The 55,849-nt window shown below is 63.1% G+C and carries 56 protein-coding genes and 1 other annotated feature (2 of these 57 only partly in view); of the genes, 29 read left to right on the top strand and 27 right to left on the bottom strand.

The genetic code is table 11. From position 1 onward, the window contains the following. A protein-coding gene (locus B5G34_RS05635) for a pitrilysin family protein (protein ID WP_087335061.1) crosses the window boundary here: on the top strand, positions 1 to 946 show its 3' portion. 305 nt of this gene lie to the left of the window's left edge; only the last 946 of its 1,251 coding nucleotides appear in the window; the start codon falls outside the window, past its left edge; its stop codon occupies positions 944 to 946. A 211-nt stretch (positions 947 to 1,157) separates the two neighbouring features. Here the strand turns inward: B5G34_RS05635 and B5G34_RS05630 are convergent, their stop codons facing one another. Together B5G34_RS05630 and B5G34_RS05625 are read right to left on the bottom strand one after the other, a co-directional pair. Then, positions 1,158 to 1,490, bottom strand: a complete 333-nt coding sequence (locus B5G34_RS05630; protein WP_087335060.1) for an AzlD domain-containing protein — start codon at positions 1,488 to 1,490, stop codon at positions 1,158 to 1,160. Continuing rightward, positions 1,484 to 2,197 carry an AzlC family ABC transporter permease gene (locus tag B5G34_RS05625; RefSeq protein WP_087335057.1) on the bottom strand — a complete coding sequence of 238 codons (714 nt, stop codon included), beginning with the start codon at positions 2,195 to 2,197 and terminating at the stop codon, positions 1,484 to 1,486. The genes B5G34_RS05630 and B5G34_RS05625 overlap by 7 nt, the downstream gene beginning before the upstream one ends. Positions 2,198 to 2,409: 212 nt before the next feature. Between B5G34_RS05625 and B5G34_RS05620 the strand changes: the two genes are divergently transcribed. The 7 genes from B5G34_RS05620 (at position 2,410) to B5G34_RS19465 (ending at position 10,262) form a co-directional block, all read left to right on the top strand. Next, the gene (locus tag B5G34_RS05620) at positions 2,410 to 3,303 is read left to right on the top strand and encodes a YegS/Rv2252/BmrU family lipid kinase (protein ID WP_087335055.1); all 894 of its coding nucleotides are present in this window, start codon (positions 2,410 to 2,412) and stop codon (positions 3,301 to 3,303) included. A 58-nt stretch (positions 3,304 to 3,361) separates the two neighbouring features. Beyond that, a complete protein-coding gene (gene mnmG / locus B5G34_RS05615) occupies positions 3,362 to 5,170 on the top strand; it encodes a tRNA uridine-5-carboxymethylaminomethyl(34) synthesis enzyme MnmG (protein WP_087335053.1) in 1,809 nt (602 codons plus the stop codon). A 9-nt stretch (positions 5,171 to 5,179) separates the two neighbouring features. Further along, positions 5,180 to 6,193, top strand: a complete 1,014-nt coding sequence (gene mnmA, locus B5G34_RS05610; RefSeq protein ID WP_087335052.1) for a tRNA 2-thiouridine(34) synthase MnmA — start codon at positions 5,180 to 5,182, stop codon at positions 6,191 to 6,193. 26 nt (positions 6,194 to 6,219) lie between these two features. Next, positions 6,220 to 7,569, top strand: a complete 1,350-nt coding sequence (locus tag B5G34_RS05605) for an aminotransferase class V-fold PLP-dependent enzyme (protein ID WP_242956864.1) — start codon at positions 6,220 to 6,222, stop codon at positions 7,567 to 7,569. A gap of 16 nt (positions 7,570 to 7,585) precedes the next feature. Then, positions 7,586 to 7,909 (top strand): cyclic-di-AMP receptor, encoded by a 324-nt coding sequence (locus B5G34_RS05600; RefSeq protein WP_087187235.1) that lies wholly within the window; start codon positions 7,586 to 7,588, stop codon positions 7,907 to 7,909. 1 nt (position 7,910) lies between these two features. Next, entirely contained in the window at positions 7,911 to 8,906 is a 996-nt protein-coding gene (locus B5G34_RS05595) for a DNA polymerase III subunit delta (protein WP_087335048.1), read from the top strand. 87 nt (positions 8,907 to 8,993) lie between these two features. Then, positions 8,994 to 10,262: a stage 0 sporulation family protein gene (locus tag B5G34_RS19465; protein ID WP_087335047.1), complete on the top strand. Its 1,269-nt coding sequence runs from the start codon at positions 8,994 to 8,996 to the stop codon at positions 10,260 to 10,262. Positions 10,263 to 10,566: 304 nt separating this feature from the next. On the opposite strand, the gene B5G34_RS05585 is transcribed toward B5G34_RS19465, so the two are convergent. After that, complete coding sequence (locus B5G34_RS05585) at positions 10,567 to 11,865, bottom strand: putative ABC transporter permease (RefSeq protein WP_087335045.1); 1,299 nt, start codon at positions 11,863 to 11,865, stop codon at positions 10,567 to 10,569. A 107-nt stretch (positions 11,866 to 11,972) separates the two neighbouring features. On the opposite strand from B5G34_RS05585, the gene B5G34_RS05580 reads away from it, so the two are divergent. After that, the gene (locus B5G34_RS05580) at positions 11,973 to 12,539 is read left to right on the top strand and encodes a sugar O-acetyltransferase (protein ID WP_087335044.1); all 567 of its coding nucleotides are present in this window, start codon (positions 11,973 to 11,975) and stop codon (positions 12,537 to 12,539) included. 50 nt (positions 12,540 to 12,589) lie between these two features. Here the strand turns inward: B5G34_RS05580 and jag are convergent, their stop codons facing one another. From jag to rpmH, 5 genes are all read right to left on the bottom strand, one after another. Then, positions 12,590 to 13,369 carry an RNA-binding cell elongation regulator Jag/EloR gene (gene jag, locus B5G34_RS05575; protein ID WP_087335042.1) on the bottom strand — a complete coding sequence of 260 codons (780 nt, stop codon included), beginning with the start codon at positions 13,367 to 13,369 and terminating at the stop codon, positions 12,590 to 12,592. A 36-nt stretch (positions 13,370 to 13,405) separates the two neighbouring features. Then, complete coding sequence (locus B5G34_RS05570) at positions 13,406 to 14,746, bottom strand: YidC/Oxa1 family membrane protein insertase (protein ID WP_087335040.1); 1,341 nt, start codon at positions 14,744 to 14,746, stop codon at positions 13,406 to 13,408. 41 nt (positions 14,747 to 14,787) lie between these two features. Beyond that, positions 14,788 to 15,006, bottom strand: coding sequence for a membrane protein insertion efficiency factor YidD (yidD, locus tag B5G34_RS05565; protein ID WP_087335037.1), 219 nt, complete (start codon positions 15,004 to 15,006; stop codon positions 14,788 to 14,790). A 1-nt stretch (position 15,007) separates the two neighbouring features. Continuing rightward, positions 15,008 to 15,355 (bottom strand): ribonuclease P protein component, encoded by a 348-nt coding sequence (gene rnpA, locus B5G34_RS05560; protein WP_087335035.1) that lies wholly within the window; start codon positions 15,353 to 15,355, stop codon positions 15,008 to 15,010. Positions 15,356 to 15,456: 101 nt separating this feature from the next. Then, a complete protein-coding gene (gene rpmH / locus B5G34_RS05555; protein WP_006570963.1) occupies positions 15,457 to 15,591 on the bottom strand; it encodes a 50S ribosomal protein L34 in 135 nt (44 codons plus the stop codon). 770 nt (positions 15,592 to 16,361) lie between these two features. Between rpmH and dnaA the strand changes: the two genes are divergently transcribed. The 12 genes from dnaA (at position 16,362) to bilS (ending at position 27,503) form a co-directional block, all read left to right on the top strand. Continuing rightward, positions 16,362 to 17,678 carry a chromosomal replication initiator protein DnaA gene (dnaA, locus tag B5G34_RS05550; RefSeq protein WP_087335033.1) on the top strand — a complete coding sequence of 439 codons (1,317 nt, stop codon included), beginning with the start codon at positions 16,362 to 16,364 and terminating at the stop codon, positions 17,676 to 17,678. 346 nt (positions 17,679 to 18,024) lie between these two features. After that, a complete protein-coding gene (dnaN, locus tag B5G34_RS05545) occupies positions 18,025 to 19,137 on the top strand; it encodes a DNA polymerase III subunit beta (protein WP_087335031.1) in 1,113 nt (370 codons plus the stop codon). Between the two features lie 34 nt (positions 19,138 to 19,171). After that, entirely contained in the window at positions 19,172 to 19,612 is a 441-nt protein-coding gene (locus B5G34_RS05540) for an acyl-CoA thioesterase (RefSeq protein WP_087335029.1), read from the top strand. Next, positions 19,609 to 19,821, top strand: coding sequence for an RNA-binding S4 domain-containing protein (locus B5G34_RS05535; protein WP_087187244.1), 213 nt, complete (start codon positions 19,609 to 19,611; stop codon positions 19,819 to 19,821). Before B5G34_RS05540 ends, B5G34_RS05535 begins: the two co-directional genes overlap by 4 nt. Next, positions 19,818 to 20,924, top strand: coding sequence for a DNA replication/repair protein RecF (gene recF / locus B5G34_RS05530; protein WP_087335027.1), 1,107 nt, complete (start codon positions 19,818 to 19,820; stop codon positions 20,922 to 20,924). Before B5G34_RS05535 ends, recF begins: the two co-directional genes overlap by 4 nt. A 52-nt stretch (positions 20,925 to 20,976) precedes the next feature. Beyond that, positions 20,977 to 21,288 carry a Tat pathway signal protein gene (locus B5G34_RS05525; protein ID WP_242956862.1) on the top strand — a complete coding sequence of 104 codons (312 nt, stop codon included), beginning with the start codon at positions 20,977 to 20,979 and terminating at the stop codon, positions 21,286 to 21,288. Beyond that, positions 21,289 to 21,552: an extracellular matrix/biofilm biosynthesis regulator RemA family protein gene (locus B5G34_RS05520; RefSeq protein ID WP_087335024.1), complete on the top strand. Its 264-nt coding sequence runs from the start codon at positions 21,289 to 21,291 to the stop codon at positions 21,550 to 21,552. It abuts the gene before it with no gap. An 86-nt stretch (positions 21,553 to 21,638) separates the two neighbouring features. Then, on the top strand, positions 21,639 to 23,579 hold the full coding sequence (gene gyrB, locus B5G34_RS05515; protein ID WP_087335022.1) for a DNA topoisomerase (ATP-hydrolyzing) subunit B: 1,941 nt from the start codon (positions 21,639 to 21,641) through the stop codon (positions 23,577 to 23,579). Positions 23,580 to 23,650: 71 nt separating this feature from the next. After that, positions 23,651 to 26,158 carry a DNA gyrase subunit A gene (gyrA, locus tag B5G34_RS05510; RefSeq protein ID WP_087335020.1) on the top strand — a complete coding sequence of 836 codons (2,508 nt, stop codon included), beginning with the start codon at positions 23,651 to 23,653 and terminating at the stop codon, positions 26,156 to 26,158. Positions 26,159 to 26,161: 3 nt separating this feature from the next. Continuing rightward, on the top strand, positions 26,162 to 26,515 hold the full coding sequence (locus tag B5G34_RS05505; RefSeq protein ID WP_087335018.1) for an SHOCT domain-containing protein: 354 nt from the start codon (positions 26,162 to 26,164) through the stop codon (positions 26,513 to 26,515). A 10-nt stretch (positions 26,516 to 26,525) separates the two neighbouring features. Next, positions 26,526 to 26,963, top strand: a complete 438-nt coding sequence (gene rnhA / locus B5G34_RS05500; protein ID WP_087335017.1) for a ribonuclease HI — start codon at positions 26,526 to 26,528, stop codon at positions 26,961 to 26,963. 33 nt (positions 26,964 to 26,996) lie between these two features. Next, positions 26,997 to 27,503: a flavodoxin family protein BilS gene (bilS, locus tag B5G34_RS05495; RefSeq protein ID WP_087335015.1), complete on the top strand. Its 507-nt coding sequence runs from the start codon at positions 26,997 to 26,999 to the stop codon at positions 27,501 to 27,503. Between the two features lie 255 nt (positions 27,504 to 27,758). Here bilS and B5G34_RS05485 read toward each other — a convergent pair whose 3' ends face one another. Next, the gene (locus B5G34_RS05485; RefSeq protein ID WP_087335011.1) at positions 27,759 to 29,195 is read right to left on the bottom strand and encodes a glycine--tRNA ligase; all 1,437 of its coding nucleotides are present in this window, start codon (positions 29,193 to 29,195) and stop codon (positions 27,759 to 27,761) included. A gap of 57 nt (positions 29,196 to 29,252) precedes the next feature. After that, positions 29,253 to 29,460 (bottom strand) — a binding site (T-box leader). A gap of 55 nt (positions 29,461 to 29,515) precedes the next feature. After that, positions 29,516 to 30,715 carry a bifunctional phosphopantothenoylcysteine decarboxylase/phosphopantothenate--cysteine ligase CoaBC gene (gene coaBC / locus B5G34_RS05480; protein WP_087335008.1) on the bottom strand — a complete coding sequence of 400 codons (1,200 nt, stop codon included), beginning with the start codon at positions 30,713 to 30,715 and terminating at the stop codon, positions 29,516 to 29,518. 229 nt (positions 30,716 to 30,944) lie between these two features. Here coaBC and B5G34_RS05475 point away from each other — a divergent pair, with 229 nt between their 5' ends. From B5G34_RS05475 to ade, 3 genes are all read left to right on the top strand, one after another. Next, positions 30,945 to 31,634 (top strand): ECF transporter S component, encoded by a 690-nt coding sequence (locus tag B5G34_RS05475; protein WP_087335007.1) that lies wholly within the window; start codon positions 30,945 to 30,947, stop codon positions 31,632 to 31,634. A 1-nt stretch (position 31,635) separates the two neighbouring features. Beyond that, positions 31,636 to 32,376 (top strand): type III pantothenate kinase, encoded by a 741-nt coding sequence (locus tag B5G34_RS05470; RefSeq protein ID WP_087335005.1) that lies wholly within the window; start codon positions 31,636 to 31,638, stop codon positions 32,374 to 32,376. Positions 32,377 to 32,474: 98 nt separating this feature from the next. Further along, positions 32,475 to 34,169 (top strand): adenine deaminase, encoded by a 1,695-nt coding sequence (gene ade, locus B5G34_RS05465; protein ID WP_087335003.1) that lies wholly within the window; start codon positions 32,475 to 32,477, stop codon positions 34,167 to 34,169. 39 nt (positions 34,170 to 34,208) lie between these two features. On the opposite strand, the gene B5G34_RS05460 is transcribed toward ade, so the two are convergent. Then, the gene (locus B5G34_RS05460) at positions 34,209 to 35,078 is read right to left on the bottom strand and encodes a YihY/virulence factor BrkB family protein (RefSeq protein ID WP_087335001.1); all 870 of its coding nucleotides are present in this window, start codon (positions 35,076 to 35,078) and stop codon (positions 34,209 to 34,211) included. 126 nt (positions 35,079 to 35,204) lie between these two features. Further along, the gene (rpsT, locus tag B5G34_RS05455; RefSeq protein ID WP_242956860.1) at positions 35,205 to 35,468 is read right to left on the bottom strand and encodes a 30S ribosomal protein S20; all 264 of its coding nucleotides are present in this window, start codon (positions 35,466 to 35,468) and stop codon (positions 35,205 to 35,207) included. A gap of 199 nt (positions 35,469 to 35,667) precedes the next feature. On the opposite strand from rpsT, the gene gpr reads away from it, so the two are divergent. Further along, the gene (gpr, locus tag B5G34_RS05450; protein ID WP_087334999.1) at positions 35,668 to 36,567 is read left to right on the top strand and encodes a GPR endopeptidase; all 900 of its coding nucleotides are present in this window, start codon (positions 35,668 to 35,670) and stop codon (positions 36,565 to 36,567) included. 305 nt (positions 36,568 to 36,872) lie between these two features. On the opposite strand, the gene lepA is transcribed toward gpr, so the two are convergent. Both lepA and B5G34_RS05440 read right to left on the bottom strand, forming a co-directional pair. After that, positions 36,873 to 38,687 carry a translation elongation factor 4 gene (lepA, locus tag B5G34_RS05445; protein ID WP_204245912.1) on the bottom strand — a complete coding sequence of 605 codons (1,815 nt, stop codon included), beginning with the start codon at positions 38,685 to 38,687 and terminating at the stop codon, positions 36,873 to 36,875. A gap of 46 nt (positions 38,688 to 38,733) precedes the next feature. After that, positions 38,734 to 39,429 carry a helix-turn-helix transcriptional regulator gene (locus tag B5G34_RS05440; protein WP_087334995.1) on the bottom strand — a complete coding sequence of 232 codons (696 nt, stop codon included), beginning with the start codon at positions 39,427 to 39,429 and terminating at the stop codon, positions 38,734 to 38,736. A 180-nt stretch (positions 39,430 to 39,609) separates the two neighbouring features. On the opposite strand from B5G34_RS05440, the gene pta reads away from it, so the two are divergent. The 4 genes from pta to B5G34_RS05420 all read left to right on the top strand — a co-directional run bounded on the left by pta (position 39,610) and on the right by B5G34_RS05420 (position 44,963). Then, positions 39,610 to 40,593 (top strand): phosphate acetyltransferase, encoded by a 984-nt coding sequence (gene pta, locus B5G34_RS05435; RefSeq protein ID WP_087334993.1) that lies wholly within the window; start codon positions 39,610 to 39,612, stop codon positions 40,591 to 40,593. Between the two features lie 355 nt (positions 40,594 to 40,948). Next, entirely contained in the window at positions 40,949 to 42,436 is a 1,488-nt protein-coding gene (locus B5G34_RS05430) for a peptidoglycan DD-metalloendopeptidase family protein (RefSeq protein WP_087334991.1), read from the top strand. Positions 42,437 to 42,616: 180 nt separating this feature from the next. After that, a complete protein-coding gene (locus B5G34_RS05425; protein WP_087334990.1) occupies positions 42,617 to 44,068 on the top strand; it encodes an FAD-dependent oxidoreductase in 1,452 nt (483 codons plus the stop codon). Then, positions 44,055 to 44,963: an FAD-dependent oxidoreductase gene (locus B5G34_RS05420; protein WP_087334988.1), complete on the top strand. Its 909-nt coding sequence runs from the start codon at positions 44,055 to 44,057 to the stop codon at positions 44,961 to 44,963. The genes B5G34_RS05425 and B5G34_RS05420 overlap by 14 nt, the downstream gene beginning before the upstream one ends. A gap of 53 nt (positions 44,964 to 45,016) precedes the next feature. Here B5G34_RS05420 and B5G34_RS18710 read toward each other — a convergent pair whose 3' ends face one another. From B5G34_RS18710 to B5G34_RS05360, 13 genes are all read right to left on the bottom strand, one after another. After that, positions 45,017 to 45,175 carry a hypothetical protein gene (locus B5G34_RS18710; protein ID WP_162609424.1) on the bottom strand — a complete coding sequence of 53 codons (159 nt, stop codon included), beginning with the start codon at positions 45,173 to 45,175 and terminating at the stop codon, positions 45,017 to 45,019. 75 nt (positions 45,176 to 45,250) lie between these two features. Continuing rightward, entirely contained in the window at positions 45,251 to 47,044 is a 1,794-nt protein-coding gene (gene aspS / locus B5G34_RS05415) for an aspartate--tRNA ligase (protein WP_087334987.1), read from the bottom strand. Between the two features lie 60 nt (positions 47,045 to 47,104). Further along, a complete protein-coding gene (locus B5G34_RS05410; protein ID WP_242956859.1) occupies positions 47,105 to 48,031 on the bottom strand; it encodes an S-layer homology domain-containing protein in 927 nt (308 codons plus the stop codon). A 71-nt stretch (positions 48,032 to 48,102) separates the two neighbouring features. Beyond that, complete coding sequence (gene hisS / locus B5G34_RS05405; protein WP_087334983.1) at positions 48,103 to 49,452, bottom strand: histidine--tRNA ligase; 1,350 nt, start codon at positions 49,450 to 49,452, stop codon at positions 48,103 to 48,105. Between the two features lie 311 nt (positions 49,453 to 49,763). Beyond that, complete coding sequence (locus B5G34_RS05400; RefSeq protein ID WP_087187280.1) at positions 49,764 to 50,180, bottom strand: methylglyoxal synthase; 417 nt, start codon at positions 50,178 to 50,180, stop codon at positions 49,764 to 49,766. Between the two features lie 19 nt (positions 50,181 to 50,199). Further along, positions 50,200 to 50,943, bottom strand: a complete 744-nt coding sequence (gene minD, locus B5G34_RS05395; RefSeq protein WP_087334981.1) for a septum site-determining protein MinD — start codon at positions 50,941 to 50,943, stop codon at positions 50,200 to 50,202. Between the two features lie 89 nt (positions 50,944 to 51,032). Continuing rightward, positions 51,033 to 51,743 (bottom strand): 16S rRNA (guanine(527)-N(7))-methyltransferase RsmG, encoded by a 711-nt coding sequence (gene rsmG, locus B5G34_RS05390; RefSeq protein WP_087334979.1) that lies wholly within the window; start codon positions 51,741 to 51,743, stop codon positions 51,033 to 51,035. Next, entirely contained in the window at positions 51,740 to 52,099 is a 360-nt protein-coding gene (locus tag B5G34_RS05385) for a hypothetical protein (protein ID WP_087334977.1), read from the bottom strand. Before B5G34_RS05385 ends, rsmG begins: the two co-directional genes overlap by 4 nt. Then, complete coding sequence (gene mscL / locus B5G34_RS05380; RefSeq protein ID WP_087334975.1) at positions 52,092 to 52,511, bottom strand: large-conductance mechanosensitive channel protein MscL; 420 nt, start codon at positions 52,509 to 52,511, stop codon at positions 52,092 to 52,094. The genes B5G34_RS05385 and mscL overlap by 8 nt, the downstream gene beginning before the upstream one ends. Positions 52,512 to 52,584: 73 nt before the next feature. Continuing rightward, on the bottom strand, positions 52,585 to 53,886 hold the full coding sequence (gene serS / locus B5G34_RS05375; protein ID WP_087334973.1) for a serine--tRNA ligase: 1,302 nt from the start codon (positions 53,884 to 53,886) through the stop codon (positions 52,585 to 52,587). Between the two features lie 86 nt (positions 53,887 to 53,972). Continuing rightward, positions 53,973 to 54,524: a hypothetical protein gene (locus B5G34_RS18885; RefSeq protein WP_204245911.1), complete on the bottom strand. Its 552-nt coding sequence runs from the start codon at positions 54,522 to 54,524 to the stop codon at positions 53,973 to 53,975. Next, the gene (locus B5G34_RS05365) at positions 54,521 to 55,411 is read right to left on the bottom strand and encodes a ParB/RepB/Spo0J family partition protein (protein WP_087334971.1); all 891 of its coding nucleotides are present in this window, start codon (positions 55,409 to 55,411) and stop codon (positions 54,521 to 54,523) included. Before B5G34_RS05365 ends, B5G34_RS18885 begins: the two co-directional genes overlap by 4 nt. 2 nt (positions 55,412 to 55,413) lie before the next feature. Continuing rightward, positions 55,414 to 55,849, bottom strand: partial view of a ParA family protein gene (locus tag B5G34_RS05360; protein WP_087334969.1) — the 3' portion only. The gene runs 350 nt beyond the window's last position; 436 of the gene's 786 nt are visible here — the last part of the coding sequence; its start codon lies beyond the right edge, outside the window; its stop codon occupies positions 55,414 to 55,416.

Genomic DNA, 55,849 nt, shown 5'->3' with positions numbered 1-55,849 from the left:
CCTGTGCGATATGTTCTTCCACTCCAGGTTTGACGACGGCGACGTGGAGACCGAGCGGGGGGTCATTTTAGAGGAGATCGGCATGTACGAGGACAACCCGGAGGACCTGTGCGCCGAGCGGCTGGCCGGTGCGGTCTTCAAGGGCTCCCCCCTGGCCCGGCCCATTCTGGGCAAAAAGTCCACCCTGGAGGGGATGGACGGGGCCTGGCTGCGCCGGTACAAGGACACCCATTACGGCCCCCACTCCATTGTGGTCACCCTGGCGGGCCGGTTCACCCAGGCCGACGTGGACGATCTGGCCGCCCGGTTTGCGGTGCTGGAGCCCCGCCCGGCGGCAAAGAGCAAGCCCGCCGCCTACCGCAGCGGCATTGTGGTGAAGAAAAAGGCCATCGAGCAGAATCACCTGACCCTGGCCTTCCCGGGGCTGCCCTTCTCCGACCCCCGGCGGTTCACCCTGCAGCTGCTCTCCTCCATTCTGGGGGGCGGCATGTCCTCCCGCCTGTTCCAGCAGGTGCGGGAGCGCAAGGGGCTGTGCTACTCCATCTACTCCTACGGCACCTGCCATGAAGATACAGGCTACTTCGGCATCTACACCGCCCTGGGCCGGGAGACCGAGGGGCAGGCCCTGGACACCATTCTGTCCGTCATCCAGGACTTCAACGACCACGGGGTCACCCAGGAGGAGCTGGACCGGGCCCGGGAGCAGTCCAAGGCCAACGTCCTTATGGGGCTGGAGTCCACCCAGGCCCACATGAGCAGTCTGGGCCGTGGGGAGATGCTGGTGGGCCGGGTGCTGGACGAGGAGGAGATCATCGCCGCCTACGACGCCGTCACCCGGGAGGACGTGCGCACCCTGGCCGGGGAGCTGATGGACCTGTCCCAGGCCTCTCTGTCCGCCGTGGGCCGGGTAGGCAAGGCGGAGGAGTACCAGGCCCTGCTGAACTGACCATTGTGGAAAACCATGTGGATAATGTGCAAAACTCTTTTCTTAGGTAAATAGAAGGGGCGCCCCAATGGGGCGCCCCTTCTTTCTGTATTTCGTTCCATCCCTTGTGCCCCAACGGTTTCAGGCAGCAAGGGTGTGACAGACGGAAACATGAGCCGGGACTGGCCCCCGGCAGGCCCGCCGGTGGAAAACCGCCCCGCAGGGGAGGGTCCTACACAAAAACGGCCTGCACCAGCACCATGTACAAAATGGTGCCGCCGAAGATGCTCAGCAGGTTGTTGTGCTTCCACAGGTGGAGGACCACCACCGCCGCCACCGAGATGAGCTGGGGGACCCAGCCCCCCACCTGGGCGAAGGAGACCCCCCGCAGGCAGTAGACGATGAGCATGGCGATGACGGCGGGGGGAAGCACCCGGCCCAGATACAGGATCAGCTTGGGGGGCGCGCTCCCCCGGTCAAAGAGCAGGAAGGGAAGGGCACGGGTCAAAAAGGTCACAATGGCCATGACGGCAATGGCCGCGATGGCTCCGGCAGTGGTCAGCATGGTTCCTTCCCCTCCTTTTCCTCCAGCTTGTCCCGCAGAATGAGCAGCAGCAGCACGATCACACCCAGGGAGACGATAAGCATCTGCTGCTGGCCGAAGATCTGGCCCAGAATGATGAGAAATACGATGGTCACCCCAAAGCCCAGCAGGGCGGGCAGGTGATTGCGGTAGGCCTTCCACTGGTCCACGGCGATGACCACAAAGAGAGCGGTCATTGCAAAGTCGATGCCGGTGGTGTCCACCGGGATAAGGGCACCCGCCACCGCGCCGATCACCGACCCGATGATCCAGTAGCTCTGGTCCAGCAGGGCGATGGCGAAATAGAAGCTTTTGGGGTCCACCCCCACCGGTGCCTGGGCGGAGGAGAGCAGGGCATAGGTCTCATCGGTGAGGGAGAAGATCATGTAAAACTTCCGCCAGCCCATGCCCCGGAATTTCTCCAGCATGGACAGGCCGTACACCAGGTGGCGGAAGTTGATGAGCAGGGTCATGAAGGCCACCGTACCCAGGGAGGCGGCGGTGGACAGCAATGTCACCCCCAGGTACTGGCCCGACCCGGCGTAGATGGTGAGGGACATGAAAAAGGCCCAGATGAAGTTGTAGCCGATGGCCTGGAGCATAAAGCCAAAGGCCATGCCGATAGCCAGGTAGCCCATCAGCACCGGTACCGTCACCGGAAAGGCGGCGGACAGGGCTTTTCGGTTCATAGCGCGCACTTCCTTTGTGCTGAAATCAAATCCATATTTTACACACGTTAGCGCAGAAAAGCAAGAGGGCGCTGGGATTTTCCTTTTTCCCGGGGAATGGGGCCCATTGTGCGCAAAAGAGTTGTGTTTTCCCACCATACCGGTATATAATAAGGGTTACTGTATTTTGACAAGGTCCGGTGGACCGCTTGATTTGACCAGGAGAGAAGATCATGAAAAAGCTGCTGTTCATTTACAATCTGCACGCGGGCAAGGGCACTCTGCGGGGCCGTCTGTCTCCCATTCTGGACGAGCTGACCAGGGAGTGGGATGTGACCGTCCACCCCACCCGGGGACCGGGGGACGCCACGGCGGTGGCCCGGGACCGGGCGGGGGAGTTTGACCGTATCGTGTGCTCCGGCGGGGACGGCACCCTCCACGAGGTGGTGTCCGGCCTGATGGAGCTGCCGAAAGAGGGGCGGCCCACGGTGGGATATATCCCGGCGGGCACCACCAACGACTTCGCCAAGAACCTGGAGCTCCCCCGCACCCTGGAGGAGCTGGCGGCGGTGGCGGCGGCGGGGGTACCCCGGCCGGTGGATGTGGGCAAGTTCAACGACACCGATTTTATCTATGTGGCCGCCTTTGGGGCCTTCACCGACCTGGCCTACACCACCTCCCAGCAGGCCAAGAACCTGCTGGGCCATATGGCCTATGTGCTGCCGTCGGTGACCCGGCTGGGCACCATTCAGCCCCACCTGATGACGGTGGAATACGACGGCGGCACCCTCACCGACAGCTTCTGCCTGGGCCTGGTGTCCAACACCCTGTCGGTGGCGGGCATCAAGAGCACCCCCGCCCAGCCCATTGCCCTGGACGACGGGCTTTTTGAGGTGATGCTGGTGCGCCAGCCCCAGAGCATCCTCCAGCTCCAGGGGATCCTAAAGGCCCTGACCAACTTCAGCGACGACGAGGAGGGTCTGGTGACCTGCCTGCGCACCAGCCGGGCAAAGATCCGCAGTGAACAGGATCTGGCCTGGACCCTGGACGGGGAGTTCGGCGGCGACCATCGGGAGGTGGAGGTGTCCAACTGCCACCAGGCCATCACCATCGTATACGGGGCGTGACGGGCGTAGCGCCCGTCCCCCCATGATTTCATTTTAGATAAAAGGACTTGGACCGGTTATGACTACTTACGACGCTGGAACCTTTGATATTGCCGTCATCGGCGCGGGCCACGCGGGCATTGAGGCCGCCCTGGCCGCCGCCCGGCTGGGATTGAAAACCCTGTGCTTCACCGTCAATCTGGACGCGGTGGGCAATATGCCCTGCAACCCCGCCATCGGCGGCACCGGCAAGGGCCATCTGGTCCGGGAGCTGGACGCCCTGGGGGGCGAGATGGCCAGAGCCGCCGACCAGGCCTGCATCCAGTACCGGCTGCTTAACCGGGGCAAGGGCCCGGCTGTGTGGTCCCTCCGGGCCCAGGCCGACCGCCGCCGCTACCAGGAGGTCATGAAACACACCCTGGAGGGGCAGACTAACCTGTGGGTCAAGCAGGCGGAGGTCACCGACATTCTCACCCAAGAGGGCCGGGTGTCCGGCGTGCGCACGGTATACGGCGCGGAGTACAAGGTCCGTGCGGTGGTGGTGGCCTCGGGCACCTTCCTGGGGGGCCGCACCATCATCGGCGAGGTGACAAGGGACTCCGGCCCCGACGGGCTGGCCGCCGCCCTCCCCCTCACCGACAGCCTGAAAGGGCTGGGAATCACCCTCCGCCGGTTCAAGACGGGCACGCCCCCCCGCATCCACGCCCGCAGCGTGGATTTCTCCCAGCTGGAGGTCCAGCCGGGGGACCAGGAGGTGCTGCCCTTCTCCTTTGAGACCAAAGTTCCCCCGGAAAACAAGGCCATCTGCTGGCTGACCTACACCAATGAGCAGACCCACGCCATCATCCGGGCCAATCTGGACCGCTCCCCCCTGTATGACGGCACCATCGAGGGGGTGGGGCCCCGGTACTGCCCCTCCATTGAGACCAAGATCGTCCGCTTCCCCGACAAGGAGCGCCACCAGCTCTTTCTGGAGCCCATGGGGCTCAACACCGAGGAGCTCTACCTTCAGGGCTTTTCCTCCTCCCTGCCGGAGGACGTGCAGATCCAGATGCTCCACACCATTCCCGGTCTGGAGCGGGCCGAGATGACCCGGCCCGCCTACGCCATCGAGTACGACTGTGTGGACCCCACCGAGCTGCTGCCCACCCTGGAGCACAAGAAGGTAAAGGGCCTCTACGGCGCGGGCCAGTTCAACGGCTCCTCCGGCTATGAGGAGGCCGCCGTTCAGGGCTTTGTGGCGGGGGTGAATGCCGCTTTGAAGCTGCTGGGCCGGGACCCCCTGATCCTCCGGCGGGATCAGGGGTACATCGGGGTACTCATTGACGATCTGGTGACCAAGGGCACCAACGAGCCCTACCGGATGATGACCTCCCGCACCGAGTACCGGCTGCTCCACCGGCAGGACAACGCCGACCGGCGGCTGTGCCCCATCGGCCACGCCATCGGGCTGGTCAGCGACGAGAGAATGGCGGCGGTGGAAGCAAAATACGCCGCCGTGGACAAGGAGATCAAACGGCTCACCCACACCGGCACGGCGGAGGGACGGCTGGTGGACCTGCTGCGCCGGCCGGAAAACAGCTATGACAGCCTGGCCGCGGTGGATAAGGACCGGCCGGAGTTGTCCACCGAGATCACCGAGGCGGTGGAAATCTCGGTGAAATACCAGGGGTACATCGACCGGCAGCTGCGGCAGGTGGCCGAGCAGCGGAAGATGGAGGACCGGCCCCTGCCCGCCGATCTGGACTACCTGTCCATGGAGGGCCTGCGGCTGGAGGCCCGGCAGAAGCTGGACCAGATCAAGCCCCTGAACCTGGGCCAGGCCAGCCGTATTTCCGGGGTCAGCCCGGCGGACATCGCGGTGCTGATGGTCTTTTTGGAGAAATAAGGAGTTTATATGGAAAAAATCGTTCTGGGCCTGTCCGGCGGGGTGGACTCCGCCGTGGCGGCCACCCTGCTGAAGGAGCAGGGCTTCGCCGTCACCGGCCTCTACCTGGACATCGGCCTGGGAGGCACCGGGGCGGCCGACGCCGCCGCGGTGGCTCAGCGTCTGTCCATCCCCTTTGCGGTGGCCGACATCCGGGACCAGCTGGAGGCGCAGGTGTGCGCCCCCTTTGCCGCCTCCTATCAGTGCGGCCGCACGCCCCTGCCCTGCGCCCTGTGCAACCCCACGGTGAAATTTCCCGCCCTCTTCCGGCTGGCCGACCAGATCGGGGCACGATATGTTTCCACCGGCCACTACGCCAATGTGGAAAACGGGGTGCTGAAAAAGGGCCGTCCCGCCAACGATCAGTCCTATATGCTGGCCCGGCTCACCAAGGAGCAATTACAGAGAGTGATTTTCCCCCTGGGAAATTACGAAAAGGTCGAGGTGAGGGCCCTGGCTCACAACTTCGGTATTCCCGTGGCGGACAAGCCGGACTCCATGGAGATCTGCTTCATCCCCGACGGGGACTACGCCGCCTGGCTGGACCGCCGGGGCTTTTCCACACCGGCGGGCAATTTTGTGGACAGGGAGGGCAAGGTGCTGGGCCGCCACAAGGGGGTCCACCACTACACCCTGGGCCAGGGGAGAGGGCTGGGGGTCTCCGGCCCCCACCGGTATTTCGTCACCGCCCTGCGGCCGGATACCCATGAGGTGGTGCTCTCCGACGGCTCCGACCTGGGCAAGTCCACCGTATTCTGCTCTTCCCCCAACTGGATCGGGGTGGAGGGGCTGGACGGCCCTCTGGAGGTCACCATTCGTTTGCGCCACTCCCGCACCCAGGCGAAGGGCACGGTCTATCCCCATGAAAAGGGCGTGCGCATTGAGATGAAGACCCCCGCTCGGGCCCCAACCCCAGGCCAGCTGGCGGTGTTCTATTTAGGGGACACCGTGGCGGGCTCCGCCTGGATCGAGGGGGCCGTCTGATGTTATCCACAAAGGAGGGAACCCATGTGGAACACACACCGCTGTATGACGCTCTGACATCCTTTGCCGCCCAACATCCCCTGCGGATGCACATGCCCGGCCACAAGGGCAAGCCCCTGCCGGGGCTGGACAATCTGTCTGCCATCGACTTCACTGAGCTGCCTCCCACCGGCAACCTCTTTGACGGAGGCGGGGCCATCGGGGAGGCGGAGGGGCTGTGGGCGGAGGTATTCCACATGGACAGCTGCCTCTTTCTCACCGGCGGCTCCACCCAGGGGGTGCTGACTGCCCTTACCCTGGCCTGCCAGCCGGGGGACACCATTCTGCTGGACCGGGGAAGCCACCGCTCGGCCTACAACGCCCTGGCCCTGCTGGATCTGAAGCCGGTGTACTTGCAGCGGCCCTGGATGGAGCAGGCCGGGGTCACCGGGCTCATTTCCCCGGAAGAGGTGGAACAGCAGCTGGAGGCCCACCCGGAGATCAGGACGCTCTGTATTACTTCTCCTACTTATTACGGTGTGTTGTCGGATTTGCCCGCCCTGGCGGAGATCATGCACCGCCACGGGGGCGTTTTGGTGGTGGACGGAGCCCACGGGGCCCATCTGCCCTTTTTGGGGGACTACGGCCTGTCCGCCGCCGACCTGCTGGTGGTATCCGCCCACAAGACCCTGCCTGCCCCGGGGCAAAGTGCCCTGCTGTTCTCAAACGGCACCTTCTCCCACGCCGACCTGCGGCGGGCGGCCTCCATCTACGGCTCCTCCAGCCCCTCCTATCCCATGATGGCCGCACTGGATCTGTGCCGGGCCCATATGCTGGAGCATGGGGGGGCGGCCTACCGCAAAACGGCGGAGGAGGTGGCCCGGCTGCGGCAGATCTTCCCCGCCCTGACTGACAAGGACGCCCCCCTGGACCCCACTCGGCTGGTGGTGTGCGCCTCTGACGGCTATGCCGTGCAGGAGGCTTTGGAGGAACAAAACGTCTGGCCCGAGATGGCCGACGGGGGCCATGTGGTATTCATCCCCACCTGCGCCGACAGCCTGGACGACTTTGCCCGGCTGGAAACGGCATTGAAGGAAGTGGCGCTGGGGCCCTGTCCCGGCTACCCGGCCCCACCGGAGCCGCCGGAGCGGGTGCTCACCCCCCGGCAGGCCCTGTTTGCCCCCCGGCGCACCCTGCCCCTGGAGCAGGCGGAGGGGCTGGTGGCCGCCTGTCAGGTGGCCCCTTATCCCCCCGGTGTGCCTGTAGTGGCCCCCGGGGAGCGCCTGGACAAAAAAAGTATCGCATATTTGAAACAAATAGGTTATAATACACTGGAAGATGTTTCTGTGGCCGTACTGTGTGACGCGGCCCCAGCGCCGGAATCCCGGCATCTTTAAGCAGGAGGGATACCCCATGAAACTGGTTCTTGCGATTATCAATCATGACGACGCCAACACCGTTACCCAGGCCCTCACCAAGAAGGGCTTTTCTTCCACCAAGCTGGCCACCACCGGCGGCTTCCTGATGGCGGGCAACGTGACCATCCTCATCGGCGTGGACGAGGAGAAGGTGCAGAACGTCATTGACATCATCAAGGAGCACTCCCACTCCCGCAAGCAGATGATCCCCACCACCACCGAGATGAGCTACGGCTACTACCCCTCCATGCCTGTGGAGGTGGTGGTGGGCGGCGCCACCATCTTCGTGGTGGACATCGAGCGCTTCGAGCGGGTGTAAGATGGAGCTGTCCCGGCTGGTGGGGAACCTTCCCCTGAAGCGGCAGCTCTCCCTGGAGACCGCCCGGCGGGGGCTGTCCCACGCCTATATCATCAGCGGGCCGGCGGGGTCGGGCAAGCGCACCCTGGCCGGCCTGCTTTCCGCCGCCCTGGTGTGCACCGGCGGGGGGGAGATCCCCTGCCTGTGCTGCTCCGGCTGCAAAAAGGCCCTGGGGAACATCCACCCCGACGTGATCCACGCCGGCGGCGAGGGGGACGAGCTCAATGTGGCCCGGGTGCGGGCCATCCGCAACGACGCCTACATCAAGCCCAACGAGGCCCCCAGGAAGGTGTACGTCCTGGAGGGGGCCCAGAACATGAACGACCCCAGCCAGAACGCGCTGCTCAAGCTGCTGGAGGAGGGACCGGCCTACGCCGCCTTCCTGCTGCTCACCGACAACGCCGCCGCCCTGCTGTCCACGGTGCGCTCCCGGTGCGAGGTGCTCACCCTCTCCCCGGTGACCGTCCAGGAGGCGGAAGCCTTTTTGGCCGCCCGCTATCCCGACCGCTCCCAGGCGGAGATCTCCAACGCCGCCGCCCGGTGCGAGGGCATTTTAGGCCGGGCGGTGGACCAGCTGGAGGGCAAGGCCGCCGACGGAAAGGCCCTGGAGGGGGCGGCTGCCCTGCTGGAGCGGCTGTGCTCCAGGGACGAGCTGGCCATCCTGGACTTCTGCGCCGGACTGGAGCGGGACAAGTGGGACCGGGACTCCCTCAGCGCCCTGCTGGATGAATTTCTCCTGCTGGTGCGGGACTGCCTGGTGTGCGCCGCCGGGGCCCTCCATGAGAGTGACCCCCGCCGGAAGGCGCTGGCGGAGCAGGGGGCCAAGGCCCTGTCCCCCAAGGTGCTCACCGGCGCCGCCGCCCTGACCGAGCAGCTGCGCACCGCCTGCGGCTTCTACGTGGGCCCGGGGCACATCGCCGGCTGGCTGGGGGCCGGACTGACAAACAGCCTGAAATAGAGGCGGGACACGGGCCGATGTGGGCATCGGCCCCTACCATATCTTCCGTCTTCTTTTTTCATTTTTGATCTGATATCGGAGGTAATCATGACCGAAATCATCGGCGTCCGCTTCAAAAGCGGGGGCAAGCAATACTATTTCGACCCCCAGGGCCAGCAGGTTGCTCCCGGTCAGGGGGTCATCATCGAGACCTCCCGTGGCCTGGAGTACGGCGAGTGCGCCCAGGGCAACACCATGGTGGAGGATGAAGAGGTGGTGCAGCCTCTGCGCCCCATGGTGCGCATCGCCACCGACAAGGACCTGGAGACGGTCCAGAAAAACCACGAGAAGGAGAAGAAGGCCTTCACCATCTGCCAGGAGAAGATCGCCGCCCACGGGCTGGACATGAAGCTGGTAGAGGTGGAGTACAACTTTGAGGGCAACAAGATCCTCTTCTTCTTCACCTCCGAGGGCCGGGTGGACTTCCGGGCCCTGGTGAAGGACCTGGCCAGCGTGTTCCACGCCCGCATCGAACTGCGGCAGATCGGCGTCCGGGACGAGGCCAAAATGCTGGGCGGCCTGGGCATCTGCGGCCGGCCCCTGTGCTGCGCCTCCTTCCTGGACGAGTTCCAGCCTGTATCCATCAAGATGGCCAAGACCCAGAACCTGTCCCTCAACCCCACCAAGATCTCGGGCACCTGCGGGCGGCTCATGTGCTGCCTGAAGTACGAGCAGGAGGCCTATGAGGACGCCGTCCACCGGATGCCCAAAAACGAGTCCTTTGTGGAGACCCCCGAGGGGGCGGGCAACGTGTGCCAGGTGGACCTGCTGCGGGAGACCGTGAAGGTGTGCCTGGAGGACCAGCCCGAGACCCCCAAGTGCTTTCACAACTGCGAGCTGCGGGTGATCCGCAGCGGCAAGGGCAAGCGGCCGGAGGACTATGTGGCCCCGCCCATGGAGGAGCTGGCCAAGCTGCGGAAGGTGACTCCCGTGGAGGAGCCCCGCACCCTGAGAGACAATATGAATGCCGCCCTGGCCGGGCTGGGTGTGGCGGAGGAGGAGAGCGCTCCTGCCGCCGCCGAGACCCGCCGGACCCGCAGCCGCCGCCGCAGAGGGAGCGGGGAGCAGCCCCAGGCAGCCGGACAGCAGGGGAAGAAGGAGGAGGCCAAGCAGGCCCCCCAGAAGGCCCAGAGCCGTCCCCCCAAGGGGGACAAGCCCCGGCCGGAGAGCAAGCCCAAGGCTCAGGAGAGCGCCAAGCCCGCCGCCGAGAAGCCTGCCGCCGAAGGACAGGCCCCCTCCGGCGAGAAGAAGCGGCCCCGCCGCCGGTATCACCGCCGTCCCCGTGGGGACAAGCCCCAGAATCCCAATCCCCAATAACACCAAAAGCGGGCGGCCGATGGCCGCCCGCTTTTAGCGTGTCGAGAAAGCTCGACACGCTTCTCAAAAATGCAAGCATTTTTTCGAGGGGGATGCAGCCCGCTGCGTCGCACGCACAAAGTGCGTACGCTTGCGGACTGAGCAGTGTTTTTTCCGAGGCACATGTCCCCGGAAAAAACAGATTTTCATTCTATTCCGCCGCCTGCGGGCGGCGGAACTCTGCCGAGGGCTTTTTCCTACGCAAGAACTGAGCTCCCTTGCGTTATGTCTGCCTTTTCGACAGTCTATACTGCGGTTTCATATATCAATTCGTCATCTCGGCGTAGGGATAGATGCGCTTCATCACCTCATCGCCGTAGTGCTCATCCATGTAGACCTCCCAGGCCTGCTGGGCAGGCTGTCCGGCGGCCCGGGCGCTGTAGCGGGCCAGGGCCAGGGCGCTTACCCCCATATTCACCGTCATGAAGGCCAGCAGCAGCCACACCACGATCTTTCCCGGCTTTTTGGGGATTTTGGCCATCCCCTTGGACAGAACGGGGAAAAGGCCCTTGAACCAGGCCACGGCGGCAAAGCCCCAGAAGAAGCAGTAGAGCAGGTTGATGCGGCCCCCCAGGTTGAATGGGATGGCGCTGTAGTCCCAGAATACGGTGCCGAACACCAGCTCGGTAAACACGCTGCACAGGTATTCATACAGGCCTCCCAGCAGGGTGCCCGCCACAAAGAAGAAGCTGGACGACCGGTCCCGGTAGCGGTAAAACATCAGGGTGGCCGCCGCCAGAGCCAGGCCCCACACGATGCTGAAGGGGCCCCACACCACACTGCTCCGGCTCATCCACCAACCCAGCCGCAGCCGGCAGAAGATGGTCTCGGCCAGATCGCCGCATACCCCTCCCACCAGGAAGAGGAGCATGATGCTGTAAAAGCTGTTGCCCCGGGCAAAGGGATTGCTTTTGTCCTTCTCCTTCCGGCGGACAAATTTCGCCTGGGGATAGGTCCGCTGGATCCGGCCCTCGGTGCGGCGGAGGATCCATTCTCCCATGCGGATGGACAGGGTGGCCAGGCGGCTGTTCACCGCCTCCACCCGGGGCAGGGCCCCGCGGATGCCCATGAGGGTGAGGATGGTACCCACGCTGTCCACCGCCAGCAGGCCCACCAGCACCCACACCAGGATGACCGCCAGCAGGGGAGGCAGCAGATGATAGAGGGACAGGAGCAGGGGGCTGACCCATTCCACCGCGATCAGGCCCAGCAGGCCCCACAGGGCCGAGGCCGTCAGACAAATATAGCCGTCCAGGTGGAAGCGGCTGCCGCTGTAGTCCCACCAGCGGGTATGGGTGGCCCGCTCCAGCAGGTGGCCGGCCACCCACTCCACCAGGGTGGCACCCACGGCGCAGCCCAGGAAGAGGAAGAACCAGCTGCCCCGCAGCTCGCTGAGGCCCCAGGTCAAGATGGCCCCCGTCAGGCCATAGGAGAGGCACAGGGGGCCAAAGAGCACGCTGCGGTCCACATACTTCTTCTGCCGCAGGGCGGCGTAGGCAGTCTCCAGTACCCAGCCCAGCAGGCCGTAGCAGAAAAAGAGCCACAGCAGGGAATCAAACGACACGGCTATGTATCCACCTTTCTGATATCAGCAGTCTGAAAGGTATCTTACCTTATTTTCGGGGAAAAGACAACGGAAATCTGTACGGTTACAGAGAAAGAGAGGACGCTATGAACACGGAATTTGAAAAAATGGTAAACTGTGAGCTATACAACACGGAGGTGCCCGAGCTGCAGGCCATGCGGGCCCGGGCGGCCGGTCTGTGCCATCAGCTGGATCTGCTGCCCCCTGGGGAAGAGAAAGAGCGGCTGGCCCTGCTGAAGGAGCTGCTGGGCTCCACCGGGGAGCACTTAACCATCAACCACGGTTTCAAATGCGACTACGGCTGCAACATCACGGTGGGGGAGCATTTTTACGCCAACTACAACCTGGTGGTGCTGGACTGCGCCCCGGTGGTCTTTGGGGAAAATGTGTTCATCGCCCCCAACTGCGGCTTTTATACCGCCGGCCACCCCCTGGACGCCCCCACCCGCAACAGCAGACTGGAATTTGCCAAGCCCATCACCGTGGGGGACAACGTGTGGATCGGCGGCAACGTGACGGTGCTGCCCGGAGTAAAGATCGGCAGCGGGTCGGTGATCGGCGCGGGCAGCGTGGTCACCCACGACATTCCCCCCAACGTGGTGGCGGTGGGCAACCCCTGCAAGGTGATCCGAGCCATTGAGAACCAGCCGTAAAGAGATAAAAAGACCCTGAGCCGTTGGCTCAGGGTCTTTTTATCTCTGTTTTACCGGTGCTCGCCCCGGCTGTAGGCCACCACGGTCCGGCGGTTGGGCTCGGTGCCGATGGAGTAGGTAGTCACATCGGGGGTGTCCTGCAGGGCGGTGTGGATCACATGGCGCTCATAGGCGTTCATGGGCTCCAGGGTCACGTTCCGGCGGTACTTGACCACCTTGCCCGCCACCTTGTGGGCCAGACGGATGAGGGACTCCTCCCGCTTGGCCCGGTAGCCCTCGGCGTCCACGTGGATGCGGACACGCTTGGACTGGCCGTGGTTGACAGCGTAGCCGGTGAGCTGCTGGATGGCGTCCAGGGTCTCGCCCCGGCGGCCGATGAGGCCGCCCAGGTCCTGGCCCACCAGCTCCACCTGGTAGGTGCCGTTCTCGTCCACCTTGATCACAGGCTTGGCCTGGGCGCCCATGTGGGACAGCAGGCCGGTGAGGAAGGCATCGATCTGCTCGGCCTTCTCCCCCTGGGCGGGGGCGGCGACAGGCTGAGCCGCGGGGGCCTCAGCCTCCACGGCGGGAGCGGGAGTCTCCTCCTTCACAGGCTCCACCACGGGAGCGGCGGGGGCCTCCTCCACAGGGGCGGGGGTCTCCTCCGGCTCGTCGGGAGCCTCGTAGGTCACTTTCACTTTGGCGGGGCAGCTGCCGATCCCCAGGAAGCCGGACTTGGCCCGCTCCAGGACCTCCACAGATACCTCGTCCCGATCCATGCCCAGCTTCTGCAGGGCGGCCTCGATGGCGGCCTCCTCGCTCTTGCCGGTGCTCTCGATCCATTTCAGCATTTGGGTATCTCTCCTTATGAATCCACGGCAGAGCCGTTATTCCTTGGTCTCGCCGTTGTCCACGGCGGTGTCGGCAGGGGCCGCCCCATCGGCGGACTCACCGGTCTCAGGTGCGATGCACACAGCGGGAGCGTCGGTCACGACCTCCTCCTCCACGGGAGCGGCCTTGTCCTGCTTTCTGCCGAAAATGGGCTCCTCGCCGGGGTAGCAGGTGGGGCCGTCCTCGCTGTAGCGGTAGGGATCGTAGGCACGGCCGCGGGCGTACTGCCGGATACCCACCCGGCTGTACTCCTTCACGATGCCGGGGATCTTCTCCTCGTCCTCGTGCTTTTTCTCGGCCTTCTTTTTCTTGCCGCGGTTGAGCTTCTCTTCCTCGATGCGGCGGGCCCGCTCCTCGGCTTTGCGGCGGCGCTCCTCCTTCTCCTCTTCCTTCTCCTGGAGCTCACGCTCGGCCTGCTTGCGGGCGGCCTCCTCGTAGTCCTTCTTCAGAATACGGCTGCACAAAAACTCCTGCAGCATGCTCAGCAGGTTGTTGGCGATCCAGTACACGCACAGGGCGGCGGGCAGGGTAAAGCCGATCCACAGGGAGATCAGGGGGGAGACGATCATCATGGTCTTGGCGGAGCTGTTGTTCTGGGCGCTCTGCTTGTTGATGGCGTTGGTCTTCATGGAGATGAAGGAGAAGAACACGCCGGTCACGGCGGAGATCACCGGCAGCAGGAACAGGCCCAGGCCGCCGGTAATGGTCCAGAACTGGAGCTGGGGGATCTGGGACAGGTCCACCAGACCAAAGAGGCTGAAGTTGATGGAGAACACGTTGGCTCCCACGCCGCCGGCGGCGGTGACCGCCTGCTGGACGGCAGCCAGGTTGTCGGCGTTGATGAGGGAGGCCAGATAGAGCTCATTGTAGTAGCCGGCAGTCTCAGTGAAGCTGGCGGCGGCCTGCTTGATCCAGCCCATGTCTACGGCCTGGGTGCTCCAGTTGACGGCCTCGGCAATGGCGTTGAGGGAATTCGGGTCGGTAATGCCCATCATGTAGTGGATGGGCGCGCGGATGATGGGATAGAGGACCATCAGGATGATCAGGGGGATGAAGGACCACAGGCAGCCGCCCATGGGGTTGACCTTCTCCTTCTCGTAGAGCTTCTGGACCTCCAGATTATAGCGCTGCCGGTCCTTGCCGTACTGCTTCTGCAGCTTCTGCATCTGGCCCTGCAGGATGTTCATCTGGATCATGCTGCGCTTGCCCTTCAGAGAGAGGGGGAAGAGCACCACCTTGACCACCAGAGCGAACAGGACCAGGGTCAGACCGTAGCTGCCGCAGAGACTATAGAAGAACCGCAGCAGCCACGCAAAAGGGGTGAGGATGATTTCCATTTGTGCGCCTCCAAGTTACATTGTTTGCCGCTTCCTTGCGGTCACGGCACGGGGTCGTACTCGATGGATTTCTGCTTATGGAAGGGCTGGCATTTCAGAATACGGCGGATGGCCAAAAAGCCCCCCTTGAGCGCACCGTATTTCTCCACCGCCTCCAAGGCATACTGGGAGCAGGTGGGGATAAAACGGCAGCAGGGGGGCCGGGCAGGAGAGATGTGCTTGCGGTAAAACCGGATGAAAAAGAGCAGCAGGCGCTTCAAATCAGGCCCCCTCCTTCCGGAGCAGGCCCAGCTTGTCCGCCAGGGAGAGCAGGCTGCGCTCCACCTCCCGGTACCGGCAGTGGCCGGCCCGTACCCGGGCCACCACCACCAGGTCATAGCCCGGCAGGAAGCGGTCCTCATGGATGCGGTAGGCCTCCCGGATGCGGCGGCGGGTACGGTTGCGCACCACCGCCTTGCCCACCTTCACGCCTACGGTGATCCCCAGGCGGCTGCGGGGGGAGTTGTTCTTCCGGCAATAGAGTGCAAGACAGGGATTGACCGCGCTTTTGCCCTTATTGTACAGGCGGCGGAACACGTGGTTCTGCTTCAGGGATACGGTGTGTTCCACGGCGGTCCTCCTTTCCCGGTCAAAACTTCCGTATGCTGCGCAGGGGCGGTGGGAAAAGCTCCCCCGCCCCTATGAAATGCCCTATTCCATTTGCGGACCCATCAGTGGGTCAGACGGGCGCGGCCCTTCGCGCGGCGGCGGGCCAGGACCTTGCGGCCGTTGGCGGTACGCATACGCTTACGGAACCCGTGCTCCTTGGAGCGCTGGCGCTTCTTGGGCTGATAGGTACGAACCATGTTGGGACACCTCCTGTACAAAAATCAAGCGGGTTGCCCCGCCCACCACAACAGCCTTTCGGCTGCGGTCGTCAAACAAAACTGCTTTACACCGCATGGATTTACACGATGCACATGGTATTATAGCCTATTTCAAAATGGCATGTCAACCACTATTTTGCTTTCTTTTTTGGTTTTTTTATGGAGATGGGAGAGAAATACCATATGTTGTGGCCCGAAAGAGAGAAGACCCTATGCGTGAGACTCTTTCTTCTGCAAAAACAGGGCGGGCGGGGGCCTGTCCCCGCCGGGCGCCCTTTGTCAGACTGTGTGGAAAGCTGTGTGGAAAAGTGGTTTCTTTTTTATAATTGTATCGTTGCTTTCCACATACCGATTTGATATAATAATGTCTGCTGAATAAACCGTAAATCGGTTTATTTGCGCGGCTGTCGCCGCGCAATTTCATAAAACGGCTCAGGGGGGCCGTTTTATGAAATTCAGACATTGTTACAATGCGTATTTTCATTGGAACATCCTGTGTTCCAATGAAAGGCGCAAGGAGTTTGGATCATACGTTCCAAACTCCTTGCGCTGGAACAAAGCCGAAAACCTTGAAAACCAAGGATTTCGGCTTTGTTCCGTACGCATTATAATGTTATTCGTTAAATTATCTGTACTCCCGCCGCCGGCGGCAGCACCCATGAGCCAGGTCTTGAAAGCCTTCGCTTTCAAGGTCTTGTTTTGCTGCGCCGGCAGCGGCCATCCATTTTGACGAAAGAGGTGGTCTTTCCGTGAATTTACCGGCCGATCTCTGGGCCAAGGTCCTCTCCCTGATGGAGGGGGAGATGACTGCCACCACCATCAACACCTGGTTTGACGACGCCACCCCCGTGGCCCTGGAGTCCAACCGGTTCGTGCTCCACACTCCCTCCAACTTCAAGCGGGACATCATCAACTCCCGCTACCTGCCCGCCATCCAGAAGGCGCTCCACGAGCTCTTTTCCTCCGACTTTGAGATCGTGGTGCTGGGGGAGGGGGAGCTGGAGGGCTACGGCAAAAAGAAGGTGGATGACGTCTTCCTCCCCGGCACCGAGGAGTACACCTTCGAGCGCTTCGTGGTGGGCGCCTCCAACAAGTTTGCCCACGCCGCCGCTCTGGCGGTGGCTGAGCAGCCCGCCCAGACCTACAACCCCCTGTTCATCTACGGCGAGTCCGGCCTGGGCAAAACTCACCTGCTCTACGCCATCGCCCACAAGATCCACCAAGCCCACCCCGATTACCGCATCGTGTATATCAAGGGGGACTCCTTCACCAACGAGCTGATCCAGGCCATCCGGGAGGGCCGCAACCCGGAGTTCCGGGAGAAATACCGCTCCGCCGACGTGTTCCTCATGGACGACGTGCAGTTTATCGCCGGCCGTGAGTCCACTCAGGAGGAGATGTTCCACACCTTCAACACCCTGTATGAGGCCAAGCGGCAGATCGTGTTCACCGCCGACCGCCCCCCCAAGGAGATGCTGCGGCTGGACGACCGGCTGCGCACCCGGTTCGAGTGGGGCCTGCCTGTGGACATCCAGCCCCCCGACTACGAGACGAGAGTGGCCATCATCAAAACCAAGGCCATCCGCCGGGGCATGAACCTGCCCGACCCTGTCCTCCAGTATATCGCCGAAAACATCACCTCCAATGTGCGGCAGATCGAGGGCACCGTCAACAAGATCCTGGCCTTCCAGGAGCTGATGGGGGAGAGTGTGGACGTGGACACCGTCACCCGGGCGGTGCGGGACATGTTCAAGGACAAGGCGGAGTTCCTCCCCTCGCCGGAGATCATCATCGACGAGGTGAGCAAGTTCTACAACATCGACGTGGAGGCCCTCCGGGGACAGGGGCGCACCAAGGACACCGCCCTGGCCCGGCAGATCGCCATGTATCAGATCCGCCGCATGACCAACCTGTCCCTGAAGGAGATCGGCAAGGAGTTTGACAACCGGGACCACACCACCGTCATGCACTCCATCGACCGCATCGAGAAGCTGACCAAGCAGTCCCCCGAGATCGCCGAGGTCATCAAGGACATCAACGCCAACATCAACGCCCGGTATGAATAGGGCTGGATGCTGTCTGCATATTCATGCATAAATATGAATGGATATGGATAAGTCCTTCCAGTTTATCCATGCGACCTCTTTCCACATTTCCACCGAAAAGTATGGATATGTGGAAAAGGGGCTGTGGATAACTTTTGGTCCTGATTTTGCCTGTGGAAAGTGCCCTTTTTTCGTCCACACCCCCTGTGGAAGTGCCAGCCCATGGCCCACAAGGAGTTTCGCCACTTTTCCACAATGTTTTCCCCTACGGCTTACTATTACGACCTTTATCCCTCCTCTCTCCGGAGGAGCGCGCGAAATCCAAGCGGAGCGTCTCCGCTCCTGATGAAACGGAGGATACACCATTATGAAATTTTCCTGCGAAAAGGCTCTTTTACAGTCGGCCATCTCCACCGCCTCCCGGGCTGTCTCTCCCAAGAGCTCCATTCCCGCTCTGGAGGGCATCCTGCTGGAGGCCGGACAGGAGCTGCGGCTCACCGGCTACAATCTGGACACCGGTATCCGCACCATTGTCCCTGCCGACATCAGCGAAACCGGCACCCTGGTGCTGGCCGCCCGGCTGTTCGGTGAGATCATCCGGAAGCTGCCCGACGACATCGTTACCTTCCAGACCGACAATTATATGGTGCACATCACCTGCGGCCCCAGTGAATTCAACATTCTAGGCACCGATCCCGAGGAATTTCCCGAGCTGCCCACGGTGGAGTACCAGAATTCCCTCACCCTGCCCCAGTCCAAGCTGAAAGCCATGATTTCCCAGACCATTTTTGCCGTCAGCGACAACGAAAGCCGCCCGGTCCACACCGGCTCCCTCTTTGAGGCTGACGACAAGGGTCTGACCATCGTCTCGGTGGACGGCTTCCGGCTGGCCCTCCGCCATGAGGCCATTGACCAGAAGGACGGCGCCCCGGAATTCTCCTTCGTGGTGCCCGGCTCCGCCCTGTCGGAAGTGGAAAAAATTTGCAGCGACTGTGACGAGCCGGTGTCGGTGACCCAGGGCGCCCGGCACATCATGTTCAAGGCGGGGTCCACCATGCTGGTGACCCGGCGGCTGGAGGGTGAGTTTTTGGCTTACCGCCAGGCCATCCCCCGCAACAACGGCATCTGCCTGGAGGGTGAGACCCGGGCCCTGCTCTCCTCCATCGAGCGCGTATCTTTGATCATCACTGAGAAGCTGAAATGTCCCCTGCGGTGCGTGTTTGAGGACGGTTTGATGAAGATCTCCACCAAAACCGCCATCGGCGACGCCTACGATCAGTGCCCCGTGTCCGGCGACGGCCAGGGTCTGGAGATCGGCTTTAACAACAAGTATCTGATGGACGCCCTCAAGGCCGCCCCTGCCGACAAGGTGCGGCTGGAGCTGTCCACCAGCGTGTCCCCCTGTGTCATCCTGCCCACCGAGGGGGAGGAGAATTTCCTGTATATGGTTCTGCCCGTCCGCCTGAAGGCCGGGGAGTAATCTGCCGCCTGTTACAAAAGAAAGGAAAAAGACCTTGGAATTGCATCCTTATCTGCACAAAGTGCAATTTTATGAGACCGACGGCATGAGCATCGTCCACCATGGAAATTATATCCTTTGGATGGAGGAGGCCCGTACCGACTTTATGGATCAGATCGGCTGGAGCTACCACAGAGCGGTGAACGCGGGCATCGACTTTGCCGTCACCGACGTCAGCTGCAAGTACCGCTCCATGACCCGGTTCGGGGAGACGGTGGCCATCCACATGGCGGTGGAGTCCCTGTCTCCCGCCAAAATGCAGCTATCCTACAAAATGGTCAACGCCGACACCGGGGAGCTGCGGGCGGAAGGCACCTCCGGCCACTTCTTCTATGACCGGGCCAAGGCCCGGCCGGTGGCCCTGAAAAAAGCGCTGCCCGATCTGTGGCAGCTGCTGCAATCCCTGCACGAAGAAGGGAGAAATGGGGAAGTATGAAGACCATTCAGTCCAAAATCACAACGGAATTTATCAAGCTGGAATCCCTGCTGAAGTTTGAGGGTCTGGTGGAGACCGGCGGGGAGGCCAAGGAGCGCATCCAGGACGGCGAGGTTCAGGTCAACGGGGAAGTGTGCACCATGCGGGGCAAGAAGCTGCGCCCCGGCGACGTGGTCACCCTGGATGACCTGCGCGTGGAAGTTTTATGATCGTAAAGTCGGTCTGCCTGGACTTTTTTCGCAATTATCTCCACTTTGAGGGGAGCTTTTCTCCCAACGTCAATGTGATCTGGGGGGAGAACGCCCAGGGTAAGACCAATCTGCTGGAGGGCATCGCCTACCTGTCCACCGCCTCCTCCCACCGGGCCCGGTACGACAAGGAGCTCATTCAGATGGGGGTGGACCACGGCTTTGTGAAGGCGGAGGTCTTCTCCCGGGGGCGGGACTTCACCCTGGAGGCCCGGCTGGGCCGGGGGGTGCGGCGGCAGCTCTTTTCCAACGGCGTGAAATTGAAAACCGCCGGGGAGCTGGCGGGTGTGCTCAACACCGTGCTCTTCTGCCCGGAGGATCTGTGGCTCATTCGGGAGGGGGCCGCGGTGCGCCGGAAGTTTTTGGACAGCTGCATCTGTCAGCTGCGGCCCCGATATGCTGAGGCTTTGGCGGAGTACCGGCGTCTTTACGACCACAAGACCCGCATTCTGCGGGACTGGGAGGAACACCCCTCTCTGCTGGACACCCTGGACGAGTTCAATCTGCGGATGGCGCAGACCGGGGCCATGCTCATCCACTACCGGGCCTACTTTGTGAAGCGGCTCCAGGAGGTGACGCCCCCCATCCACCGGGATTTTTCCGGGGGAAGGGAGGAGCTGGGGCTGCGCTACCAGACGGTGAGCACCATCGAAGATCCCCTGGCTCCCACCCGTACCATATTGGATCAGCTTTTGCAGCACCAGCAATCCCACCGGAAGGCGGAGCTGGAGGTGCGGCAGTGTCTGTCGGGCCCTCACAAGGATGATCTGACGGTGGAGCTGGACGGGGTAAGCGCCAAAACCTTTGCCTCCCAGGGCCAGACCCGGACGGCGGCTTTATCTCTCAAGCTGGCTTCCCGGGAAATCTTCTTTCAGGAGACCGGGGAGTGGCCGGTGCTGCTGCTGGACGACGTGCTCTCCGAGCTGGACCAGCGCCGGCAGGAGTTTGTGTTGAAGCGCATTACGGGCGGCCAGGTGTTCATCACCTGCTGCGAGCCCATGGACCCGGTTAGATTGGGGGAGGGAAAGACCTTCCACATCGACCATGGGACCCTGGTGGGGTGACCGGTTTTCCACAAAACGCACCCCTTATGTGGATAAGATTCAGGAGAAGCCTATGATACTTTTGATCCTTGCTCTGCTCCCGCTGGCGGGGGGCTTCCTGCTGGAGTTTCTGGTATGCCAGTTCACCCGGCAGGGAAGTAAGCTGTGGAAGCTCATCCCCCCGGTGGCCGCCGCCCTGGTGACGGGGTACGTGGTGTTCCACCGGCTCAACCTGTGGGAGTCGGACAGCTCCCCGGTGACCCAGCTGCTTTTCATTCCCGGTGTGCCCGCCCTGGGGTTCTTTGTGGGGCTCTTTCTGGGATGGAGGCTGTACCGGTGGCTGTGGAAGCCCAAAATCGTTCGGGACAGAAGGGAGGACAAGTAGATGTATCTGCATCTGGGCCAGAATGTGGTGGTCCCCTTCCGGGACGTGGTGGGGCTCTTTGATCTGGACAACACCAGCTCCTCCCGCCTGACCCGGTCCTTTCTGGAGCGGGCGGAGAAGGAGGGGCGGCTGGTTAACGTGTCCGACGATCTGCCCCGGTCCTTCGTGCTGTGCAGCAACAGCAGGGAGGCGCCCACCGTCTATCTGTCTCAGCTCTCCGCCGCCACCCTGCTGCGGCGGGCGGAGAACAACAGTTTCGAATAAACAGTAAGTCGGGCCGCCAAAGGCGGCCCCTACAAGGTGTGTAGGGGCGGCCTTTGGCCGCCCGTTACGGCAACGGAGGTTTTCAAATGTCTGAAGAATTGAACAGCACCACCCAGGTGGAGCACGAATACGGCGGCTCCGAGATCCAGGTGCTGGAGGGCCTGGAGGCCGTCCGCAAGCGCCCGGGCATGTATATCGGCTCCACCAGTGAGTCCGGCCTGCACCACCTGGTGTACGAAATTGTGGACAACTCCATCGACGAGGCACTGGCGGGCTACTGCGACGAGATCACCGTCTCCATCGGGGATGGGGATATCATCACCGTGGTGGACAACGGCCGCGGCATCCCCGTGGACATCCAGCCCCAGACCGGTCTGCCCGCCCTGGAGGTGGTCTTCACCATCCTCCACGCCGGCGGCAAGTTCGGCGGCGGCGGCTACAAGGTGTCCGGCGGCCTCCACGGCGTGGGCGCCAGCGTGGTCAACGCCCTGTCTGAGTGGCTGGAGGTCCGGGTCCACAAGGAGGGCAAGATCTACGAGATGAAGTTCTCCCGGGGCAAGGTGACCCAGCCCATGCAGATCGTGGGAGACACCGACCGCCACGGCACCGAGGTGGTGTTCAAGCCCGACCCCGAGATGTTTGAGATCACCGAGTACAACTACGACACCCTCCACACCCGCATGCGGGAGGAGGCCTTCCTCAATGCCGGTCTGCGCATCCACACCATTGACAACCGCTCCGGTAAGGAGCAGCGGGACACCATGCACTACGCCGGCGGCATCCGGGAGTTCGTGTCCTTCATCAACCGCTCCAAGGACCCCATCCACCCGGACGTGATCTACATGTCCGGCATGAAGGACGACTCCATGGCGGAGGTGGCCTTCCAGTACAACGACGGCTACAACGAGACCATCGTCTCCTTCGCCAACAACGTTCACACCCCCGAGGGCGGCATGCACGAGGAGGGCTTCAAGCGTGCCCTCACCACAGTGCTCAACAACTACGGCAAAAAGATGAAGATCCTCAAGGACGACGACAAGGTGTCCGGCGAGGACTGCCGGGAGGGCATCGCCTGCGTCATCTCGGTCAAGCTCACCGAGGCCCAGTTTGAGGGCCAGACCAAGGCCAAGCTGGGCAACAGCGAGATCCGTACCCTGGTCAACTCCATCGTTACCGAGAAGCTGACCGAGTATCTGGAGGAGAACCCCGCTGTGGGCAAGGCCATCCTGGACAAGGCCCTCATGGCCAACCGGGCCCGTGAGGCCGCCCGGAAGGCCCGTGAGTCCATCCGCCGCAAGACCGCTCTGGGCGGCGCCGCCATGCCCGACAAGCTGCGGGACTGCAACGAGGTCAACCCTGAGCTCACCGAGATCTACATCGTGGAGGGCGACTCCGCAGGCGGCTCGGCCACCCAGGGCCGGGACTCCCGCTTCCAGGCCATCCTTCCCCTGTGGGGCAAGATGCTCAACGTGGAGAAGGCCCGGGCCGACAAGGTGTACGGCAACGACAAGCTCACCCCCGTCATCACCGCCCTGGGGGCGGGCATCGGGGACGACTTCGACCTGGATAAACTGCGCTATCACAAGATCATCATCATGGCCGATGCCGATGTGGACGGCTCCCACATCCGCACCCTGCTGCTCACCTTCTTCTTCCGGTTCATGCGGCCCCTCATCGAGCACGGCTACGTCTATGCCGCCGTGCCGCCGCTGTACAAGCTGACCCGGGGCAAGACCACCCGGGTGGCCTTTGACGATATCGAGCGGGAAAAGATCGCCGCCGAACTGCGGGGGGACAACCCCAACGCCAAGGTGGATATCTCCCGGTATAAGGGCCTGGGCGAGATGAACCCCCACGAGCTGTGGGAGACCACCATGGACCCGGAGCGGCGCACCCTCAAGCGCATCGAGCTGGATGACGCCGTGGCCGCCGACCAGACCTTCACCATCCTCATGGGCGAGAAGGTGGAGCCCCGCAAGGAGTTCATCGAGCGCAACGCCAAGTACGCGGTGAATTTGGATTATTAAGGGAGGTGGGGCGACCGTAAAAAGGCCGCCCGCCGTGAACCACCCTATCCTGAAGATTGAGAGGCAACAGCATGAGCAAAAAGCCACAGTACGACCCGGAGGAGATCCGGTACCCGGACCAGACCATCGTTACCTCACCGCTGGTGAAGGAGATGGAGCAGTCCTATATCGAATATGCCATGAGCGTCATCAAGGGCCGCGCCCTGCCCGATGTGCGGGACGGCCTGAAGCCGGTCCACCGGCGCATCCTGTACGCCATGTACGAGGACAACCTCACCGCCGACAAGCCCTTCAAGAAGTCCGCCACCTGCGTGGGCGACGTGCTGGGCCGCTACCACCCCCACGGCGACGCCAGCGTGTATGACGCCCTGGTCCGCCTGGCCCAGGACTTCTCCATGCGCTATCCCCTGGTGGACGGCCACGGCAACTTCGGCTCCATCGACGGCGATCCCCCGGCCGCCTACCGTTACACCGAGGCCCGCATGTCCAAGATCTCCAATGAGATGCTGCGGGACATCGAGAAGGACACGGTGAACTGGGACCCCAACTTCGACGAGACCCGCAAGGAGCCCCGGGTGCTCCCCAGCCGTTTCCCCAACCTGCTGGTCAACGGCTCGGCAGGCATCGCCGTGGGCATGGCCACCAACATCCCGCCCCACAACCTGCGGGAGGTCATTGACGCCGCCATCTGCGTGCTGGACAACCCGGAGGCCACCCTGGCCGACCTGATGGAGCACGTGAAGGGTCCTGATTTCCCCACCCGGGGCATCATCATGGGCCGCTCCGGTATCCGGGCCGCCTACGCCACCGGCCGGGGCCGGGTGTGCGTCCGGGCCCGCACCGAGTTTGAGGAGTTCGGCCAGAACCGTACCCGCATCATCGTCACCGAGATCCCCTATCAGGTCAACAAGCGCATGCTCATCAAGAACATGGCCGACCAGGTGGAGGACAAGCGGCTGGAGGGCATCTCCGACATCCGGGACGAGTCCGACCGCAACGGTATGCGGGTGGTCATTGAGCTGAAGCGGGATGCCAACCCCCAGGTGGTCCTCAACCGTCTGTTTGCCCAGACCCAGCTGCAGACCACCTTCGCCATCAACATGCTGGCCCTGGTGGACGACCAGTCCCAGCCCAAGATCCTCTCCCTGCGGCACATCCTGGACGAGTACATCGCCTTCCAGGAGGAGATCATCGTCCGCCGCACCAGATATGACCTGAAGAAGGCCCAGGAGCGGGCCCATCTGCTGGAGGGCCTGCTCATCGCTCAGGACAACATCGACGAGGTCATCCGCATCATCCGCTCCAGCTACGACGACGCCAAGGAGAACCTGATGAGCCGCTTCGGGCTGGACGATGTCCAGGCCCAGGCCATCTGTGATATGCGCCTCATCGCCCTCCAGGGCCTGAACCGGGAGAAGCTGGAGGCCGAGTACAAGGAGCTGGAGGAGCGCATCGCCTACTTCAACGAGCTGCTGGCCAGCGAGGAGAAGATCCGGGGCGTGCTGAAGGACGAGCTCACCGCCATCCGGGACAAGTACGGCGACGACCGTGTCACCGAGATCCAGGACGTGGAGGACGAGATCGACATCGAGGATCTGATCGAGGAGGAGGAGTGCGTCTTCACCCTCACCGCCGGGGGCTACATCAAGCGCACCCCCGCCTCTACCTACCGCACCCAGCGCCGGGGCGGCAAGGGCATCACTGCCATGGCCACCAAGGAGGAGGACTATGTGGATACGGTGTTCACCGCCTCCACCCACGACTATATCCTCTTCTTCACCAATAAGGGCCGGGTCCACCGGAAGAAGGGCTACCAGATCCCCGAGGCGGGCCGCACCGCCAAGGGCACCAATCTGGTCAACGTGCTGCCCATCGAGCAGGAGGAGAAGGTCACCGCCATGATCCACCTGCGCCAGTTCCCCGAGGACCGGTATCTGGTGATGGTCACCCGCAGCGGTACCGTCAAGCGCATCCAGCTCTCCTCCATCTTCACCGCCCGCAAGGCGGGCATCCGGGCCATCACCCTGGAGGAGGGAGACGAGCTCATCACCGTCCGGGAGACCGACGGCGACCAGGCCATTCTGATTGTCACCCACGACGGTATGGCCATCTGCTTCAAGGAGACCGACGTGCGGTGCATGGGCCGTGACGCCTGCGGCGTCCGGGGCATCAGCCTGCGGGAGGGCGACTACGTGGTGGGCGCCGCCCGGGCCAAGTATGACCATCAGGTGCTGATGATCACCGAGAACGGCTACGGCAAGCGCACTGAAATGGACGAGTATATCCGTGCCGACGGACCCCAGAAGCGGGGCGGCTTCGGCCTGAAGGGCTACAACGTCACCGAGAAGACCGGACCTGTGGTGGGCGTCAAGGTGGTCAACGACAACGACGACGTGCTGGTCATCAACGACGCCGGCGTCATCATCCGCATGGCGGTGGCCGGAATCTCGACCTACGGCCGCACCGCCCAGGGCGTCAAGATCATGAATCTGGAGGAGGGGGTCAAGGTGATCTCCTTCGCACGCACCGACCATGAGGAGGAAGAGGAGGACACCGGCGCGACCGAAGGGGAGGAATAAGCCATGGCGAGAAAAAGAGTGACCTATCGTCCCAGTAAAACCGGCTCCGTGTTCGGCGGCGTGGCGAGCTGCATCTTTGTGGGGATCGGCCTTTTTGTAGTCATTCCCACCTTCGGCGCCTTCGGCATTCTGTGGACCCTCATCGCCGCAGGCGGTGCGGTTATGAGTTTCTACCAGGCCTTTGGCAAAAAGTATATGGGCCCCGAAATCCATATTGAGGAGGAGGGGGCGTCGGTGGACGCCCCCAAGGGCGACCCTCAGCAGCGGCTGGAGCAGCTCCAGTCCCTCTATGACCGCCGGCTCATTACCAAAGAGGAGTATGAGCAGAAGCGGCAGGAGATTTTGAAGGAACTGTGATAGGAGATCTATGAAAACAGTCACCATCTACACTGACGGGGCCTGCTCCGGCAACCCGGGCCCCGGCGGGTGGGGGGCCATCCTGCAATACGGACAGTTCAAGAAAGAACTGTCCGGCGGGGAGGCCCACACCACCAACAACCGTATGGAGCTCACCGGGGTCATTACCGCCCTGCAGGCCCTGAAGGAGCCCTGTATCGTGGAGCTCTACTCCGACTCCAAATACGTCATTGACGCCCTGGAAAAGGGCTGGGCCCGCGGCTGGAAGGCCAGAGGCTGGGTGAAGAGCGACAAGAAGCCCGCCCTCAACCCCGACCTGTGGGAGAAGCTGCTGGAGCTGTGCGACTACCACACCGTCAACCTGCACTGGGTCAAAGGCCACGCCGATAACCCGTTTAACAACCGCTGCGACGAGCTGGCGGTAGCGGAGAGCCGGAAGTATAAATAAACATCGACCCGCCCATTGTCCAAAGGAGGACCTATGAAAATCGCCATCGTATTTGACAGTCAGACCGGCAACACCGCCCAGGTGGCCCAAGCCATCCGGGCCGCCTGTGAGGGCCACGATATTGTGGCCTTCGGCCCGCCGCCCCAGAACGTGGATCAGGCGGAGCTGGTCTTTGCCGGGTCCTGGACGGATAAAGGGAGCCTCACCCCCGCCATGCAGGAATTTTTACATAGCCTGTACGGCAAGCGGGTGGCCCTCTTCGGCACCGCCGGGTTCGGCATCTCCGAGCTGTACTTTGCCTCCCTGTCCGACCGCTTCAAGGGGGAGGTTCCCAAGGGCAACCAGGTGGTGAGCAGCTTCTTCTGCACTGGCAAGATGCCCCAGGCGGTACGGGACCGGTATGAGGAACAGCTGAAAGCCGACCCGGACAACGCCAAGCTGAAGTCCATGATCCAGGCCTATGACCTGGCCCTCACCCACCCGGACCAGAGCGACCTGGACCAGGCCGCCAACTTTGCCCGGGAGGCCATGAAAGTATGAAAAAACGCCCTGTTGCTGTGCAACAGGGCGTTTTTTTGCTCTTTTTAGAACTTGACGCGCTCAGCGATATAATTCTTGACCTCAGACATGGGAATACGCACCTGCGCCCCAAAAAATCTTATTTTTTGGGGTCCCCAATTGGATTCTGTGCGGCCGAAGTGAATTCGTCCGCACCAAGGTTTTGGCCTGTGGCCAAAACGCTTGTGACGCCGTGACCGGCGGGATGGAGCAGGTGCGTTATAGTTTGGAAAAAGATTAGAACTTGATGCGCTCAGCGATATAATTCTTGACCTCAGACATGGGAATACGCACCTGCTCCATGGAGTCGCGCTCACGGATGGTAACGCAGTGGTCGGCGGGGGTGTTTTCGTCGCCCACGGTCTGGAAGTCCAGGGTGATGCAGAAGGGAGTGCCGATCTCGTCCTGGCGGCGATAGCGCTTGCCGATGGAGCCGGCGTCGTCGTAGTCCACCATGAAGTCGCGGGCCAGCTCGTCCCGCAGCTGCTGGGCGGGGCCGGACAGGACCTCCTTCTTGCTCAGGGGCAGCACGGCGCACTTGAAGGGAGCCAGAGCGGGGTGGAGGCGCAGCACGGTGCGCACATCGTCGTTGCCCTTCTTGTCCTGGCCCACAACCTCCTGATCGAAGGCGTCCACCAGGAAGGCCAGGGTCACGCGGTCGGCGCCCAGGGAGGGCTCGATGACGTAGGGGATATAGTGCTCGTTCTTCTCCTGGTCGAAGTAGGTCATGTCCTTGCCGGAGGTGGTCTGATGGGCGTTCAGGTCGAAGTTGGTGCGGGAGGCCACGCCCCACAGCTCGCCCCAGCCGAAGGGGAAGACGAACTCAAAGTCGGTGGTGGCGTTGGAGTAGTGGGAGAGCTCCTCAGGATCGTGGTCGCGGAGCCGCAGGTTCTCGTCCTTCATGCCCAGGTCCAGCAGCCACTGGTGGCAGAACTCCTTCCAGTACTTGAACCAGTCCAGCTCGGTGCCCGGCTGGCAGAAGAACTCCAGCTCCATCTGTTCAAACTCACGGGTGCGGAAGGTGAAGTTGCCGGGGGTGATCTCGTTGCGGAAGGACTTGCCGATCTGGCACACGCCGAAGGGCAGCTTCCGACGGGTGGTGCGCTGCACGTTCTGGAAGTTGACAAAGATGCCCTGGGCGGTCTCAGGCCGCAGGTACACGGTGTTCTTGGCGTCCTCGGTGACGCCCTGGAAGGTCTTGAACATCAGGTTGAACTGACGGATGTCGGTCCAGTTGTGCTTGCCGCAGGAGGGGCAGGGGATGTTGTGCTCCTCCACAAAATTCTTCATCTCCTCCTGGGACAGGGCGTCCACAGGCTTAGGCAGGGTGAAGCCGGTCTCGGCGCACCAGTCCTCGATGACCTTGTCGGCGCGGAAGCGCTCCTTGCACTCCTTACAGTCCATCAGAGGATCGGAGAAGCCGCCCACGTGGCCGGAGGCCACCCACACCTGGGGATTCATGAGGATGGCGGCGTCCAGACCCACGTTGTAGGGATTCTCCTGGACGAACTTCTTCCACCAGGCCTTTTTGACGTTGTTCTTCAGCTCCACACCCAGGGGGCCGTAGTCCCAGGTGTTGGCCAGGCCGCCGTAGATCTCGGAGCCGGAGAAGATGAAGCCCCGGCCCTTACACAGGGTGACGATCTGCTCCATGGTCTTTTCGGTGTTTTTCATGGTACATACTCCTTTATCTGGCCCAGAACAAAATAGAAAGCCCTGAGCCGTTTTTCGGCTCAGGGCGAACAAAATGTCCGTGGTTCCACCTGAATTCGTACCTGGCTGGTACGCTCTTCGTTCCCGGTAACGGCGGGGGACCGGCGGGGCATTGCCTCCCCGCGGCTCACGGGCGCCTTCCCTCCACCTCCGCCGGAGCCTTGCACCGTCCGGCTCTTCTCTGGGGCGGAAATTTGGGGGTACTCTTCCCGATCACTGCCTTATCGTGGGCCATTCTATCATTTTTTCCCCCACCCGTCAAGGCAAAAAGGGGCTAATCCTTACCGGCGGGACATAATTTCGTCCAGCAGGGAATGGGCGGCCTCCTCCTTGCTCATGAGGGGGAGCTCCCTGGCTCCGTCGGCGGAGATGAGGGTGAGCACATTGGTGTCCACCCCGAAGCCTGCCCCCGCCTGCTTCAGGTTGTTGGCGGCAATGAGGTCGATGTGCTTCTTCTCCAGCTTCTTTTTGGAGTTTTCCACCATGTCACGGGTCTCCATGGAGAAGCCGCACAAAAACTGTCCGGGGACACGGTGTTCCCCCAGCCAGCCCAGAATATCGCTGGTGCGGGAGAGGGGAAGGGAGAGGTCGGCATCAGTGCCGCTCTTCTTGATCTTGTCCTCCGCCACACAGGCCGGGCGGTAGTCGGCCACGGCGGCGGCCTTGATGATGATGTCCTGGTCCGGCGCCCGGCTGGTCACCGCCTCAAACATGTCCTGAGCGGACAGGATGTCCACCACCTCCATGTAAGGGGGCTTTTTCAGGTTCACCGGCCCGGACACCAGGGTGACGGAGGCGCCCCGGGCGGCGGCGGCTTTGGCAATGGCATACCCCATCTTGCCGGTGGAGTGGTTGGTCAGATAGCGCACCGGGTCCAGAGCCTCCCGGGTGGGACCGGCGGTGACCAGCACCCTGAGCCCTGCCATGTCCTTCTCATGGCTGAGGGCGTGGAGGACGCACTCCAGCAGGTCCTCCGGCTCGGGCATCTTGCCCTTGCCCACCGCCCCGCAGGCCAGCCGTCCGCTGGCGGGCTCCACGATCTCCCAGCCGTACTTCCGCAAAATGTCCAGGTTGTCCTGGGTGACGGGGTTTTCGTACATCTTGGTATTCATGGCGGGGGCGGCGATCTTGGGGCAGTTGCAGGCCAGAATGGTGGTGGTGAGCATATCGTCGGCCAGGCCGTGGGCCAGCTTGGCCAGCACGTTGGCGGTGGCGGGGGCCACCAGCACCAGGTCGGCCTGGTCAGCCAGGGCAATGTGCTCCACCTGGAACTGGTAGTTGCGGTCGAAGGTGTCTACGCTCACCCGGTTGCCCGTCAGGGACTCAAAGGTGTGGGGACCGATGAACTCGGTGGCGTTGCGGGTCATGACCACCTGGACGTTGGCCCCCTGCTTCACCAGGGCGGAGGCCAGATTGGCGGATTTGTAGCAGGCAATGCCGCCGGTGACCCCCAGCAGCACGGTTTTTCCTTTTAACTGCATAGCAAAATGCTCCTTATGATCTGTAAGTGCCTCAATTATAGCAGACAGAAAGTAGGTTTTCCACATTCCCATTGCATTTTGGGGATAAAACCGCTATAATAACTCCGGCTGTCCCCATCCGGGGCCGCTGTACTCTCAGGAGACGGCAGGCCGTACAGGACAGGGGGGCGGTCACCCAAAATACGCGCTGTATCCGCTCAGGAGGAACGGCAGCTGGAGGTAATTGAATATGAAACAAGCGCTCACCCGGTCCCAACGGAGCAAGCAGGTGCAGGGCATGGCCATTCTGGCCATGTTTACCGGCATCATCTTCCTGCTCACCTTCACCCCCCTGGGTCTCATCGACCTGCCCGTGATCAAGGCCACCATTCTCCACGTACCGGTTATCATCGGCTCCATCCTGCTGGGGCCCAAGAAGGGCGCGTTCCTGGGAGGAATGTTCGGTCTGTCCAGCCTGATCAAGAATACGCTGGTGCCCGGTCTTTCCTCCTTTGTGTTTACCCCCTTCATCCCCGTGCCCGGTCTGGACCGGGGCAGCCCCTGGGCTCTGTTCATCTGCTTTGTACCCCGTATCCTGGTGGGCGTTACCCCCTGGCTGGTGTACACCTTCATTAAGTTCCTGTTCCGGAAGTCCAACGCCGGTGTTCAGACCGTGGGCATGGTGATCGCCGGTATCGTGGGCGCCCTCACCAACACCGCCCTGGTCATGGGCTCCATCGGAATTATCTTCACCGAGGCCTATGCCGCCGCCCAGGGCATCCCCGCCGACGCGGTGCTGGGCTTTATCCTGGGCATCGTGGCCGCCAATGGCGTGCCCGAGGCCATTGTGGCCGCCGTGGTCACTCCCGCCGTGTGCGTGCCCCTGGTGCGGGCCCTCAAGCTGGAGAAGAAGGCCCCCGCCGCCGTTCAGCCCGCCTGAGATGCTGCTCACCGTTGACATCGGCAACACCACCGTTGCCATTGCCGGTCTGCGGGGGGAAGAGGTGGCCTTTGTGAAAAAGCTGCCCAGCGACCCCGCCCTGGACTGGACCGCCGCTCTCAAAGGGCTGCTGGAGGGTGTGGAGGCCCAGGGGGCTGTCCTCTCCTCGGTGGTGCCTGCCCTTACCGGCCCGGTGGGGGAGGGATTGAAAGCCCTCACCGGAAAGCCAGTCCTGGTGGTGGACAAAAGCACCGACACCGGCCTGGATCTCAGAGGGTACGACACCGCCAACCTGGGCATGGACCGGGTGGTGGACTGCGTGGCCGCCCTGGCCCGGTACAACCCCCCGGCGGCTGTCTTTGACATGGGCACCGCCACCACCCTGTCGGTGGTGGATCGTGGGGGTGTGTTCCGGGGCGGCATGATCCTGCCCGGCCTGGCCCTGGGCCTGGAGGCCCTGTCCGCCCGGGCCGCCCAGCTGCCCCCCATCACCCTGTCCGCCCCCCAGGGCCTGCTGGGCACCGACACCGTGTCCTGTATGGGGTACGGCGCCCTCTACGGGGCCGCCGGGGCCATCGAGGGCATTGTGGCCCGGCTGGAGCAGGAGCTGGGCCCTCTGACGGTGGTGCTCACCGGTGGCAACAGCACCCTGGTGCGCCCTCTGCTGCGCATCTCCACCGCCTGGGAGCCCCACCTGACCTTTCTGGGTCTGGGAGAGATCTGGCGGCGCAGACAACCATAGCATATGATGTGAAAAAACCGGCCCCGTTTGGGGGCCGGTTTTACTTTTGGGGCAGTTTGAGATATACTAAGCACAAACCGGGAAAAGGAGCGGAGAAGATGGACAGACGCAGGTTGGCTGACGTGGCCGCAGGGCGCAGACCGGCGGAGCTGGTGCTGAAAAACGCCCTTGTGGTCCATGTATTTACAGGGGAGATGACCCTGTGCGACGTGGCCATTGAGGGCGGATATATCGCGGGTCTGGGCAGCTACCAGGGCCTGGAGGAGCACGACTGCACCGGCAAGATCGTCTGCCCGGGGTTCATTGACGCCCACATACACATGGAGTCGGTAATGGCCTCCCCCTTTGAGCTGGCCCGGGCCATTGTGCCCGCAGGCACCACCACCGTCATCGCCGACCCCCATGAGATCGTCAACGTGTGCGGCACGGCGGCGGTGGACTACCTGCTGGAGGCCACCGAGGAGCTGCCCCTGAACGTATACCTGATGCTGCCCTCCAGCGTGCCCGCCACCCCCTTTGAGACCAACGGCGCGGCGTTTGGGGCGGCGGAGATGGAGCCCTATCTGTCCCACCCCCGGGTGCTGGGGCTGGGTGAGGTGATGAACTATCCGGCGGCCATCGGGGGCGACCCTGAGGTGGTGGAGAAAATCGCCCTGGCCCGGCGCTTCGGCAGGCTGGCCGACGGCCACGCCCCGGGGATCACAGGGAGGGATTTGCAGGCCTACGCCTCCCTGGGCATTGCCACGGAGCACGAGTGCACCACCTTTGAGGAGGCGGCGGAGAAGCTGCGGGCGGGGCTGGCGGTGCTGGTACGGGAGGGCAGCGCGGCCAAAAACACTGCCGCCATCCTGGGCGGCTGGCTCAAGTCCGGGTATCCCGACGACCGGCTGCTGCTGTGTACCGACGACAAGCACATCGACGATGTGAGTGAAACGGGCAACGTGCGCCACAACGTGCACCTGGCCATCCAGATGGGGGTGGACCCGTTGACCGCCATCCGGATGGCCACCATCAACGCCGCCCGGGTATACGGGCTGCGGGAGCTGGGTGCCGTGGCCCCCGGCTACCGGGCCGACCTGGTGGTGCTGGACCGGCTGGAGGACGTATCGGTGCACACGGTGTACAAGGACGGCGTGGAGCTGTCCCGGGCCTTTGGGGGGCTGGCCCCCGTGCCTGTCCCGGCGATCCTCACCGACTCGGTGCGCTGCCGCCCCCTGACGGAGGACGACGTGGCGCTGCCGGTACGGGGAAAGGCCCACTGCATCCAGCTGGTGCCCCATCAGATCGTCACCCGCCATCTGGTGGAGGAGGTGCCCTGCCGGGAGGGCTTCTTTGCCCCCGACGCCGTCTATACCAAGCTGTGCGTGGTGGAGCGCCACGGCAGAAACGGCAACCTTGCGGTGTGCCCCCTGAAGGGCTACGGCATCACAGGGGGGGCCATCGCCACCACGGTGGCCCACGACAGCCACAACATCATCGCGGCGGGGGACAACGACCGGGACATTGTGACGGCGGTCAACCATCTGCGGGAGATGGGGGGCGGCTATGTGCTGGCCGCCGGGGGAAAGATTTTGGGCCAGGTGCCCCTGCCCATCGCCGGGCTTATGAGCGACGCGCCCTGGGAAAGGGTGCGGGACGAAACGGCGGCCATTCTGCGCAAGGCCTACGGCATGGGCATACCCAGCCATGTGGACCCCTTCACCACCCTGTCCTTCCTGGCCCTGCCGGTGATCCCCCAGCTGCGGCTCACCGATCGGGGGCTGTTCGATGTGGACCGCTTCTGCCTGCTGTAAATAGGGACAAAAAGAACGGTGACGGCCCCCGGGGGGCTGTCACCGGTCCTCTTTTTTCAGTTCCTTCAGCAGCCTCAGCTTTCGATGGCGGTACCACACGCAGTTGAAGATGTTGCCGATGATAAGGATGTTGCCGCACAGATAGAGCCACACCAGCATGATGATGATGGAGGCCAGTGACCCGTACACCAGGGAGTACCGGGAGGACAGACCGATGAACAGGGAGAAGAGCATGGAGAAGGCGGACAGGGCCACCGAGGCCAGAAAGGCACCGGTGAGCACCGGGGGACGGGGCTTGCTCCGGGGGGCCGCCACCCGATACACCAGCAGCACAAAGAGGAAGACAAACAGAAAGAGGAGCAGAAAGCGCATCCACTGCCAGTCCCAGGGCAGGGTATGGGAGTCCAGGTGGAGCAGCCTCTCCACCGCCTGGAAGAGCCACCCGCCGGTGAGAAGCACCACCAGGGACAGGAAGATGGTGACCAGCAGCAGCAGAGCGAAGAGTACGCTGGCGATCACCTGCCGGAAGCCCCGGTAGCCCTTGCGGCCATAGATCTCCTCCATAATATGCATCAGGGCCCGGAAGGCCGCCGAGGCAAAAAACACCGTCATGAAGATGCCCGCCACCAGCAGGCCGGGGGACTGGTTGGTGGTGATGTAACCCACATACTCCCGCAGTACCCCCAGAATAGCCCCGGGCAGCAGGGGAGCGGCGGCGGCAATCAGCTCCTCCAGATCCACCGGCAGCAGACTGATAAAGGCATTGATGCAGATGAGCAGAGGGAAGAAGGACAGGATGAGGAAGTAGGCCAGCTCGGCGGCCGAGCGGGAGATGTGCTTGGAGAAGTAGAGCTCCACCATCTCCAGAATGAATTTCACCGGCTTCTTTTGCAGCAGCGCCTTGGGCATGGACCCACCTCCCCATACAGGCTCTCAGTCAATATACCATAAAATGGAAGGTGATGCAAGAGAAAGGCCCAGTTTTGGGCAGCAAAAAACCGCCTGCGCGGCAGGCGGTTTCATGTTGACCACAGATTAGGCCAGCTTGTTCAGCTTGATGGTCATGGCGCTCTTCTTGTGCGCAGCGTTGTTCCGGTGCAGCAGACCATGAACCACGGCCTTGTCGACCGCCTTAACGGCCACCTTGTAAGCGCCCTCGGCCTCGCTGCGGTTGCCTTCGACCACCGCGGCCTCAAACTTCTTGAGTTCGGTCTTGAGGGCGGACTTAGCGGCCTTGTTCTGCATGGCCTTGGTCTTGTTCACCAGGACACGCTTCTTGGCAGACTTAATATTCGGCAAACCAAACACCTCCTCCGATGACGATAGTAATACACATAGTTTGCCCTGTGCATTTTTACATTCTAGCAGGTGAGCAAAGAAATTGCAACAGTTTTTTTCAGATTTTTTCACTTTTTTTGTATATGGGGGCTCTCTCCGCAAAAAATAGAGGAAAGCAGCAAACCAAACACCATATCTTGGGGGTATCAGGAGGGTCAACATGGAAAAAAGACGGACCGATCTGGCGGTGGAGGCCGCCCAGCTGTGGCGGGAAGGTGGCGCCGGGGAGCTCCGTGGGGTGGAGCAGACCGAATCCACCCGGGAGGGCTACCCGGTGACCACGGTGCGCATCCTGGACGATGAGGGGGCAAAAGCCATCGGCAAGCCGGTGGGCACCTATGTGACCATCACCCTGGACGGCCTGGCCCGCCGGGAGGAGGACGCCTTCGGCCGGGCGGCCCGGGCGGTGGCCGCCGAGCTGACTGCCTTGCTGAAGCTGCCGGAGGGTGCTCCCGCCCTGGTGGTGGGGCTGGGCAACCGGGCCATCACCCCCGACAACATCGGCCCCGCCGCCGCCGATCACACCATGGTCACCCGCCATCTGGTGGAGCAGGTGCCCGAGCACTTCGGCTCCTTCCGGCCGGTGGCCGCCCTGGCGGCGGGGGTGCTGGGTACCACCGGGGTGGAGAGCGGGGAGCTGGTGCGGGCGGTGACCGAGAAGATCCGTCCCTCCTGCGTCATCGCCGTGGACGCCCTGGCCTCCCGCAGCCTGAGCCGGGTGTGCAACACCATCCAGCTGGCGGACACCGGCATCACCCCCGGCTCGGGGGTGGGCAATGCCCGGGCGGCCCTGGACCGGCGGAGCCTGGGGGTGCCTGTCATTGCCGTGGGGGTGCCCACGGTGGTGGACGGGGCCACCCTGGCCGCCGACCTGCTGGCCGAGGCGGGCCAGGCCGACCTGGACCCCCAGGCCCTCCGGGGGGCGGGGGAGGGGGTGCTGGTCACCCCCAGGGACATCGACGCCAAGGTGACCGACCTGGCCAAGGTGGTGGGGTTCGGCATCAACCTGGCCCTCCAGACCGGCCTGACGGTGGAGGATGTGGAGCTCTTTCTCAGCTGAGAAGACGGGTGCAAAAAAAGACCTGCTGCATGTGCAGCAGGTCTTTTGTCTTATTCTTCGTCGAGTTTCAATACTGCCATAAACGCCTCGGTGGGGATCTGAACCGTACCAAGGCTCCGCATCTTCTTCTTGCCTGCCCCACAAAGGGCAAGCCCTTTGCGGGGACCCCAGTTTATTTGACATGCTCGGCGGAAGTGAATTCCGCCTGCGCCAAGGTTTTGGGGCGGTACCCCAAAACGCTTGTACGGCGCACAGCGCCGCCCCGCTTTGCGGGGCCCCAGAGGGCAAGAAAAGATGCGTTCCGTTTATTCCTCGTCCAGCTTCAATACAGCCATAAATGCTTCGGTGGGGATCTGCACCGTACCCAGAGAGCGCATCTTTTTCTTGCCCTCTTTCTGCTTCTCCAGCAGCTTCTTTTTCCGGGTGATATCGCCGCCGTAGCACTTGGCCAGCACGTCCTTGCGCATGGCCTTGACGGTCTCACGGGCAATGACCTTGCCGCCGATGGCGGCCTGCACCGGGATCTCAAAGAGCTGACGGGGGATGTTCTCCTTCAGCTTCTCGCACAGACGGCGGGCACGGGGATAGGCCTTGTCCTTGTGGGCGATAAAGCTCAGGGCGTCCACCTGGTCGCCGTTGAGCAGCATATCCACCTTCACCAGCTCGGACACCTCGTACCGGTCCATCTCGTAGTCCAGGGAGGCGTAGCCCTTGGTGCGGGCCTTCAGGGTGTCGAAAAAGTCGTAGATGATCTCGCCCAGGGGCATGGAGTAGTGGAGCTCCACCAGATTGGTGTCCAGGTACTGCATGTCCTTGTACTCGCCCCGGCGCTCCTGGCACATGGGCATGATGTTGCCCACGTAGTCGGGGGGAGAGACGATGGACACCTTGGCGTAGGGCTCCTCCGCCATCTCGATGTGGGCGGGGTCGGGGTAGTTGTGGGGGTTGTCCACCATGACCACGGAGCCGTCGGTCTTGGTGATGCGGTAGATCACCGAGGGCAGGGTGGTGATGAGGTCCAGGTCAAATTCCCGCTCCAGCCGCTCCTGGATGATCTCCATGTGGAGCATGCCCAAAAAGCCGCAGCGGAAGCCGAAGCCCAGGGCGGCGGAGGATTCCGGCTCGAAGGACAGGGAGGCGTCGTTGAGCTGGAGCTTCTCCAGGGCGTCCCGCAGGTCGGGGTACTTACTGCCGTCCTCGGTGTAGATGCCGCAGTACACCATGGCCCGGGCGGGGCGGTAGCCGGGCAGGGGCTCCGCCGCCGGAGTGTCCGCTCCGGTGATGGTGTCGCCCACCTGGGTGTCCTTCACGTTCTTGATGGAGGCGGTGAAGTAGCCCACCTCACCGGCGATGAGCTCGTCGCAGGGCTCCATGCCCAGGGGGAGCAGGTGGCCGCACTCCAGCACCTGATAGGTGGCCCCGGAGGCCATGAGCTTCACGTTCATGCCGGTTTTGATGGTGCCTTCCATCACACGGAAGTAGACGATGACGCCCCGGTAGGCGTCGTACTGGCTGTCAAAGATGAGGGCCTTCAGGGGGGCCTTGGGGTCCCCCTTGGGGGCGGGGACCTTTTTCACGATGTCCTCCAGCACGGCGGGGATGTTGATGCCCACCTTGGCGGAGATCTCGGGGGCGTCCTGGGCGGGGATGCCGATGATGTTCTCGATCTCGTCCTTCACCCGCTGGGGATCGGCGGCGGGCAGGTCGATCTTGTTGACCACCGGCAGGATCTCCAGGTCGTGCTCCATGGCCAGGAAGGTATTGGCCAGGGTCTGGGCCTCGATGCCCTGGGCGGCGTCCACCACCAGGATGGCGCCCTCGCAGGCGGCCAGGGACCGGGACACCTCGTAGTTGAAGTCCACGTGGCCGGGGGTGTCGATGAGGTTGAGCTCGTAGGTGTTGCCGTCCTCGGCGGCGTAGTTGAGCTTGACGGCACGGGCCTTGATGGTGATGCCCCGCTCCTTCTCCAGGTCCATGTTGTCCAGCAGCTGGGACTCCATCTCCCGGGCGGTGACGGCGTTGCACTGCTCGATCAGCCGATCGGAAAGGGTAGACTTTCCGTGGTCGATGTGCGCAATGATAGAAAAGTTACGAATCTTGGATTGGTCGGTCAAGGTCATACCTCCCGTTTTGATGTGATTTTGGTGGTGGGGCGGCGTCCGTCCCTTATTTCTCCCGGCGCTCCGCCATCCGGCGGTTGATGCGCTCGCCGGTGTTGTGGATGATCTGGAGCAGGGACTGGTACAGGCCGGGGTAGTTCTCCATCAGGGCGTCGTTGTTCATGGGGGGGAAGGTGCCCTTGTCCTTGACGTGGGCGGCCAGGGCCTCGGTATAGTCGGCCTCGGCGCAGATCATGTCGGCAAAGGGCACGCCGGCGGTGAACTGCCGGGCGGAGACAGAGAAAAAGTCCTCGTTCTGGGTGCCGTCGGCCCGGTACAGGTGGCGGAACAGCTTGTAGATGGCGGTACCCAGGTAGTCGGCGGCGGCGTTGATGGCCTCCTTCTTGCCGGTCTTGCCCAGCAGGTCGAAGAGCACGCCGGTGGAGTTGACCAGCAGCTTCTTGTTCAGGGTGGCCAGAATGGAGCCGTGGAGCACGTTGTCCTTCTCGGTGGAGTAGTCGTACAGCTCCTCGGCGGCAATGGTGGTGCCGTCCCGGCTCAGGGTGCGGCCCAGCAGGAAGTCGGCGGACACATTATAATAATTGCAGGCTTTGATGACAAAGGCCAGGCCCGGCTCCCGGACCCCGTTTTCATAGTGGGACAGCAGCGCCTGGCTGATGCCCAGGTCCTTGGCCACCGCCCGCTGGGACGCTCCCTTCTCCTGCCGCAGCAGGGACAGGCAGCGGGAAAAATCTGAAGTCATAGTGCACCTCTCCTCAAAAACAGTGTGTATAGTATAATTTCAAAAATACAAAAAGTAAAGCGATTTTTTTCACAATATTTTTCACCCTGGTCCTTGTGATTGTCGTAAAGACGGGTGTATAATGGTTGTACCGCCAAGTATTTGGCAAAAGTACGGATCTTTGAAACGGAGGAGTTTCCAATGGCTATTCATATGTTCCAGACTCTGATCGACACCCTGAAGAAGAGCCCCAAGCGCATCGTCTTCACCGAGGGCACCGACGCCCGCATCCTGGAGGCCAGCGCCCGTCTGCTGGCCGGTACCTTCCTGACCCCCGTGCTCATCGGCAAGGAGGAGGAGGTCAAGGCCGCCGCCGAGGAGGCCGGCTACAACATCCGGGGCGCCGAGATCATCGATCCCGCCACCTACGCCGACATGGACAAGATGGTGGAGGCCATGGTGGAGCTGCGCCGCGGCAAGATGACCGCCGATGAGTGCCGGGCCGCCCTGCAGAAGGGCAACTACTTCGGCACCATGCTGGTGAAGATGGGCGTGGCCGACTGCCTGCTGGGCGGCGCCACCTACTCCACCGCCGACACCGTCCGTCCCGCCCTGCAGCTGATCAAGACCAAGCCGGGCAACAAGATCGTGTCCTCCTGCTTCATCCTGGTCCGTGAGGGCGTGGGCGAGAACACCGTGCTGGCCATGGGCGACTGCGCCATCAACATCGACCCCACCGAGGACGAGCTGGTGGAGATCACCACCGAGGTGGCCCACTGTGCCCGCACCTTCGGCATCGACCCCAAGGTGGCCATGCTGAGCTACTCCACCAAGGGCTCCGGCAAGGGCGAGACCGTGGACAAGATGCGTCATGCCTACGAGAAGGTGATGGCCACCAACCCCGATTTCGCCGTGGACGGCGAGCTGCAGTTTGACGCCGCCGTGTCCCCCAAGGTGGGCCAGCTGAAGAGCCCCGGCTCCGCCGTGGCCGGCTATGCCAACACCTTTATCTTCCCCAATATCAACGCCGGCAACATCGGCTACAAGATCGCCCAGCGTCTGGGCGGCTTCGACGCCTACGGCCCCGTGCTGCTGGGCCTGAACGCCCCCATCAACGACCTGTCCCGCGGCTGCAACGCCCAGGAGGTCTACTCCATGGCTATTATTACTGCTGCGCTGGCCTGATCAACTACTTACCGGAAACCGGAGCGCCCGCAAGGGCGCTCCGGTTTTTTGTGTCCGGGGGTGCCCCGGCAAATTGCCAAAAAATTTTGGCGGGGCGGAACAAAAAAGCCGCCGGTCTTGGGGGTGGGGCCGCCGGTTTGGGAAGGCGCCTACCAGATATCGTGGTATGAAAATTTATTCCGCCGTAAGGAGAGGAATGGTCGCTTTTCCCCGGAAACCCTTGACTTTTTGCGTAAATGCGTGTATCATTACGACTGTAACCATTTGTAACCTTTTCGTTTCCACCTGTTACCGATCGGATACAGATCGGAAACAGGGGCATTCTTATTTCATGATATAGGAGGGGAATCCCCCCATGGACGAGATCCTTCATATTCCGCAGGAGCCCAACGGCGAGAGCCTGGCCCTCCGTCTCCGCAGCCGAGCCCAGGCCGCCGGCGCCGCCATTCAGGCCGGCGTGAAGCGGTTCCAGCACTGGTCGGACGCCGCCACCGCCGGCGGCGGGCGCATCATCAGCCCTCTGCACTTCCTGGCGGCTGCCGCTGTGCTGGGCGTGGCCGCCGTGGTGACCACCGTGTACACCCCCGCCTACGTGGTGGAGGTGGACGGCGTGGCCCTGGGCACCGTCACCTCCAAGCAGGTCTTTGAGCAGACCGTGGACCGGGTGGAGGCACGGGCCACCGAGATCCTGGGTCACGACTACACCCTGGATGGCGAGGTCACCTACTCCCTGGCCCTGGCTGAGCCGGAGAACATCACCCCCACCGCCCAGTTTGAGACCTATCTCTTTGAGCAGATCGGGGACGTGATGCAGAATTATGTGCTCACCGTCAACGGGCAGTTCATCGGCGCCGCTCAGGACCGGGAGACCATCACCTCTGTGCTGGATCAGGTCAAGTCCGCCTACATCAATGAGAACACCATCTCTGCCGAGTTTACCTCCGGCGTGTACATCACCCACGAATACACCGCCTCCGACGTGGAGCAGGACACCGACGCCATGCTGGCTGCCCTCACCGCCAACCAGAACGGCCAGACCACCTACGAGGTGCAGAAGGGCGACACCTTCGTGGACATCGCCTTTGCCAACGGTATGACCCTGTCCGAGCTGGAGGCCCTCAACCCCGACGTGGACAGCAGCCGCATCTACATCGGTCAGATCGTCAACGTGAAGGAAGAGGTCCCCTTCCTGTCCGTCAAGACCGTGGACCATGTGACCTACACCGAGGCCATTGAGTGCCCTGTGGTGGAGGTGGAGGACAGCTCCATGTATCAGGGTCAGTCCAAGGTGCTGGACGCCGGTACCCCCGGCGAGCAGGTGGTCACCGCCGATGTGGCCTACCTCAACGGCGTGGAGCAGGAGCGGGAAGTGCTCTCCACCGAGGTTACCCGTGAGGCCACCAACAAGGTCATCGCTGTGGGTACCAAGGTGCGGCCCTCCTGGCTGCCCACCGGCTCCTACATCTGGCCGGTCTACGGTCATATCACCTCCAGCTTCGGCTATCGCTCCATCTTCGGCTCCTACAGCTACCACAGCGGCCTGGATATCGCCACCGCTTACGGCACCACCATCAAGGCCTCCGACGGCGGCACCGTCATCTGGTCGGGCACCGGCACCGGCAGCAACTGGAGCTATGGCAAGTACGTCATCATCGACCACGGCAACGGCGTGCAGACCTATTACGCCCACTGTTCCAGCCTGCTGGTCTCCACCGGCGACAAGGTCTATCAGGGACAGGCCATCGCCCGGGTGGGCTCCACCGGCCGTTCCACCGGCAACCACTGCCACTTTGAGATCAAGATCAACGGCACCTCGGTCAACCCTCTGGCTTACCTGGGTTGAGCCGATTCCTGTGAAACAAAGCCCCGGCGCATCCCAGATGCGCCGGGGTTTTTTGCGTTTGCCGCCCGTTGCAATCCCATGGAAAAAGCCATATAATAGAAGTTAGTAAACCATGTGTTTCACTGAAAATCCAGGCGGTCAGCGCCGGGTGCGGCGGCAATCACGAGAGGAGGACCTTCCATGGAGCGCTATGACGTGGCGGTACTGGGCGGGGGGCTGCTGGGCTGCTTTATGGCCCGGGAGCTGCGCCGCTACCCCCTGAAGGTGGTCCTGGCGGAGGCCCGGGAGGACGTGTGTACCGGCATTTCCCGGGCAAACACCGCCATTGTATATACCGGCTGCGACACCAGGCCGGGCACGTTGAAGACCCGGCTGTGCGTGGAGGCCAACCGGGGCTTTGATACCCTGTGCCGGGAGCTGGGGGTGCCCTTTTCCCGCCGAGGTTCCCTGATGGTGAGCTATGGCCCCCGGGCCGACCGGGTTTTGCAGAACAAGCTGCTCCAGGGGATGGAGAACGGGGTGGAGGGATTACGCCTGCTCTCCGGCCGGGAGGCAGAAGAACAGGAGCGGGGGCTGGCCCCCGGCGTGTCCTCCGCCCTCTATGCCCCGGGCACGGGGGTGGCCGACCCCTGGGGGCTGTGCTACGCCGCCTGGGAGAACGCCCTGGCCAACGGGGTGGCCCCCTGGCTGGGGGCCCCGGTCACCGACCTGCTCCCCGAGCACGGGGGCTGGCGGGTGGTTACCCTCCGGGGGGAGCTGTGGGCGGCGGCGGTGGTCAACTGCTGCGGTCTCCACGCCGACCAGGTCCAGGAGCTGGCCGCCCCGCCATCGGTACGCATCTCTCCGGAAAAGGCGGACTACCTCATGCTGGACGAGGGAGCGGGGAACTATGTGGGCCACGTCATCTTCCACGAGCCGGAGGAGAAGGGCAAGGGCCTGACCCTGGTGCCCACCCTGGAGGGCAAGCTGCTGCTGGGGCCCACGGAGGAGGGGGCCGCCGGGCCGGCTTCCGCCACCACCACGGCAGGGCTGGGCAGGCTGCGGCAGCTGGCGGCCCAGGTGGCCCCCCAGCTGGACCTGAATCTTACCATCCGCTCCTTTGCCGGGGTGCGGCCCCGGCCCTACAGCGTGGTGAGCGCCCGCAGCATCCACGACTTTACCATTACCAATCCTGCCCGGGGACTGTGGAGCCTCATCGGCATCAAGACCCCCGGTCTCACCTGCGCCCAGGCCCTGGGGGCCTGGCTGGCCCCCCAGGTGGCTGAGACCCTGGGCAGGAGGGAGCCCGACCCCACCTTCCGCCCCGAGCGGAAGGCTCCGGTACGCCCCCGGACCATGAGCCGGGAGGAGCGGGCCGCCCTGGTGGCCCGGGACCCGGCCTACGGCCGCATTCTGTGCCGGTGCGGCGGGATCACCGAGGGGGAGGTGCGGGACGCCATCCGCCGGGGTGCGGTCACCCTGGACGGGGTGAAGCGGCGGGTGGGCACCGGCCTGGGCCGGTGCCAGGGCTCCTTCTGCACCGACCGGGTGATGGAGCTGCTCTCCCGCATGCTGGGTGCGCCTCCGGAGGACCTGTGGAAGGACGGGCCGGGTTCCCGGCTGCTGACAGGAGGACGGTATGGAGAAGGTTGATCTGCTGGTGGTGGGAGGCGGCGCGGCAGGCATGTCCGCCGCTCTGGCCGCCGCAAGCGCCGGACCGGTGTCGGTACTGCTGGCCGACCGGGAGACCCGGCTGGGGGGCATCCTGCCCCAGTGCATCCACCACGGCTTTGGGCTGGGCTATTTCCGCCGGGACCTGACCGGCCCGGAGTACGCCGGGCGCATCATCGCTCAGATGGAGGGGGCGGCGGTCAGTGTGCGGCTGAACACCACGGTGCTCTCCCTGTCCCAGCGGCGGACGGCGGAGCTGTCCGGCCCCACCGGGTATGAGACCATTTCCTTCCGGCGGCTTATCCTGGCTGCGGGCTGCCGGGAAAGGACCATCGGCTCTCTGCCGGTCACCGGCACCCGGCCCGCCGGGGTGTACACCGCCGGTCTGGTGCAGCGGATGCTGAACCTCCGCCATTGGAAGCCCGGCCGCCGCGCCCTGGTGCTGGGCAGCGGGGATCTGGGGCTCATCGTGGCCCGCCGCCTGGCCCTGGAGGGCTGTCAGGTGGTGGGGGTGGTGGAGCAGAAGGGAAGCTGCGGCGGCATGGTACGCAACTACCGCTCCTGCCTGATGGAGCAGAACATCCCCCTCATCACCAAGGCCACCGTCACCCGGCTCCACGGGGAGGGGCGGCTCACCGGCGTCACCCTGCGCCGCCTGGACAGCGGGAAGGAGGAGCGGGTTGCCTGCGACACCCTGGTCACCGCCTTGGGCCTCATTCCCGAGCGGGAGCTGCTGGCCGGGCTGGGGGACAAGGTGCCCGGATGGGCCTCCCTGTGCGGTAACTGCGACTATGTCCACGACATTGTGGATACCGTCACCACCCAGGCCGAGGAGCTGGGCCGACAGGTGGGCCTGGAATTGTTGGGCAGAGGATAAAACGAAAAACGGCCCCCATCGGAGCGCTCCGATGGGGGCCGTTCTCTTTGCTGTTATTCCTCGTCTTCCTTCTTGGTGCACACGATGTTCAGCTCGTTGAGCTGGGCGTCGGTCACGAAGCTGGGAGCGCCCAGATCCCGGACAGCCTGGGCTGTCCGGGGACCCGGGGATGATTTTACATGCTCGGCGGAAGTGAATTCCGCCTGCGCCAAGGTTTTCGCCGACGGCGAAAACGCTTGTACGCGCAAAGCGCGCCCCGCGCTGCGGGGTCCTGATGATGGGCGCTGTTATTCCTCGTCTTCCTTTTTGGTGCACACGATGTTCAGCTCGTTGAGCTGGGCGTCGGTCACGAAGCTGGGAGCGCCCATCATCAGGTCCTGGGCGTTCTTGTTCATGGGGAAGGGGATGATCTCACGGATGGACTCCTCACCGGCCAGCAGCATGACCATACGGTCCACGCCGGGGGCGATGCCCGCGTGAGGGGGCGCGCCGTAGGTGAAGGCGTTGTACATGGCGGGGAACTTGGACTTCACGTCGTCCTCGCCCAGCCGCACCAGCTGGAAGGCCTCGATCATGATCTCGGGGTCGTGGTTCCGGACGGCGCCGGAGGACAGCTCCACGCCGTTGCACACCAGGTCGTACTGGAAGGCGGTGATGCTCAGGGGGTCCACCTCGCCGGCAGCCGCCTTCTTCAGGATCTCCAGGCCGCCGTTGGGCATGGAGAAGGGATTGTGGCAGAACTCCAAAAGCCCGGACTCCTCGCCGATCTCGTACATGGGGAAGTCCACGATCCAGCAGAACTCATAGCGCTCCTTGTCCATGTGGTTGGGGCAGAAGGCGCCCAGCTTGGAGCGGAGCACACCGGCGGTCTTCTGGGCGGCCAGCAGCTTGCCGGCGGTCAGGCCCACGAAGCAGCCGGGCTCCAGGCTCAGGGCGGACACCACGGCGTCCTTGATGGGCTGGACAAACTTGGCGATGCCGCCTACGATCTCGCCCTTCTCATCCAGGCGGAACCAGTAGGCCTTGTTGCCGGACTGGACCTCCACCTCATTGCAGATGCCGTCAATCTGCTTGCGGGTGCCCTCGAAGCCGGACACCACCACCGCCTTGACGGTGTTGCCCTCGAAGGGACCGAAGCCGCAGTTTGCCAGCACTTCGGTGGCGTCGGTGACAGTCAGGTCGATGCGCAGGTCGGGCTTGTCGGAGCCGTACTTGTCCATGGCCTCCAGGTAGGAGATGCGCTTAAAGGGGGCCTCAGAGGCCACGTTGTAGGCGCCGTACTTGGCAAAGATGGGGGGCAGCACGTCCTCCAGCACGGCGAACACGTCCTCCTGACCGGCAAAGGCCATCTCCATGTCCAGCTGGTAGAACTCGCCGGGGGAGCGGTCGCCGCGGGCGTCCTCGTCCCGGAAGCAGGGGGCGATCTGGAAGTACTTGTCGAAGCCGGAGGCCATCAGCAGCTGCTTAAACTGCTGGGGAGCCTGGGGCAGGGCATAGAACTTGCCGGGATGCTTTCTGCTGGGCACCAGATAGTCACGGGCGCCCTCGGGGGAGGAGGCGGTCAGGATGGGGGTGGTGATCTCCATGAAGCCGTGGTCGATCATGGAGGAGCGCAGGGCGGCCACCACCTGGGAGCGGAGGATGATGTTGTTCTTGACCTCCGGGTTGCGCAGGTCCAGATAGCGGTACTTCAGACGCTGGGTCTCGTCGGCCTCCCGGCTGCGGTTGATCTGGAAGGGCAGCTCGTTGTGGCGGCAGCGGCCCAGCACCTCGATCTTCTGGGGCACCACCTCGATGTCGCCGGTGGGCAGCTTGGGGTTCTTGGAATCCCGCTCCCGCACCACGCCGGTGACGGCGATGGTGGACTCCTTGTTCAGGGCCTTGATGGTCTTGACCATCTCCTCGGTCTCGGCCACCACCTGGGTGGTGCCGTAGAAGTCCCGCAGGACGGCGAAGCCCAGGCTGGCGCCTACCTCACGGAAGTTCTCCAGAAAGCCCGCCAGGGTGACGGTCTGGCCCACCTGCTCCATGCGGAGCTCCCCACAGCTGTGGGTGCGGTAGGCAGTTTTCACGTTTGCCATGTTAAATCAACTCCAAATTGTAATATACAATATTAAAAATACAATAGGGACTGGAAATCCTTATTTCAGATCCAGGTACCGGCTGTAATACACCTGCACGTCGAAGTTCTTGTAGAGGTCGGTGCCCTCCTTGGCGGTGACGCCGAAGTGAGTCAGGGCGGTGTTCTTCACATAGTCCAGGAAGGAAATTCCGTCCACGGTGTTGAACCAGTTGAACTCCATGCCCTGGGCGGCGCAGTCGGCCTCCAGGCCGTCAATCAGCTCCTGGACATAGGGCAGGTAGGCCCCGGCAGTGGTGCCGCCCGTAAAGAGCACGTCAGAGGGATTCAGCCCGGCGGCGGTAAAGGGGGTGTAGTCGGCGGGGGTGAAGGACTGCCGCAGCTCGGTACGGGCCACCCGGGCCACCATGGCGGCGGTCTCCATCCGGGTCAGGGACTTGTCAGCGGCAAAGGTGCCCCAGCTGTCCACGCCGGTGAGGATGCCCGCGTTGTAGAAGCGCAGTACGTCGGGGTCGGTGCTGTCGGGCAGGGCGGTGATGGTGTTGATGGGGGAGAGCATGTCCTCAGGCACCACGGCGGACAGCAGGGTGACAAACTCCTGCCGGGTGGCCTGCTTGGTGGGGTCGGGCACGTCGATGCCCAGGCTCTCAAGATACTCCACATAGGAGAAATACCAGGGCAGGGTCTCGCCGGGCTTGGGGGTGGCCATGGGGATAGGCTCCCCGGTGATGGCCTCGTTCATGCGGGCGGCAATGGCGGCCACCTCGCCTGCGGTGAGCACCTGATTGGGGGCAAAGCCGGTGTTGGTACCCGTCATCAGGCCCACCTCATAGCACACCTGGACAGGGGCGGCGTACCAGGAGCCGGCCTGCACATCGGTATAGCCGGGGTAGTCGTTGACCTTGGGGAAGGCCTCCTCGGGGGAGAGGGCGGCGGCGGAGCCCACCAGAAGGGCGGCGGACAGGACCAGAGCGGCAAGCTTTTTCATCAAAGGGTTCCTCCTTGTCAAATCTCGTTGGGTCGCCTTTTATAGACGGCTTGAAAGGGGGAAAGTTCCATTCAGTCCTTGTCCCGGATGGGAGCGCCGCAGGCCCGGGCGGCCAGACCGGCCTGGACCAGGGCCACCGCCTCGGCGGGGGTGACGGTCTGCTGCCCACCGGTGGTCAGATCCTTCACGGTCACCTTGCCCTGGGCGATCTCATCCTCGCCCAGGAAGGCGGCGTAGGGGATGGACAGCTTGTCGGCGTAGGACAGCTTCTGCTTGAACTTCTTCTTCTCGCAGTGGAGCTGGCAGCGCACACCGGCGTCCCGCAGGGTGGTGGCGAAGGAGATGGCGGCGGACAGATCCTCGGTCATGGGCAGGATGAGCACGTCGGCGGGGGCGGTGAGCAGGTCCTCGTTCAGGTAGCCCTGGGCCTCCAGCACGGAGAACAGCCGGGTCAGGCCGATGGAGATGCCCACGCCGGGCAGCTGCTTGTCGGTGTAGTACTCGGCCAGGTTGTCGTACCGGCCGCCGGAGCAGATGGAGCCCACCTCGGGGTGGTCCAGCATGACGGTCTCATACACGGTGCCGGTGTAGTAGTCCAGGCCCCGGGCAATGGTCAGGTCCACCATGAAGTGGTCCTCCGGCACGCCGTAGGCCGCCATATACTTGACCACGGTCTCCAGCTCGGACACGCCCAGGTCGAAGAGCTCGTTCTTGCCCTTGAAGGGCTCCAGGGCGGCCATGGGGTCCTCCGCCGCCAGCAGGCCCAGCAGGGTGTCGGCGGTGTCGGGGGCCACGTTGAAGTCGTCCACCAGGATGGCCTTTACCTTCTCGGGGCCGATCTTCTCCAGCTTGTCGATGGTGCGCATCACGTCGCCTGCCTGCTCCTCCAGGCCCAGCAGGGCAAAGAGACCGTTGAGTACCTTGCGGTTGTTCACCCGGATCTTGAAGCGGCGCAGGCCCAGGGCGGTGAAGGTCTTGTAGATGATGGAGGGGATCTCGGCCTCGTTGGTGATGTCCAGGGCGCCGTCGCCGATGACGTCGATGTCGGCCTGATAGAACTCCCGGTAGCGGCCCTTCTGGGCCCGCTCACCCCGGTACACCTTGCCGATCTGGAACCGGCGGAAGGGGAAGGTGAGCTCATTCTGGTGGAGGGCCACATACTTGGCCAGGGGGACGGTCAGGTCAAAGCGGAGGGACAGGTCGCTGTCGCCCTTGGTGAAGCGGTAAATCTGCTTCTCGGTCTCGCCGCCGCCCTTGGCCAGCAGCACCTCGCTGGCTTCAATGGCCGGGGTGTCCAGGGGGGTAAAGCCGTAGAGAGAATAGCTCTTGCGGAGGATGTCCACCATCCGGTCAAACTGTACCTGACGGGCAGGCAGCAGCTCCATAAAGCCGGACAGGGTACGGGGTTTGATCTGGGCCATAGTGATGCTCCTTTGTATCGTTACATTTGGAATTTTGGTTTGGTGGGGGAGCGGATATCCGCAAAAAGGCGCTCTCGTCCCTTGTCACGGGACGAAAGCGCCTGCTTTCGTGGTGCCACCCATGTTCGGCGCAAAAAGCGCCCTCTTTCCTTCTGGTGCGGGAAGGGGACCGCGCCCGTCTCCGGGCCCGCTGGTGGAGCCGTCTCCCGGCCGCCTGCCGCAGGTCCTTCCAGCCAGGGGACCCTTCTCTGGTGCGGCGGTGTGAGCGGTACTTGCTCCGTCGTTGCGGTATCAAATTTGGGGCAGATGGATTATGCGGTAAAAGGCTTGGTCTTGGGATTGATGATGTCGCGCCAGTCCAAGTCCCCCCGCTCCAGGCCGTGGATGAGCATCTCGGCGGTAGCCACGTTGGTGGCCACGGGGATGTTGTACTGGTCGCACAGACGGGTGATATACTTCAGGTCCGCGTCCAGGTCGCTGGACTGGGGATCGGAGAAGAACAGCACCATGTCGATCTCGTTATAGGCGATGCGGGCGCCGATCTGCTGGCTGCCGCCGTGCTCGTGGGACAGGAAAAGCTGTACCGGCAGACCGGTGGCTTCGGCCACCAGGCGGCCCGTCGTGTTGGTGGCGCAGATCGTGTGCTTGGACAGGATACCGCAGTACGCAATGCAGAATTGCACCATCAGCTCTTTTTTCCGATCATGGCTCATCAACGCGATATTCATAGTACACCTTCTCTTCCTTTCAAGCCCGCAGCTTCATCAGCGGGACCCGCTGGCCCGTCAGCCGCTTGGCGATATTTAAGTAAGCAACAGCGGCGCCCCGGCTGGCGCACAAAATCAGGGGTTCGCCCCGGTTGCCGCTGAGGATGACCTGGGGGTCCTCCGGCACGATGCCCAGCAGGGGCAGGCCGGCGGTATCCATGGCGTCGTCAATGGTGGTGTGGAGCCGCCGCAGCAGCTTGGGCTGCACCCGGTTGACCACCAGATGGAGCTGGGGCAGGCTGTGGCGCAGCTCGGACACGGTGCGCTGGGCGTCCCGCAGGGCGGAGGCGTCGGTGGTGGAGACCACGATGGCCCGGTCCGCCGCGCAGCAGGCCAGGCGGAAGCCCAGTCCCAGTCCCGCGGGGGAGTCCATGAGGATATAGTCGTACTTCTGCTTGGCCTGACGTACCAGATCCCGCATGGCGTACTCGCTGAGGGGCTCATCCGGCAGGGTCACCGGCGCGGTGATGAGGCTGAGCCCCTGGATCACCGGGTGGGGGACTGCCGCCCGCTCCAGCGGACAGCGCCCGCAGAGCACATCGGTAAAGTCCATCAGGGCCCGGTCGCTGAGGCCCAGGTTCAGGTCCAGGTTGCGCAGGCCGATGTCCATGTCGATGCACAGGACCTGGTGTCCCAGGGCGGCCAGACAGGAGCCGACGCCGCCGGTGAGGGAGGTCTTTCCCGTGCCCCCCTTGCCGGAGGTTATGACGATTGCTGTGGACATAGGCTCACTCCCGACATACAAGATTAGAATAACACATTATTTCGTGGGACGCAATGCGTAACTGAGTTATTGATTCACAAATTCTCACTTTAGAGGGGGGATTTTTGCATTCTGGCCCACCGGCGGGGATAACCCTGGGGGGTGGGGGAGACCTTTTCCACCACCACGACACGGTGGGTCACCCCGGCACCCGGGATCTCATAGTCCACCCGGGGGAGCAGGCGGCCCCCCAGCTTGGCAATGGCCCGGGCAGCCTTGTCCACCTCGTCGCCGCTGTCCACGCTCTTCATGGCCAGGAACTTGCCCCCCACCTTGACGTAGGGCAGGCAGAGCTCGCTCAAGAGCTCCAGGGAGGCCACCGCCCGGGATACGGCAAAGTCAAAGCTGTCCCGGAAGCCCTCCTGATGGGATTGCTCCTCACCACGGGCGTGAAGACAGGTGACCTTGTCAAGGGAAAGCGCTTCACACACGGTTCCCAACCAATCGACCCGTTTCCCCAGGCTGTCCAGCAGGGTGACGGTAAGGGAGGGCTCCAGAATCTTCAGGGGCATGCCGGGGAAACCGGCACCGGTGCCCACGTCGATGAGGGTCTTGTTTTTGAAGTCCTGGCCGATGGTGAGCAGGGCAGCGCAGTCCAGGAAGTGGAGGTCCACCACCTGGTCGGGGTCGGTAATGGCGGTGAGGTTCATCACCTGATTCTGCTCCAGCAGCAGGCGGCCGTACTCCGCCAGCTGTCCGGCGGCCTCCGGCGGCGGGGTCAGGCCCAGGGCGGCAAGGCCCCGTTCAATGCGTTCTTTCATTGTCCACCTCCGAAATTGGCCAGCAGGGGAGGGATGCCCAGCACCAGACTGATGATGAAGCCCACGGCGCAGACCACCGCCAGAATGGTCATGGACACCTTGCGGGAGTAGGTGCTGTCCGGGTGGCGGGCCAGATAGAGGGAAATGGCGAAGATACCGGCGATGCCGGGGCAGGCGAAGAGGGGGGCGATGCCGGTGAGATAGGTGCCCTGGGTAAAGAAGGGGTAGATGTTGAGCGCAACAAAGCCCAGCATATAGACGATGCCCACCCAGGCCATGATGCGCTTGACGGGGGAGGCGGGGGTGTAGGGCTCCTTCTCCTCAGGGGACGGGTTGTTTTCCGGTCTGTCACTCATGATGTTGCTCCTTCAGCAGGTCCCGAATCTCCGTGAGCAGCTGCTCCTGGGTGGTGAGCACCGGCTGGGCCGGGGCGGTCTCGGCGGCCTCCTCCTTCTTGCGGTGGAAGCGGTTGATCCCTTTCACCAGGCAGAAGATGACGAAGGCCATGATGAGGAAGTTGACCACCGCCTGGATGAAGCTGCCGAAGGCGATGGTGGCGCCTCCCACCTGGAAGGACAGGGCAGCAAAGGTGGATTCCCCGATGAAGATGCCCACAAAGGGCATCAGAATATCATTGGTCAGGGAGTCCACGATGGTCTTGAAGGCTCCGCCGATGATCACGCCCACCGCCAGGTCCATCACATTGCCCCGGGCGATGAATTTGCGGAACTCGGCCAGAAAGCCTTTGGTTTTTTCTTTTGCGGACATAGATACTCCTTTGTATGGGGTAAAAATCAAATAGGGGAGGGGGGAGGCGGTCACCGGCCGTCCCCCCGTTCCATTACGCCTTGGGGGTGAGCACTTCCTTGCCGCCCATGTAGGGACGCAGGGGAGCGGGGATCTTTACGGAGCCGTCGGCCTGGAGGTTGTTCTCCAGGAAGGCGATGAGCATACGGGGAGGCGCCACCACGGTGTTGTTCAGGGTGTGGGGCAGATAGGTGCCCTTCTCGCCCTTGACACGCATCTTCAGGCGGCGGGCCTGAGCGTCGCCCAGGTTGGAGCAGGAGCACACCTCGAAGTACTTCTGCTGGCGGGGGGACCAGGCCTCAATGTCGCAGGACTTGACCTTCAGGTCGGCCAGGTCGCCGGAGCAGCACTCCAGCTGACGGACGGGGATGTCCATGGAGCGGAAGAGCTCCACGGAGTAGCGCCACATCTGCTCGTACCACTTCATGGAGTCCTCGGGCTTGCACACCACCACCATCTCCTGCTTCTCGAACTGGTGGATGCGGTACACGCCCCGCTCCTCGATGCCGTGGGCACCCTTCTCCTTGCGGAAGCAGGGGGAGTAGGAGGTGAGGGTCTGGGGCAGCTTGTCCTCGGGGATGATCTGGTCGATGAACTTGCCGATCATGGAGTGCTCGGAGGTGCCGATGAGGTAGAGGTCCTCGCCCTCGATCTTGTACATCATGGCGTCCATCTCAGTCTGGGACATGACGCCCTCCACCACGTTGCCGTGGATCATGAAGGGGGGCACGCAGAAGGTAAAGCCCTTGTCGATCATAAAGTCACGGGCGTAGGCCAGCACCGCCTCGTGGAGGCGGGCGATGTCGCCCATCAGGTAGTAGAAGCCATTGCCGGACACACGGCCGGCGGAATCCATGTCGATGCCGTCGAAGGACTCCATGATCTGGGTGTGGTAGGGAATCTCAAAGTCGGGGGTCACGGGCTCGCCGAAGCGCTGGACCTCCACGTTGCAGGAGTCGTCGGGACCGATGGGCACGGAGGGGTCGATGATGTTGGGGATGACCAGCATGATCTTGCGGATCTCCTCGGCCAGCTCGGTCTCCCGGTTCTCCAGGTAAGCCAGACGGTCGGCGTCCGCCTTGACCTCGGCCTTCAGGGCCTCGGCCTCCGCCAGCTTGGAGGGGTCCTTCTTGGACTGGCCCATGAGCACGCCCACCTGCTTGCTCTTGGCGTTGCGGGCGGTGCGCAGATCCTGGGCCTCCTGGATGGTCTTGCGGTTCTCAGCGTCCAGGGCGATGACCTGATCCACCAGGGGGAGCTTCTCCTCCTGGAACTTCTTCTTGATGTTTTCCTTGACGGCCTCGGGATTCTCCCGGATAAACTTGATATCCAGCATGGTGTATTCAACCTTTCTGATATTTGATAGGGGAGGGGGGGCAGGCGGCGTTCCGCCGCCTGCTGTTCCACGTGAAACAATTCCTTTTAATAAAGAGCGTCGTAGATCTCCTGATAGCGGTCGTAGGGGGAGAAGCGGTCGTTGTCGGTGACGCTCTCACGGGGCAGGTATTCGGGCAGCTCCTCGCCCATCTCCTGGATGAGGCTGCGGGCCTGGCTGTAGCGGCCCCGGACATAGGCCTCGTTGATCTGCCAGAACCAGTCCATGGCCTGGCTGCTCTTGGTCAGGTCGGCCACCTGCTCCTCCAGATCCTCCAGCTGATTCTCCTGGTCCCGGATGGTCTGCTGGTTTTCGGAGAAGGCCTGCTCCAGATCGGCCACCTGCTTGGACAGCTCCTCGTTCTGCTCAATGGTGTTCTGGAGGGACTGGGAGGCCGAGTTGGAGGTCTCCTGCAGGTTGTTGATGGCCTCCTGGTTGGCCCGGCGCTGCATCAAAAAGGACATGAGCAGCAGCAGAAAGGCTGCCGCGAAGAGGATCATCAGATAGAACAGGACCGGGTTGCGCTTGTCGGGCTTCTCGTGCTCCGCCTCATGCTGGAGCTGGCCCCGCTCCTGCTTGTCGGAATCGGGCTTGCTCAAAGGTCGGCACCTCCTTGATGGGCGGAGGGCAGCTGCTCCAGCAGGTCCAGCAAAACGTTCAGATCCTCCGGGTTATAGTATTCCAGCTCCACCTTGCCTTTTTTCTTGCCGTTGACAATGTGGACCTTGCGGCCAAAGCGGGTGGCCAGGGTCTTTTCCGCCTCCCGCAGATAGATGGACAGGTCGGGACCGGGGGTGGGGGAGGGGGGCTCCTTCTCTCCGGCGGCCAGCCGCTTGGCCAGAGCCTCGGTCTGACGGACGCTGAGATCCTCGGCAATGACCTTCTGGGCCAGCTTCTTCTGCAGCTCGCCGCTGGGCACGGAGAGAATGGCGCGGGCATGTCCGGCGGACAGCCTGCCCTCCTCCAGCAGCTGATGGACGGCGTCGGGCAGGGCCAGCAGCCGCAGGGCGTTGGCCACCGCAGGCCGGGACTTGCCCACCCGCTGGGCCACTTCCTCCTGGGTGAGGCCGTACTCCTCCATCAGCACCTTGTAGCCGTTGGCTTCTTCCACCGGGTTCAGGTCCTCCCGCTGGAGGTTTTCGATGAGGCCCAGCTCCATGACCTTCCGGTCGTCGGCCTCGATAATGACAGCGGGGATCTCGGTGAGACCGGCCAGCTTGGCCGCCCGCCACCGCCGCTCCCCGGCGATGATCTGGTAGTAGCCGGAGGACAACCGCCGCACGGTGAGGGGCTGGATGACCCCGTGAGTGCGGATGGAGTCGGCAAGATCGTGGAGGGACTCCTCGTCAAACCGCTTCCGGGGCTGCTTCAGCCCGGGCTCCACCTGGGAGATGGGGAGGGAGAGGGAACCGCCCTCCTGGGCCTGGAGGGCGGCGTCGCCCAGCAGCGCGCCCAGGCCCTTGCCCAGGCCGCGTTCCAATGCCATACTTATTCGCTCCTTTCTTCCCGGGTGATGGCGTACTGATTATGCTCCAGCAGCTCGGAAGCCAGGGCGGCATAGGCCTCGGCCCCCCGGGAATAGGGGTCGTAGGCCTGTACCGGCTTGCCAAAGCTGGGGGCCTCGGACAGACGGACGTTGCGGGGGATCACCGTGGCGTACACCTGGCCGGGGAAGTGGCGCTTGACCTCCTCCGCCACCTGCATGGACAGGTTGGTCCGCCCGTCGTACATGGTGAGCACCACGCCCTCCAGCCCGATTTTGGGGTTGAGGGAGCGCTTGACGATGCGGATGGTGGACAGAAGGTCGCTGAGGCCCTCCAGAGCGTAATACTCACACTGCACCGGCACCAGCACCGAGTCGGCGGCGCACAGGGCGTTGAGGGTGAGCAGCTCCAGGGAGGGGGGACAGTCAATGAAGATGTAG

The sequence above is a fragment of the Flavonifractor sp. An82 genome (assembly GCF_002159265.1).
Lineage (GTDB): Bacteria > Bacillota > Clostridia > Oscillospirales > Oscillospiraceae > Flavonifractor.
This window is presented reverse-complemented; position numbering and strand designations above follow the sequence as displayed.

Excerpts from the sequence above, each read along its gene's own strand:
- minD (WP_087334981.1), bottom strand. The coding sequence starts at position 50,943 with ATGTCCACAGCAATCGTCATAACCTCCGGCAAGGGGGGCACGGGAAAG.
- mnmG (WP_087335053.1), top strand. The coding sequence starts at position 3,362 with ATGACTACTTACGACGCTGGAACCTTTGATATTGCCGTCATCGGCGCG.
- B5G34_RS05580 (WP_087335044.1), top strand. The coding sequence starts at position 11,973 with ATGAACACGGAATTTGAAAAAATGGTAAACTGTGAGCTATACAACACG.
- serS (WP_087334973.1), bottom strand. The coding sequence starts at position 53,886 with ATGCTGGATATCAAGTTTATCCGGGAGAATCCCGAGGCCGTCAAGGAA.
- B5G34_RS19465 (WP_087335047.1), top strand. The coding sequence starts at position 8,994 with ATGACCGAAATCATCGGCGTCCGCTTCAAAAGCGGGGGCAAGCAATAC.
- ade (WP_087335003.1), top strand. The coding sequence starts at position 32,475 with ATGGACAGACGCAGGTTGGCTGACGTGGCCGCAGGGCGCAGACCGGCG.
- gyrB (WP_087335022.1), top strand. The coding sequence starts at position 21,639 with ATGTCTGAAGAATTGAACAGCACCACCCAGGTGGAGCACGAATACGGC.
- B5G34_RS05520 (WP_087335024.1), top strand. The coding sequence starts at position 21,289 with ATGTATCTGCATCTGGGCCAGAATGTGGTGGTCCCCTTCCGGGACGTG.
- B5G34_RS05570 (WP_087335040.1), bottom strand. The coding sequence starts at position 14,746 with ATGGAAATCATCCTCACCCCTTTTGCGTGGCTGCTGCGGTTCTTCTAT.
- lepA (WP_204245912.1), bottom strand. The coding sequence starts at position 38,687 with ATGACCTTGACCGACCAATCCAAGATTCGTAACTTTTCTATCATTGCG.
- B5G34_RS05400 (WP_087187280.1), bottom strand. The coding sequence starts at position 50,180 with ATGAATATCGCGTTGATGAGCCATGATCGGAAAAAAGAGCTGATGGTG.
- B5G34_RS05470 (WP_087335005.1), top strand. The coding sequence starts at position 31,636 with ATGCTGCTCACCGTTGACATCGGCAACACCACCGTTGCCATTGCCGGT.
- pta (WP_087334993.1), top strand. The coding sequence starts at position 39,610 with ATGGCTATTCATATGTTCCAGACTCTGATCGACACCCTGAAGAAGAGC.
- gyrA (WP_087335020.1), top strand. The coding sequence starts at position 23,651 with ATGAGCAAAAAGCCACAGTACGACCCGGAGGAGATCCGGTACCCGGAC.
- B5G34_RS05425 (WP_087334990.1), top strand. The coding sequence starts at position 42,617 with ATGGAGCGCTATGACGTGGCGGTACTGGGCGGGGGGCTGCTGGGCTGC.
- mscL (WP_087334975.1), bottom strand. The coding sequence starts at position 52,511 with ATGTCCGCAAAAGAAAAAACCAAAGGCTTTCTGGCCGAGTTCCGCAAA.
- B5G34_RS05600 (WP_087187235.1), top strand. The coding sequence starts at position 7,586 with ATGAAACTGGTTCTTGCGATTATCAATCATGACGACGCCAACACCGTT.
- mnmA (WP_087335052.1), top strand. The coding sequence starts at position 5,180 with ATGGAAAAAATCGTTCTGGGCCTGTCCGGCGGGGTGGACTCCGCCGTG.
- B5G34_RS05410 (WP_242956859.1), bottom strand. The coding sequence starts at position 48,031 with ATGAAAAAGCTTGCCGCTCTGGTCCTGTCCGCCGCCCTTCTGGTGGGC.
- B5G34_RS05475 (WP_087335007.1), top strand. The coding sequence starts at position 30,945 with ATGAAACAAGCGCTCACCCGGTCCCAACGGAGCAAGCAGGTGCAGGGC.
- recF (WP_087335027.1), top strand. The coding sequence starts at position 19,818 with ATGATCGTAAAGTCGGTCTGCCTGGACTTTTTTCGCAATTATCTCCAC.
- hisS (WP_087334983.1), bottom strand. The coding sequence starts at position 49,452 with ATGGCCCAGATCAAACCCCGTACCCTGTCCGGCTTTATGGAGCTGCTG.
- gpr (WP_087334999.1), top strand. The coding sequence starts at position 35,668 with ATGGAAAAAAGACGGACCGATCTGGCGGTGGAGGCCGCCCAGCTGTGG.
- B5G34_RS05625 (WP_087335057.1), bottom strand. The coding sequence starts at position 2,197 with ATGAACCGAAAAGCCCTGTCCGCCGCCTTTCCGGTGACGGTACCGGTG.
- B5G34_RS05620 (WP_087335055.1), top strand. The coding sequence starts at position 2,410 with ATGAAAAAGCTGCTGTTCATTTACAATCTGCACGCGGGCAAGGGCACT.
- B5G34_RS05630 (WP_087335060.1), bottom strand. The coding sequence starts at position 1,490 with ATGCTGACCACTGCCGGAGCCATCGCGGCCATTGCCGTCATGGCCATT.
- coaBC (WP_087335008.1), bottom strand. The coding sequence starts at position 30,715 with ATGCAGTTAAAAGGAAAAACCGTGCTGCTGGGGGTCACCGGCGGCATT.
- aspS (WP_087334987.1), bottom strand. The coding sequence starts at position 47,044 with ATGGCAAACGTGAAAACTGCCTACCGCACCCACAGCTGTGGGGAGCTC.
- B5G34_RS05440 (WP_087334995.1), bottom strand. The coding sequence starts at position 39,429 with ATGACTTCAGATTTTTCCCGCTGCCTGTCCCTGCTGCGGCAGGAGAAG.
- B5G34_RS05385 (WP_087334977.1), bottom strand. The coding sequence starts at position 52,099 with ATGAGTGACAGACCGGAAAACAACCCGTCCCCTGAGGAGAAGGAGCCC.
- B5G34_RS05460 (WP_087335001.1), bottom strand. The coding sequence starts at position 35,078 with ATGCCCAAGGCGCTGCTGCAAAAGAAGCCGGTGAAATTCATTCTGGAG.
- dnaN (WP_087335031.1), top strand. The coding sequence starts at position 18,025 with ATGAAATTTTCCTGCGAAAAGGCTCTTTTACAGTCGGCCATCTCCACC.
- bilS (WP_087335015.1), top strand. The coding sequence starts at position 26,997 with ATGAAAATCGCCATCGTATTTGACAGTCAGACCGGCAACACCGCCCAG.
- B5G34_RS05595 (WP_087335048.1), top strand. The coding sequence starts at position 7,911 with ATGGAGCTGTCCCGGCTGGTGGGGAACCTTCCCCTGAAGCGGCAGCTC.
- B5G34_RS05485 (WP_087335011.1), bottom strand. The coding sequence starts at position 29,195 with ATGAAAAACACCGAAAAGACCATGGAGCAGATCGTCACCCTGTGTAAG.
- rpmH (WP_006570963.1), bottom strand. The coding sequence starts at position 15,591 with ATGGTTCGTACCTATCAGCCCAAGAAGCGCCAGCGCTCCAAGGAGCAC.
- B5G34_RS05430 (WP_087334991.1), top strand. The coding sequence starts at position 40,949 with ATGGACGAGATCCTTCATATTCCGCAGGAGCCCAACGGCGAGAGCCTG.
- B5G34_RS05505 (WP_087335018.1), top strand. The coding sequence starts at position 26,162 with ATGGCGAGAAAAAGAGTGACCTATCGTCCCAGTAAAACCGGCTCCGTG.
- rsmG (WP_087334979.1), bottom strand. The coding sequence starts at position 51,743 with ATGAAAGAACGCATTGAACGGGGCCTTGCCGCCCTGGGCCTGACCCCG.
- B5G34_RS05420 (WP_087334988.1), top strand. The coding sequence starts at position 44,055 with ATGGAGAAGGTTGATCTGCTGGTGGTGGGAGGCGGCGCGGCAGGCATG.
- B5G34_RS05365 (WP_087334971.1), bottom strand. The coding sequence starts at position 55,411 with ATGGCATTGGAACGCGGCCTGGGCAAGGGCCTGGGCGCGCTGCTGGGC.
- B5G34_RS05535 (WP_087187244.1), top strand. The coding sequence starts at position 19,609 with ATGAAGACCATTCAGTCCAAAATCACAACGGAATTTATCAAGCTGGAA.
- B5G34_RS05525 (WP_242956862.1), top strand. The coding sequence starts at position 20,977 with ATGATACTTTTGATCCTTGCTCTGCTCCCGCTGGCGGGGGGCTTCCTG.
- jag (WP_087335042.1), bottom strand. The coding sequence starts at position 13,369 with ATGCTGAAATGGATCGAGAGCACCGGCAAGAGCGAGGAGGCCGCCATC.
- rnhA (WP_087335017.1), top strand. The coding sequence starts at position 26,526 with ATGAAAACAGTCACCATCTACACTGACGGGGCCTGCTCCGGCAACCCG.